54 protein-coding genes (1 of these 54 cut by a window edge) are annotated in these 56,269 nt (G+C 66.5%); 32 read left to right on the forward strand and 22 right to left on the reverse strand.

Annotation, left to right across the window (positions count from 1 at the left end; genetic code table 11):
• The 7 genes from bamA to F3J45_RS02585 all read left to right on the forward strand — a co-directional run.
• The coding region (gene bamA, locus F3J45_RS02555; RefSeq protein WP_167056869.1) for an outer membrane protein assembly factor BamA at positions 1-1,408 on the forward strand (1,408 nt) is incomplete at its 5' end.
• Positions 1,409-1,682: 274 nt separating this feature from the next.
• The gene (locus F3J45_RS02560; protein ID WP_167056873.1) at positions 1,683-2,027 is read left to right on the forward strand and encodes a hypothetical protein; all 345 of its coding nucleotides are present in this window, start codon (positions 1,683-1,685) and stop codon (positions 2,025-2,027) included.
• 168 nt (positions 2,028-2,195) lie between these two features.
• Positions 2,196-2,576 carry a hypothetical protein gene (locus F3J45_RS02565; protein ID WP_167056876.1) on the forward strand — a complete coding sequence of 127 codons (381 nt, stop codon included), beginning with the start codon at positions 2,196-2,198 and terminating at the stop codon, positions 2,574-2,576.
• Positions 2,577-2,680: 104 nt separating this feature from the next.
• Positions 2,681-3,736, forward strand: a complete 1,056-nt coding sequence (locus F3J45_RS02570; RefSeq protein ID WP_167056878.1) for an aromatic ring-hydroxylating dioxygenase subunit alpha — start codon at positions 2,681-2,683, stop codon at positions 3,734-3,736.
• 27 nt (positions 3,737-3,763) lie between these two features.
• Positions 3,764-5,125, forward strand: a complete 1,362-nt coding sequence (locus F3J45_RS02575; protein WP_167056881.1) for an FAD-dependent oxidoreductase — start codon at positions 3,764-3,766, stop codon at positions 5,123-5,125.
• 64 nt (positions 5,126-5,189) lie between these two features.
• Positions 5,190-6,098, forward strand: a complete 909-nt coding sequence (locus F3J45_RS02580) for a LysR family transcriptional regulator (RefSeq protein ID WP_167056887.1) — start codon at positions 5,190-5,192, stop codon at positions 6,096-6,098.
• 119 nt (positions 6,099-6,217) lie between these two features.
• A complete protein-coding gene (locus tag F3J45_RS02585) occupies positions 6,218-6,847 on the forward strand; it encodes a TetR family transcriptional regulator C-terminal domain-containing protein (protein WP_167057797.1) in 630 nt (209 codons plus the stop codon).
• Between the two features lie 151 nt (positions 6,848-6,998).
• Here F3J45_RS02585 and F3J45_RS02590 read toward each other — a convergent pair whose 3' ends face one another.
• The 10 genes from F3J45_RS02590 to F3J45_RS02635 all read right to left on the reverse strand — a co-directional run bounded on the left by F3J45_RS02590 (position 6,999) and on the right by F3J45_RS02635 (position 19,890).
• Entirely contained in the window at positions 6,999-8,813 is a 1,815-nt protein-coding gene (locus tag F3J45_RS02590) for a heavy metal translocating P-type ATPase (RefSeq protein WP_167057800.1), read from the reverse strand.
• Between the two features lie 101 nt (positions 8,814-8,914).
• A complete protein-coding gene (gene hflK / locus F3J45_RS02595) occupies positions 8,915-9,943 on the reverse strand; it encodes a protease modulator HflK (RefSeq protein WP_167056888.1) in 1,029 nt (342 codons plus the stop codon).
• Complete coding sequence (hflC, locus tag F3J45_RS02600; protein ID WP_167056892.1) at positions 9,930-10,955, reverse strand: protease modulator HflC; 1,026 nt, start codon at positions 10,953-10,955, stop codon at positions 9,930-9,932. The genes hflK (F3J45_RS02595) and hflC overlap by 14 nt, the downstream gene beginning before the upstream one ends.
• Positions 10,952-12,931, reverse strand: a complete 1,980-nt coding sequence (hflK, locus tag F3J45_RS02605) for a protease modulator HflK (RefSeq protein ID WP_167056904.1) — start codon at positions 12,929-12,931, stop codon at positions 10,952-10,954. The genes hflC and hflK (F3J45_RS02605) overlap by 4 nt, the downstream gene beginning before the upstream one ends.
• A gap of 119 nt (positions 12,932-13,050) precedes the next feature.
• Positions 13,051-15,822 carry an amino acid adenylation domain-containing protein gene (locus tag F3J45_RS02610; RefSeq protein WP_167056907.1) on the reverse strand — a complete coding sequence of 924 codons (2,772 nt, stop codon included), beginning with the start codon at positions 15,820-15,822 and terminating at the stop codon, positions 13,051-13,053.
• A gap of 207 nt (positions 15,823-16,029) precedes the next feature.
• A complete protein-coding gene (locus F3J45_RS02615) occupies positions 16,030-16,785 on the reverse strand; it encodes a DUF2063 domain-containing protein (protein WP_167056910.1) in 756 nt (251 codons plus the stop codon).
• A complete protein-coding gene (locus tag F3J45_RS02620; RefSeq protein ID WP_167056913.1) occupies positions 16,778-17,623 on the reverse strand; it encodes a DUF692 domain-containing protein in 846 nt (281 codons plus the stop codon). The genes F3J45_RS02615 and F3J45_RS02620 overlap by 8 nt, the downstream gene beginning before the upstream one ends.
• A gap of 74 nt (positions 17,624-17,697) precedes the next feature.
• Positions 17,698-18,213, reverse strand: coding sequence for a hypothetical protein (locus F3J45_RS02625; RefSeq protein WP_167056916.1), 516 nt, complete (start codon positions 18,211-18,213; stop codon positions 17,698-17,700).
• Between the two features lie 250 nt (positions 18,214-18,463).
• Positions 18,464-19,228 (reverse strand): hypothetical protein, encoded by a 765-nt coding sequence (locus F3J45_RS02630; RefSeq protein WP_167056919.1) that lies wholly within the window; start codon positions 19,226-19,228, stop codon positions 18,464-18,466.
• Positions 19,229-19,410: 182 nt separating this feature from the next.
• Positions 19,411-19,890, reverse strand: a complete 480-nt coding sequence (locus F3J45_RS02635) for an isochorismatase family protein (protein ID WP_167056922.1) — start codon at positions 19,888-19,890, stop codon at positions 19,411-19,413.
• A gap of 131 nt (positions 19,891-20,021) precedes the next feature.
• Between F3J45_RS02635 and F3J45_RS02640 the strand changes: the two genes are divergently transcribed.
• Complete coding sequence (locus F3J45_RS02640; RefSeq protein ID WP_167056925.1) at positions 20,022-20,873, forward strand: GGDEF domain-containing protein; 852 nt, start codon at positions 20,022-20,024, stop codon at positions 20,871-20,873.
• Positions 20,874-20,880: 7 nt separating this feature from the next.
• Here the strand turns inward: F3J45_RS02640 and F3J45_RS02645 are convergent, their stop codons facing one another.
• The 7 genes from F3J45_RS02645 to F3J45_RS02675 form a co-directional block, all read right to left on the reverse strand.
• On the reverse strand, positions 20,881-21,021 hold the full coding sequence (locus F3J45_RS02645) for a hypothetical protein (RefSeq protein WP_167056927.1): 141 nt from the start codon (positions 21,019-21,021) through the stop codon (positions 20,881-20,883).
• A 204-nt stretch (positions 21,022-21,225) separates the two neighbouring features.
• A complete protein-coding gene (locus F3J45_RS02650) occupies positions 21,226-22,191 on the reverse strand; it encodes a FecR domain-containing protein (RefSeq protein ID WP_167056930.1) in 966 nt (321 codons plus the stop codon).
• Complete coding sequence (locus tag F3J45_RS02655; protein WP_167056933.1) at positions 22,188-22,697, reverse strand: sigma-70 family RNA polymerase sigma factor; 510 nt, start codon at positions 22,695-22,697, stop codon at positions 22,188-22,190. Before F3J45_RS02655 ends, F3J45_RS02650 begins: the two co-directional genes overlap by 4 nt.
• 335 nt (positions 22,698-23,032) lie before the next feature.
• Entirely contained in the window at positions 23,033-24,568 is a 1,536-nt protein-coding gene (locus tag F3J45_RS02660) for an MFS transporter (RefSeq protein WP_167056936.1), read from the reverse strand.
• 16 nt (positions 24,569-24,584) lie between these two features.
• Positions 24,585-25,820, reverse strand: coding sequence for a cytochrome P450 (locus tag F3J45_RS02665; RefSeq protein ID WP_167056939.1), 1,236 nt, complete (start codon positions 25,818-25,820; stop codon positions 24,585-24,587).
• On the reverse strand, positions 25,820-26,497 hold the full coding sequence (locus F3J45_RS02670) for an HAD-IA family hydrolase (RefSeq protein ID WP_167056942.1): 678 nt from the start codon (positions 26,495-26,497) through the stop codon (positions 25,820-25,822). Before F3J45_RS02670 ends, F3J45_RS02665 begins: the two co-directional genes overlap by 1 nt.
• On the reverse strand, positions 26,497-27,543 hold the full coding sequence (locus tag F3J45_RS02675) for a ScbA/BarX family gamma-butyrolactone biosynthesis protein (RefSeq protein WP_167056945.1): 1,047 nt from the start codon (positions 27,541-27,543) through the stop codon (positions 26,497-26,499). Before F3J45_RS02675 ends, F3J45_RS02670 begins: the two co-directional genes overlap by 1 nt.
• Before the next feature lie 546 nt (positions 27,544-28,089).
• Between F3J45_RS02675 and F3J45_RS02680 the strand changes: the two genes are divergently transcribed.
• Genes F3J45_RS02680 through F3J45_RS02720 form a run of 9 tightly spaced genes read left to right on the forward strand, consistent with a single transcriptional unit; the run spans position 28,090 to position 39,500 of the window.
• Positions 28,090-30,777, forward strand: coding sequence for a TonB-dependent receptor (locus tag F3J45_RS02680; protein ID WP_167056948.1), 2,688 nt, complete (start codon positions 28,090-28,092; stop codon positions 30,775-30,777).
• Positions 30,778-30,803: 26 nt separating this feature from the next.
• Positions 30,804-31,478, forward strand: coding sequence for a class II aldolase/adducin family protein (locus tag F3J45_RS02685; protein WP_167056951.1), 675 nt, complete (start codon positions 30,804-30,806; stop codon positions 31,476-31,478).
• On the forward strand, positions 31,475-32,311 hold the full coding sequence (locus F3J45_RS02690; protein ID WP_167056955.1) for a transporter substrate-binding domain-containing protein: 837 nt from the start codon (positions 31,475-31,477) through the stop codon (positions 32,309-32,311). Before F3J45_RS02685 ends, F3J45_RS02690 begins: the two co-directional genes overlap by 4 nt.
• Entirely contained in the window at positions 32,304-33,056 is a 753-nt protein-coding gene (locus F3J45_RS02695; RefSeq protein WP_167056957.1) for an amino acid ABC transporter permease, read from the forward strand. The genes F3J45_RS02690 and F3J45_RS02695 overlap by 8 nt, the downstream gene beginning before the upstream one ends.
• Complete coding sequence (locus tag F3J45_RS02700) at positions 33,046-33,729, forward strand: ABC transporter permease subunit (protein WP_167056960.1); 684 nt, start codon at positions 33,046-33,048, stop codon at positions 33,727-33,729. The genes F3J45_RS02695 and F3J45_RS02700 overlap by 11 nt, the downstream gene beginning before the upstream one ends.
• Entirely contained in the window at positions 33,717-34,907 is a 1,191-nt protein-coding gene (gene metC / locus F3J45_RS02705) for a cystathionine beta-lyase (RefSeq protein WP_167056963.1), read from the forward strand. Before F3J45_RS02700 ends, metC begins: the two co-directional genes overlap by 13 nt.
• A 15-nt stretch (positions 34,908-34,922) precedes the next feature.
• Positions 34,923-35,957: an ABC transporter substrate-binding protein gene (locus tag F3J45_RS02710; RefSeq protein ID WP_167056966.1), complete on the forward strand. Its 1,035-nt coding sequence runs from the start codon at positions 34,923-34,925 to the stop codon at positions 35,955-35,957.
• A 24-nt stretch (positions 35,958-35,981) separates the two neighbouring features.
• Positions 35,982-38,273: a TonB-dependent receptor gene (locus F3J45_RS02715; RefSeq protein ID WP_167056969.1), complete on the forward strand. Its 2,292-nt coding sequence runs from the start codon at positions 35,982-35,984 to the stop codon at positions 38,271-38,273.
• Between the two features lie 27 nt (positions 38,274-38,300).
• Positions 38,301-39,500, forward strand: coding sequence for a dipeptidase (locus tag F3J45_RS02720; protein ID WP_167056972.1), 1,200 nt, complete (start codon positions 38,301-38,303; stop codon positions 39,498-39,500).
• 292 nt (positions 39,501-39,792) lie between these two features.
• Here F3J45_RS02720 and F3J45_RS02725 read toward each other — a convergent pair whose 3' ends face one another.
• On the reverse strand, positions 39,793-40,698 hold the full coding sequence (locus F3J45_RS02725; RefSeq protein ID WP_167056975.1) for a LysR family transcriptional regulator: 906 nt from the start codon (positions 40,696-40,698) through the stop codon (positions 39,793-39,795).
• A gap of 113 nt (positions 40,699-40,811) precedes the next feature.
• Between F3J45_RS02725 and F3J45_RS02730 the strand changes: the two genes are divergently transcribed.
• The 8 genes from F3J45_RS02730 (at position 40,812) to tatC (ending at position 47,383) form a co-directional block, all read left to right on the forward strand.
• Positions 40,812-41,486 carry an RraA family protein gene (locus F3J45_RS02730; protein WP_167056978.1) on the forward strand — a complete coding sequence of 225 codons (675 nt, stop codon included), beginning with the start codon at positions 40,812-40,814 and terminating at the stop codon, positions 41,484-41,486.
• The gene (locus tag F3J45_RS02735) at positions 41,483-42,691 is read left to right on the forward strand and encodes a pyridoxal phosphate-dependent aminotransferase (RefSeq protein WP_167056981.1); all 1,209 of its coding nucleotides are present in this window, start codon (positions 41,483-41,485) and stop codon (positions 42,689-42,691) included. The genes F3J45_RS02730 and F3J45_RS02735 overlap by 4 nt, the downstream gene beginning before the upstream one ends.
• Positions 42,692-42,763: 72 nt before the next feature.
• The gene (locus tag F3J45_RS02740) at positions 42,764-44,023 is read left to right on the forward strand and encodes a cation:dicarboxylate symporter family transporter (RefSeq protein WP_167056984.1); all 1,260 of its coding nucleotides are present in this window, start codon (positions 42,764-42,766) and stop codon (positions 44,021-44,023) included.
• Positions 44,024-44,081: 58 nt separating this feature from the next.
• Positions 44,082-44,228 (forward strand): DUF2986 domain-containing protein, encoded by a 147-nt coding sequence (locus F3J45_RS02745; protein WP_167056987.1) that lies wholly within the window; start codon positions 44,082-44,084, stop codon positions 44,226-44,228.
• A 371-nt stretch (positions 44,229-44,599) separates the two neighbouring features.
• Positions 44,600-46,015, forward strand: a complete 1,416-nt coding sequence (locus F3J45_RS02750; protein WP_370526202.1) for an FAD-dependent oxidoreductase — start codon at positions 44,600-44,602, stop codon at positions 46,013-46,015.
• Positions 46,016-46,085: 70 nt separating this feature from the next.
• Positions 46,086-46,316, forward strand: a complete 231-nt coding sequence (locus F3J45_RS02755; protein ID WP_167056990.1) for a twin-arginine translocase TatA/TatE family subunit — start codon at positions 46,086-46,088, stop codon at positions 46,314-46,316.
• Positions 46,317-46,319: 3 nt separating this feature from the next.
• Positions 46,320-46,601 (forward strand): Sec-independent protein translocase protein TatB, encoded by a 282-nt coding sequence (gene tatB / locus F3J45_RS02760; RefSeq protein ID WP_167056993.1) that lies wholly within the window; start codon positions 46,320-46,322, stop codon positions 46,599-46,601.
• Complete coding sequence (gene tatC / locus F3J45_RS02765; protein WP_167056996.1) at positions 46,598-47,383, forward strand: twin-arginine translocase subunit TatC; 786 nt, start codon at positions 46,598-46,600, stop codon at positions 47,381-47,383. Before tatB ends, tatC begins: the two co-directional genes overlap by 4 nt.
• 69 nt (positions 47,384-47,452) lie before the next feature.
• Here the strand turns inward: tatC and F3J45_RS02770 are convergent, their stop codons facing one another.
• A complete protein-coding gene (locus F3J45_RS02770) occupies positions 47,453-48,160 on the reverse strand; it encodes a GntR family transcriptional regulator (RefSeq protein WP_167056999.1) in 708 nt (235 codons plus the stop codon).
• A gap of 156 nt (positions 48,161-48,316) precedes the next feature.
• Here F3J45_RS02770 and F3J45_RS02775 point away from each other — a divergent pair, with 156 nt between their 5' ends.
• From F3J45_RS02775 to F3J45_RS02805, 7 genes are all read left to right on the forward strand, one after another.
• Positions 48,317-49,300 (forward strand): 3-hydroxyacyl-CoA dehydrogenase family protein, encoded by a 984-nt coding sequence (locus tag F3J45_RS02775; RefSeq protein ID WP_167057002.1) that lies wholly within the window; start codon positions 48,317-48,319, stop codon positions 49,298-49,300.
• A gap of 46 nt (positions 49,301-49,346) precedes the next feature.
• A complete protein-coding gene (locus F3J45_RS02780; RefSeq protein ID WP_167057005.1) occupies positions 49,347-50,249 on the forward strand; it encodes a 3-keto-5-aminohexanoate cleavage protein in 903 nt (300 codons plus the stop codon).
• A 2-nt stretch (positions 50,250-50,251) separates the two neighbouring features.
• Positions 50,252-50,671 carry a thioesterase family protein gene (locus F3J45_RS02785; protein ID WP_167057008.1) on the forward strand — a complete coding sequence of 140 codons (420 nt, stop codon included), beginning with the start codon at positions 50,252-50,254 and terminating at the stop codon, positions 50,669-50,671.
• Between the two features lie 98 nt (positions 50,672-50,769).
• On the forward strand, positions 50,770-51,798 hold the full coding sequence (locus F3J45_RS02790) for an ABC transporter substrate-binding protein (protein WP_167057009.1): 1,029 nt from the start codon (positions 50,770-50,772) through the stop codon (positions 51,796-51,798).
• Positions 51,795-52,697, forward strand: a complete 903-nt coding sequence (locus tag F3J45_RS02795; protein WP_167057014.1) for an ABC transporter permease — start codon at positions 51,795-51,797, stop codon at positions 52,695-52,697. The genes F3J45_RS02790 and F3J45_RS02795 overlap by 4 nt, the downstream gene beginning before the upstream one ends.
• Before the next feature lie 3 nt (positions 52,698-52,700).
• Positions 52,701-53,495, forward strand: coding sequence for an ABC transporter permease (locus F3J45_RS02800; protein ID WP_167057016.1), 795 nt, complete (start codon positions 52,701-52,703; stop codon positions 53,493-53,495).
• A 20-nt stretch (positions 53,496-53,515) separates the two neighbouring features.
• Positions 53,516-54,649 (forward strand): ABC transporter ATP-binding protein, encoded by a 1,134-nt coding sequence (locus tag F3J45_RS02805; RefSeq protein WP_167057019.1) that lies wholly within the window; start codon positions 53,516-53,518, stop codon positions 54,647-54,649.
• Between the two features lie 118 nt (positions 54,650-54,767).
• Here F3J45_RS02805 and F3J45_RS02810 read toward each other — a convergent pair whose 3' ends face one another.
• The 3 genes in view from F3J45_RS02810 to F3J45_RS02820 are tightly spaced (each overlapping or abutting the next) and all read right to left on the reverse strand, a layout consistent with a single transcriptional unit that may run on beyond the window.
• Complete coding sequence (locus F3J45_RS02810; RefSeq protein ID WP_167057022.1) at positions 54,768-55,475, reverse strand: ABC transporter ATP-binding protein; 708 nt, start codon at positions 55,473-55,475, stop codon at positions 54,768-54,770.
• Positions 55,475-56,233: an ABC transporter ATP-binding protein gene (locus tag F3J45_RS02815; RefSeq protein ID WP_167057025.1), complete on the reverse strand. Its 759-nt coding sequence runs from the start codon at positions 56,231-56,233 to the stop codon at positions 55,475-55,477. The genes F3J45_RS02810 and F3J45_RS02815 overlap by 1 nt, the downstream gene beginning before the upstream one ends.
• A protein-coding gene (locus F3J45_RS02820) for a hypothetical protein (protein WP_167057028.1) crosses the window boundary here: on the reverse strand, positions 56,217-56,269 show its 3' end. The gene runs 1,864 nt beyond the window's last position; the window shows 53 of its 1,917 coding nt (coding positions 1,865-1,917); the start codon falls outside the window, past its right edge; the stop codon is at positions 56,217-56,219. Before F3J45_RS02820 ends, F3J45_RS02815 begins: the two co-directional genes overlap by 17 nt.

Below are 56,269 nucleotides of genomic sequence, written 5' to 3' on the forward strand. Positions count from 1 at the left end.
CAACGTCAACGGCGTGCCACAGCCGAACGACCAGGACCACACCGTCGACATCATGTTCGTGGTCGACCCGGGCAAGCGTGCCTACGTCAACCGCATCAACTACCGCGGCAACACCAAGACCGAAGACCAGGTGCTGCGCCGCGAAATGCGCCAGATGGAAGGTGGCTGGGCTTCGACCTACCTGATCGACCAGTCCAAGACCCGCCTGCAGCGCCTGGGCTTCTTCAAGGACGTGAACGTTGAAACGCCAGCGGTAGCCGGTGTCGATGACCAGGTCGACGTGAACTACAGCGTCGAGGAGCAAGCCTCCGGTTCGATCACCGCCAGTGTCGGCTTCGCCCAGAGCGCCGGCCTGATCCTGGGCGGTTCGATCAGCCAGAACAACTTCCTCGGCACCGGCAACCGGGTGTCGATTGGCCTGACCCGCTCGGAATACCAGACCAAGTACAACTTCGGCTTTACCAACCCCTACTTCACCGAAGATGGCGTGAGCCTGGGCTACAACCTGTTCTACAGCAGCACCGACTACAGCGACTACTATGACGACGGCGTTTCCTACTACGCCATCAACAGCTACGGCGCCGGGGTGAACTTCGGCTACCCGATCAACGAAACGTCGCGCCTGACCTTCGGCCTGACCCTGCAGCACGACGACATCAACCCCGGCACTTACAGCGCCGACGAGATCTACGACTTCATCCAGCGCGAAGGCGAAAGCTTCAACAACCTCAAGGCCTCGATCGGCTGGTCGGCATCGACCCTGAACAAGGGCGTGCTGGCCACCCGCGGCCACTCCCAAAGCCTGACCCTGATGGCGACCACGCCAGGCAGCGACCTGTCGTTCTACAAGCTCGACTACACCGGCCAGACCTTCCTGCCGTTGAGCACCACCACCACCCTGCGCCTGCACACCAGCCTGGGCTACGGCAATGGCTACGGCTCCACCGACGGCCTGCCCTTCTACGAAAGCTACACCGCCGGTGGCCAAGGCTCGGTGCGCGGTTTCAAGGACGGCACCCTCGGCCCACGCAGCACGCCGGCCACCGGCGCCTATGCCAGCGAAGGCCAGGCGTATTACTCCGACCGCGACACTGACGTGCTGGGCGGCAACATCCTGGTGACGGGCGGTGCCGAGTACATTTTCCCCGTGCCCTTCGTCAAGGACCAGAGCCAGCTGCGCAGCTCGGTGTTCGTCGACGCCGGCAACGTGTACGCCGACAAATGCTACCTGTCCACCACCCAAGGCTGTGGCAACGTGGACCTTAACCAGCTGGCCGTGTCGGTGGGCATCGGCGTGACCTGGTACAGCCCAATGGGGCCGTTGAGCTTCAGCCTGGCGGCGCCGTTGAAGAAGCCAGACAACGCCGAGACGCAGATCTTCCAGTTCTCCCTGGGCCAGACGTTCTGATTCACCGTCGCGAGCTCCATTCCCGTACACCTGTAGGAGCGAGCGCAGCTCGCGATGGGCTGCAAGGCAGCCCCGGCGCTCTGTGCTGCGAAGCTGCGAACCTGGGGCCGCTACGCGCCCCATCGCGAGCTGCGCTCGCTCCTACCAGGGCAGGGCGCAGTTTTTTTGATGACACGCGCCACACAAATTACCCGCTTTTACCCTCGCTTAACCCAAGTTGACAGTCAGCTTGCCTAAGCTGAGATCCACATGAACAGGCCTGACAGGTAACCCCATGCCCCCCTTCGCACCCGCCGCGCTGGCCACGGCACTGCACGATGACGTTCCGCCCTCGCTGCTCGCCCTGGTGCAACAGCGCCTGGCCGCCCTGCTCGGCCCGCGCTACACGGTCATCCTCGCCGCCAGCGGCGAACAACCCAGCCACTACCACCTGGCCATCCAGCACAGCCAGAGCGGCGTGTCGATGGAAGACAGCGGCCCCATCGGCCCAGACGTTGCCGAGCACCTGCTGGCCCTTGGCGGCCAGGTCAAGGCCATGCTCGACTCGCCCACCTTCGCCCGCATGGGCAGCGACGACCCCACGCGCCCCCTGGTGTGGCTGCGCGACCAGGCTTTTTGACCGTGCGCTGACCGCCTGTCGCCTGGGCAAAAGTCACTAAACTGCTGACCGGCCAGAACTTTTCCCCATTTACTTGTCTATTGGGACATGCACACGCGTGCACCGAACGCGACCCGAAGGTGCCGCGCCGGTGCATGTCCCTATGTCAACCTGGGGTTGTCCTAGCACATGAACATCAAACTTCCGAGACTGCTGCTCACTGGCCTGTTCGCACTCGCCGCCATCGGTTCGGCCCACGCGAACCCGATGCACACCTCGAACCCTGCCCTGGCCAACCCAACGGCCGTGCAGGCACCGGCAAGGGCTGCCGAAAACCCCTGGCCGAGCCTGGCCAGCGTGGCCGATGCCCAACCCACCACACTGTTGGCCCATGACGACCGCTACTGGCGCGACGGCCGTTGGCACTATCGCAGCGAAGACCGCCGCCGCGAAGAATGGCGCCGCGCCCAATGGCGCCGCGAGCAGGCCCGCCGCGAGGCCGAACGCCGCCGCGACTGGGAGCGCCACCACCGCAATGCCCATTACGATGACCACCGCTACCACCGTTGAGACCATAACGTATCTGACATAGCCAACATGCCTGGCGCGCCATGGGCGCGCCGGCATCGCTTCTCCAGAATGGTGCTTGCCATTCGAAAACAAGGAGAAGCGAAATGTCCAATTCCGCCACCGCCTGCCAGAGCGTCACCTGGAACCCGATCACCCAGGCCAGTTCGTTCCCCCCCCACGACCGTGACATCCTCACCCGCCACTGGCACCCCGTCGCCTTCGGCCACGAAGTAGGCGACAAACCCTATGCCGTCACCCTGCTCGACGAACCCATCGTGCTGTACCGCGCCGGGGGCAAGCTCAATGCCGCCCGCGATATCTGCAGCCACCGTGGCGCGCCGCTGAGCCGTGGCTGGGTGCAGGGCGAAAACATCATTTGCCCCTACCACGGGCTGCACTTCGGCACCGACGGGCGTTGCACCCGCATTCCTTCCGAACCCAACGCCAACCTTACCGAACGCCACCGCATCCAGATGTACACGGCCCGCGAGGCGTTCGGCCTGGTCTGGGTGCTGATTAACGGCCACGACGCACCGTTCCCGGAAATGCCCTCCTGGGACGACGCCAGCTACCAGCGCATCCTGCCCCCTTCAATCGACATCGCCGCCTCGGCCGGGCGCCAGGTAGAGGGATTCATCGATGTTGCCCACTTTGCCTGGATTCACCACGATGCCTTCGCCGACCGCGACAACCCGGTGGTGCCAACCTACAAGGCCGAACTCACCGCCCACGGCCTGCACGCCGAGTACGTCAGCAGCGTGAGCAATTTCCCCAAGCACCTGCAGCACCGTGCACCCAGCGGTTTCCAGTGGGTGCGCACCTTCGATGTATTCGCCCCGTTCACCGCGCGCCTGGCGGTCAACTTCCCCGATCCCCAGCAGCGGTTGGTGATTCTCAACGCCGCCAGCCCGATTTCCGCGCGTAAAACCCGCATGTTCTGCGCCATCACCCGCAACTTCGACCAAGACCTGCCGCTGGACGATGTGTACGCCTTCAACCAGCAGGTTTTCGAGGAGGACCGCGACATCGTCGAGCTGTGCCGCCCCGAAGACCTGCCACTGGACCTGTCGCTGGAAATCCACATTCCCGCCGACCGTTCGTCCACCGCGTACCGCCGCGCCTTGAGCAAGCTGGGCCTGGGCCGCGCCTTTACCAGCTAAGCGCCAACTGCCTTGGGAGTATCGAGCATGTACAAATGGGAATGCCTGGTGTGTGGCTTCATCTATGACGAAGCCCTGGGAATACCGGAAGACGGCATCAAGGCCGGCACCCGCTGGGAGGATGTGCCCCCGGACTGGTTCTGCCCGGAATGCGGCGTGGGCAAGGGCGACTTCGACATGATCCGCCTGCCCCAGGACAGCGCCGCGGCCCAGCCGCCAGCCCCGGCAGTGGCGCAACCGGTGGTGATCCTCGGCAGCGGCCTGGCCGGCTACACCGTGGCCCGTGAACTGCGCAAGCTGGACCCCGACGTCGCCATGGTGATCGTCACCCGCGATGGCGGCGAGTTCTATTCCAAGCCTGCGCTGTCCAATGCCTTGCAAAGTGGCCGGCTGCCCGAGCAGTTGGTCACCCACAGCGCCGCGCAGATGGCCGAGCAGTTGCGTGCCCAGGTCATCACCACCCGCCGCGTGGAGCGGATCGACATCGCCAACCAGTGCGTGCACATCGAAGGCCAGGTGCAAGGCTACAGCGCGCTGGTGCTGGCCTTGGGCGCCGACCCACGGCGCCCAACGCTGGAAGGCGACGCCACGGGCGCGATCATCACCGTCAACGACCTTGACGATTACCGCCACTTTCGCCAGCAAATCGGCCAGGCCAGCCGCATCGCCATCCTCGGTGGCGGGCTGATCGGTTGCGAATTCGCCAACGACCTGCGCCACGCCGGGCATGCGGTGAGCATCGTCGACCGCGCCAATTGGCCCTTGAGCCGCCTGTTGCCGGCACCGGCTGGCGAAGCGATGGCCAAGGCCCTGCAGTCGATCGGGGTGGGGTTGGCCCTGGGGGCGACGCCCGTGGCCGTGCGCCAGCATGGCCAGGCGCTGCAGGTGTGCATGGACGATGGCCAGGTGCTGGAGGTGGACTACGTGCTCAGCGCCATCGGCCTGGCGCCACGGGTGGAGCTGGCCCGTGCCGCGGGCCTTGCGGTGGCCGGCGGCATCGTCACCGATGCCTGGCTGCAAACCAGTGCCAAGGGTGTCTATGCCCTGGGTGACTGCGCCCAGGTGCATGACCGGGTGCTGCCCTATGTGCTGCCGATCATGCACCAGGCCCGCGCCCTGGCCCGGACCCTGGCCGGCCAGCCGACTGCAGTCGCCTACCCGGCCATGCCGGTAACCATCAAGACCAGCGTGTTGCCCACGATTGTCGCCTCACCGGTGGAAGAGCACGGGGCCTGGTCGACCGAGCTGCTGGGCCATTGCGAACAGGGTATCGCCAAGGTTCGCGCCCTCTACCACGGCCCCCGGCAGCAGTTGCAGGGCTTCGTGCTGATGGGCGCTGCCACTGCGGAAAAAGCGGAGCTGGTCAAAGGCCTGGCGAACGGGGGGTAACGGCCCAGCTAATCGGTATATAGTTATCTATATACCGAACCCTTCCTGCCTGGTAGCCAGCCCCATGCCCAACTGCGACACCCAGCTGCTGCGCACGCTGCATATCCTGCTCACCGAATGCAGCGTGTCGCGCAGTGCCGAACGCCTCGGGCAAAGCCAGCCCGCCGTCAGCGTGGCCCTGCGCCGCTTGCGCCAGCTCACCGGCGACCCCCTGCTGGTGCGCAGTGGCAGCCGCATGGTACTGACCAGCCATGGGCAGAGCCTGATCGAGCCCGTCGCCCAGGCCCTGGCCGGGATCGAGCAGGTGCTGCACCCGATCGACCGCTTCGACCCCGCCACCACCCGCCAGCACTTTCGCATCAGCACCCCGGACTACCTCAGCGTGTTCTTCGTGCCCGCCATCATCGAACGCTTCCAGGCCCAGGCGCCGTTCGCCACCCTGGAGCTTACCCACCTGCAGGCCGAAGGCGGCTATGCCCGCGGGCTGGAGGAAGGCGCGCTGGACCTGGTCATCGGCAATTGGCGCAGCCCGGCGCAACACCTGCACCTGCAGGCATTGTGCGATGACGATTTGGTGTGCCTGGTGCGCGACGGCCACCCGGTGCCGCCCGGCGCCCTCGACCGCGAGGCCTACCTGCAGGCAGACCACCTGGACGTGCTGACCCACAATGCCTCCGGCCAGGGCACGATTGGCGCGGAACTGGAGCGCAGCGGCCTGGCCCGGCGGGTGACCACGACCCTGCCGTACTTTTGCCTGGCGCCCTACGCCCTGGTCAAAAGCAACCTGGTGTTCACCACCACGCGGGCATTTGCCAGGCATTACGCCGAACTGCTGCCGGTGCGAATCGAGCCGTTCCCGGTACCGGCCCAGCCCCTGCGCTATTACCAGCTATGGCACGCACGCAAGCACCGGGCCCAGGCCTCGAAGTGGCTGCGCGGCCTGGTGCTGGCGGCAGCCAAGGTCATTGCCTGAGCAACTGGCCGATAATTCTCACGCACATTCGCTGTATATTTTTGTATATTGCGCATTCCCCATCTTCAGCGCGCTGATCGAGGCATCAGGCGCCGCCAGGAATCGTTGCCGTGTACATCATGCCGTTCGAACTGCCGCGAGAAACCCCCAAGGCGCCGGATGATCCCGCGCCCGACCCGGTTCGCAGGGTTATCCTCGATGCCGCCAGCGAAGCGTTCGCCCTGCAGGGGTACGCCGCGACCAAGCTGTCGGTGATTGCCGCACTGGCCAGCCTGCCGCGCTCCAACGTGCTCTACTACTTCAAGACCAAGGCCAACCTCTATATGCAGGTGCTGGCCGACATTGCCCCGCGCTACCTGCAGGCATGCGCGCCGTTTCAACATGGCGATGCACCCCTGGAGGCCTTGAGCCGCACGGTGACCTCGATGCTGCAACTGTTCGAAGGCCAACCGTTTGCCTCGAAGGTGTTCTTGCAGGAACTCAAGGAAGGTGGCCGGCGCATTCCGGGGGATTTCCTGGATTGTTGGGCGAGCCAGGCACGGCAGAACACCGCGCAGATTCGGCAGTGGGTGGACAATGGCAAGCTGGCGGCGGTGAACCCCGAGCATGTGTTGCCGTCGGTGTGGGCCATGGCCCAGTCGTGCCTTGGCAGGGGTTGGGATGCGCCGCGCGGTGGGGCCCAGCCTTTGGACTATCGCGTTGCCAGTGCGTCGGTGCACCGGCTGCTGAGCGGCTTGGCGCCGGGTTAGCGATAGCGCGTGTGAGATCGAGCGCCGCCTACGCGGCGCATCGCGAGCTGCGCTCGCTCCTACCGGTTTAGATAGCCTCCGTAGGAGCGAGCGCAGCTCGCGAAGCGCCGCGCGGGCGTCGCTCGATCTCACAGGCACCTACCCACCCCAGTCAGCCCCGCTCGTCATAGCGCAACAACCGCCCGGCATTGGACAACACCAGCAACGTACTGAAGTTGTGCAGCAACGCCGCGATCATCGCCCCCGCGGCCCCCAGCAAACCAAACGCCGCCGCCAGCATGATCGCCAAGGTCCAGCCCAGGCCGATCAACACATTCACCTGCAAGGTACGCCGGCACAGGCGGCTCAGGCGCACGCAGGTGCCCAGGCGGCGCAGGTCGCCATTGATCAGCACGATGTCAGCCGCCGCCAGCGCGATATCCGCACCGCCCGCCCCCATCGCCACGCCCACCGCGCCGGCCTTCAGTGCCAGCGAGTCGTTGATCCCATCGCCCACCACCAATGGCCGAAAACCGGCCTGCAACTCCTGGTTCACCTGGGCCAGCTTGTCCTGTGGCAAAGCTTCGGCCACCACCCGGCTGACACCAACCTGCGCGGCGATCGCATCGGCGACGCGGCGGCGGTCGCCGGTCAGCAGCAACTGGCGCTGCAAGCCCAACTCGCGCAATTGCTGCAGGGCATCGGCCGCCTCGGCACGTACGTTGTCAGCCAGCAGCAACCAGGCCAGGAAGCGGCCATTCAAGGCCAGGCCGGCAATCGGGCCGTCATGGGCCGGCACCGGCCCGTGTTCGATGCCCAGCCGGCCGAACAGCTCTGGCCGCCCCAGCGCCGCCTCACCCTGCCCCGTCTGGGCAACGATGCCAAAGCCCTGGCGCTCCTGCACATCGAGCAGCGGCAATTGCTCGGCATGCACCACCAACGCAGCCAAGGCGCGGCTGACCGGGTGGCTGCTGGCACTGGCAAGGCTGGCGGCCAGGCGCACGGCGGCGGCCTGGTCGACGCTGGCGTCGGCCAGTTCGACACTGCGCAGGCGCAGGTCGCCGTAGGTCAGGGTGCCGGTCTTGTCGATCACCAGCGACGTCAGGTCGGCCAGTTCCTCCAGGAACGCCGAGCCGCGAATCAGGATGCCATGCCGGGCAGCCACGGCGATGCCGGCCACCGCCGTGGCCGGCGCCGACAGCACCAACGCGCAGGGGCACGCCGCCACCAGCACCGCCAGCATGGCCTGGGCATCGCTGGTGATGAACCAGGTGACAGCGGCAATCAGCAGCACCAGCACCAGGTAGCGCCCGGCATGGCGTTCGAGCAGGCGGGTAATCGGCGGTTTGGCGCGCTCGGCGCGCTGCATCAGGGCGATGACCTTGCCCAGCGTGGAATCGTCACCCACCCGGGTGATTTCCACCCGCAGCAGGCCGTCGAGGTTGATCGAGCCGCCGTGGATGTCCATGCCGGGCGCAACTTCCAGGGGCACCGCCTCGCCCGTGATGGGCGCGCAGTCAAGGCTGGCGTGCCCCTCCACCACCCGGCCATCGGCCGGCACCCGGTCACCGGCGCGCACCTCGACCTGGTCGCCCGGCTGCAGGCTGGCATTGTCGACCTCGCGTACCTCGCCGCTGCTGCCAATCAGCCGCGCCTGGCTGCGGGTCAGGCGCCCCAGCGCGGCAATCGCTTCCTGGGAGCCCAGCACGCTGCGCTCTTCAAGCATGTGGCCGAAGATCATGATGATCGGCAGCAACGCGGCGGTCGCCAAGTCGCCGGTGGCCCAGGCGCCGAGCATGGCCAGGCCGATCAACTGGTCGGTGATGCCGTGCAGGCTGGGCCGCAACAAGCTGTGCCAGGCCGAGCGCAGCACCGGAATGGCCACCAGCAGCGACGCCGCGCCCAGCAGCAACTGGCTGACTTCGTACTGCTGCGGCAACAACCAGCGCCACAGCAGGCCTAGCCCGAGCAGCCCCAGGGCGAGCATGGCCAGGGTCAGCTGGCGCGCGGCGCTGCGCTGCTCGGCAGCGCTCAGCAGGCCTGTACCCAGGTGGAAGTGGGCATGGTGCCCGTCACAGTGATGGCTACTCAAGGCTTGGGCCCCTGCAGGATCATGTGCCCTGCGTCCTGGTTATCGACGGTGGTGACAGCGCCGGCCCGGGCAAGAATCGCCGGGATGCGCTCGCGGTAAAGGCGCTGCAGCAATTGCGGGTCGTGCTCCTGGCTGAGCGCAACGATGGTGGCGGTGTCGGCGTGGGCGCGGGCCAGCCGCTCGCGGGCTTCGGCCTGGGCCACCTGCACGGTGCGGTCTGCCGCCTGGGTGGCTTGCTGCAAGCGCTGAGCGGCGTCGTTGCGCGCCCTGGCCACCGCCTGCTCGGCCTGCTGGCTGGCAGTGAGCACGCCATTGAAGGCACTGACGGCCGACCACGGCAGGGAGGACTGGATATCCACCCGGGTCACCTCGATGCCCAGGCCCGCCCCGGCCGCCTGCAGGCGCCCCAGGCTGGTGTTGATGCCCTGCTGCAAATCGCCGCGCAGGCGCTCGCGGCGCTCGGCTGCCTGGGCGTCGGCGCCCACCAGTTCGGGACGCGCAACCAGGATGGCGTCCATGTCGCGGGAGGCGCAAACCTGCACGGCATTGCGTTCTACCAGGCGGTCCAGCGCAGGTTCCACGTGGTTGCCCTGGCGGGCGAATGCGTAGGGGTCGGTCACCTGGTAGAACACCCGCACATCCAGCTGCACGGCCCCGGCATCCCCGGTGAGCAGGTAGCCGGAACCAGCCGTGGCGTCACTGGCCAGGGTGCCGTCCTTGTCGGATTTCTGCGCCAGCGCCGAGCGCAGCAGCAGCTCGACCCGGCGCTCGCTGACGCGCCCGGCCGAAGGCAGCATCACCACCTGTTCGAACGGCTGCGGCCAGGCAAGCAGCAGGCCGGCATTCTGGATACGCTCCTCGGCGCCCAGGCGCAGCACCACGGCCCGGCTTTCCGGGCCGACCTGGCGCACATTGCCGAACAGCCAGCCCAGCGCCGCCAGCAGGGTGGCGGCGTACAAGGCGAGAAAGCCGATGCGCCCGGCCTGCAGCCAAGGCCCTTCGGCGCCTGTTTCACGGTTTGTCATGGGCGCCTCCCGCGGGGGCCATCAGCAGTGGCCCGTCCACCAGCGCCCGGAACGGTGCGGCGTCGGTGCGCAGCACCAGGCGGGTGCCGGGGTTGATGACCGCACCCAGGGTGTCCAGCGAGCGCAGCAAGGTATACAGCTGCGGCGCGCCGGCGTAGGCCTTGCCGTAGACCTGCGCGGCTTCCACTTGTGCCTGGGCCTGGATTTGCGCCGCCTTGGCGTTGGCATCGGCCTCCAGGATGCGTGCATCGCGCTCGGCACCCGACTGTATTTCGGCAGCCTTGCGCTTGCCTTCGGCGGTGCGCTCGGTGGCGATGGTTTCGCGTTCGGCGCGCATGCGGTCGACGGTGGCATCGAGGGTGACCTTGGGCAGGGTCAGGCGCTCGATGCCTACCTGCACCACGCGCACCCCGTAGGTGTCGGCCAGCTGCTGGGCGATCTGCTGGTTCAGGCGTTGCTCGAAGGCGTCGATGCGCACCCGGCTGGCATCGACATTGACCAGGTCGGCCAGCTCGAAGCCGCTGGCCGTGGTTTCCAGCGCCGAGCCCACCAAGGTACGGATTTGCCGGGCCGCTTCGTCGGGCTGGTTCTGTACCGCACGCATGAACAGCTGGATATGCTGCGGGTCAGGGGCAACCTGCCAGGCGATATAGGCCTGGACAATGATGCGCAAGCCATCGCGCGTGCCCACATCCTGCAAGCCGCTGGAGGTGGTGCGCAGGCGTAGGTCGACCGGCACCGCGGTTTCGAACGGCACCGGCCAGCGCCAAGCCAGGCCCGGTTCGGTGAGGATGCGCGCCGGGTTGCCGAAGCGCGTGATGACCGTGGCTTCCCCCACGCGGACCTGGATGAAACAGGCGGTAACGGCCATGACCAGCACCAGCAGCAGTGCCACGCCGAGGCGCAGCCAGGCCGGGCGACCAGTACCCTGTCCATGGTCGTGGTCGTGGTCGTGGTCGTGGTCGTGAGCAGAATGATCATGCCCGTGGGCGTGTGTGCTATGGGGACTCACTGGGTGCGCTCCTGGGAACGGCCGGAAACGGATGGGGACTGTGCAGGGTCGACCGGGGCTGCGTAACTGCGCAGGTCCAGGGTCGGTGCCTGGGTTTGCGCCAGGCGGTGGTCGATGATCAGGCTGTTGGCCCCGGCCATGCCGTGGGCCAGGCGGTCCAGGTACTGCTCCAGCAGAAATGCCTGCCCGGCCTGCTGCCAGGCGCTGCGTTCGGCACTGAAGCGCAAGGCGGCGGTGTCGGCCTCGGCCTGCGTGGCATGGGCGTCGGCAGTGGCCTTGTCGACCAGCGCGGTGGCGGTTTGCCGGGCCTGGTTGGCTTGCTGCGCGGCTTGCCCGCGGTCGCGGGCGATCAGTGCCTGGGCGGTGATCTGCGCAGCCTGCACGGCATGGTAGGCGTTGGCCGCACCAGCCGGCGGGTGAATCGCTTCCACTGCGGTGGCCAGCAGTTCCACGCCGCTGCCCATGCGGTCGAGGTCGGCCTGCACGGCGCGGCCGATGTCACGCCCAAGCGCCTCGCGCTCGGCGCCCAGCAGGCCATCCAGGGAACGGCCGGCAAAGTCGTGCACCAGCACCCGGTTGGCCGTGCTGCGCAACAGCTGGGCGACATCGGCGCTGTGGTAGGTGGCTGCCAGCGCTGCTTCATCGCTCAGGCCGATGCGGTAGATGAAGCGCACGTCCATATTGACCACTTGAAAGCCTTGGCGCCCGCCGTCGGTGCCGGCAATCACCTGGGAGTTCTCGCTCAGGTGGGTGGCATCCCACAGGCGGTTCGCCGCCAGCGGTGCGGGGCCTTCGGCAGCAGCCAGCGGTTCGGCGGCGCGGTCGGCGCCGGAGGTGGCCAGTTCATGGATGACGCTGTTGTCGACCATCAGCACCCGGCCAAACGGCCATGGCAGGCCCAGGTGCAAGCCTGGCGGGTACACCGCCACCGGCTTGCCGAAACGCTCGTAGATGCCACGGTTGCTCATGGGCACCTGAACCAGGCTGGTCAGCAACCAGCCTGCCAGGGCCACGCACAGCAGCACCGGCAGCAAGGCCCGGCGCATGAAGGCAAAGGCCCAGACTTGCCGCAGGTCGATGCCCAGGCGCTGGTGCAGCTCGCCTTGCAACACCGCCAAGGGCCGGGGTGGCCATTGCAGCAGGCTGGCCACCAGGCAGCGGGCCACCAACGGGGGCTCTTCGCGCGGGCGCCGTGGGCGAAACAGCGACACCGCTGCCCGCACCAGCAGCTCCAGCGCCGCCAGCGCCGGCAACACCCCCAGCAGCACCGCCAGCCAGGCTGGCCACAGGCGCTGCCCGTCGACGCCCAACAGGCAGACCACGCTCACTGCCTGCACGGCGATGACCAGGCGCATCAGCCCAGCCAACGGCGCGGCCTCGGGCCAGCTTGAGGGCGATTCGGCGGCCAGGTGGCGCTCGGTCACCACCAGCCCGAAAGCCGCCACTGTGAACAGGCCGATGGCCAGCCAGCTAGCCTGCCCTGCCGGTTGTGGCACCGGCAAGTCGAACCGCCACACGCCGCTGACCAACAGCAGCGCCAGCAAGGCCAGCCCGCCCAGCCAGAATACTTGCGTTCCCATGGCCTCAAGCCTGCGCCGCCAGGCTTGGGCGAGGTTGTGGCTCCACAACGCGAAGCCGGTCAGCACCTCAGGCTCGGCCGCAGCACCCTGGCCGCGCCAGAACAGCAGCGAAGTGGCCGGCGCGCCAATGGCCTGGGCGCGCCAGAAGGCCACCCGCCAGGCAGACTGCGCGCCAGCGGCCAGCAGCAACAGCCCAGCCGCGTTGACCCCTAGCAGCACCACCCAATGGGAGTCGGCGTTGAAGATTTTTATCAGGCCCTGCAGCATCCACAACAGCAAGGCGGCGGCCAGTGCCAGGTACGTCAGCACCACCAGCCGTCGAGCCTGGCCTTGGGCGCGTTGAAAACGGGGAAAGCCATCGAGGTCTTGTGCCTCGCTGTCCAGATCGACTCTCATGAAGACTCCAGGAAATACCAGGCGTCGCCGATGAAGCGCCGAAAAACGGACTGTCAAGGCGACGAGCGCCGAAACGTTATAACAAAATATGTCAAAAATGTGTTGGCGCGCCACTCGGCTCAGGCTATCCGCCCTAGTGCGTCTGCAGCGGGTTTCTTGCGGCCGATCCCGCAGCGCAGCAGCACAGCGCGGCTGAAGGTGTTCCAGCATAGGCCCACCACGATACCCCCCACCAGGGCCAGGGCCACGGCCAGCAGCGGCTGGTCGCTGATGCGCCGGGCCACTGACTGGAACTGGAAGTGGGTAAGGTAAATGTACAGCGTCGAGGAAGCAATCAGCGCGCCACCCTTGACCAGGAGCCCCGGCAGTGGCACCGCGCGCACCCAGATCAACGCCAGCACCGCGGGCAAGGCGATGTCGATGTGCACCGCCAGGGACCATTGGGCCCAGCCGAAGCTGGTGATGGCCATGACCTCTCGCTCGCCAATCATCAGCAGCGCCACTGCGCTGGCCAGCCACTTGCGTCGCGGGCTGTCGGCAAAATGCACGGCCATGCCCAGCACCATGACACCCAGGTAGTGCTGTGGCACCCGGTTGAGCAAGGGGGCTGCGTCGAACACGTACAGGCTCAGCAGTACATCGGCCAGCATCAGTGCACAGGCCGCCAGCAACAGGCAGCGGAATGGGTCGGCCATCAGCCGGCGGCACACCGGTTTGACCGACAGCACCAGGCCGATGATCAGCACCATTTGCACCAGCACCTCGACGTACCAGTAGCTGAAGTAGCCCACTTCCTGCACGGGGAACCAGTTGGACACCAGCAGCAGTGACTGCCAGCGCACCTTGTCGAACAGAAACTGCACCAACGCGGTGTACAGCAGCGTCGGCACGGCGATGCTGGCCATGGACTTGAGCAGCGAGCGGGCGTCGCCACGGGCGTGGATGGCGCCGAGCTGAAAGCGCGCCAGGCCGATGCCCGACACCAGGTACAACGAGGTGGTTTCGCCCACCAGCAGGCCTTTGTCGAACAGGCCAAGGTGCCCGGCAACGATGGTGATGATCGCGACCATGCGCAGGAACACGGTGATTTCCATGTCCCGCCATTGCAACTTCGCCTTTGGCCGCACGCCAAGCTCGGCAAGCTCGCGCACAGGCAGCATCTCCCAGCGGGCCGGCAACTGCCCGGTCAACTCCTCCAGCACCTGCGAGGCTTGCACGAAGGTCAGCGAGTCGCCCCCCAGTTCCACAAAGCTCAGGTTTGCATCGATGGCTGGCACCTGGAGGATCTGCGCCCAGGCCTCTGCCAGTTGCTGGGCAAGGGGCGTCAATGCCTGGTTGGCTGGCACGCCGTCGGCAGCCGGTGCCGGCAACGCGCGCTTGTCGATTTTGCCGTTGGGGGTGAGCGGGATGGTGTCGAGAAACACGAATTGCGCCGGCACCATGTAGTCCGGCAACTGCTGCGCCAAGGCCTCACGCAACTGCGTGCCAGTCACCGGCTGTGCTGCCACGCAGTAGGCCACCAGCCTGGGCGCGGGGTTGGCGTGATCGAGCAGCACCACGCACTGCCTGACTTGCCCGTGGCGGGCCAGGGCGCATTCGATTTCGCCCAGTTCGATACGGTGGCCGCGGATTTTCACCTGGCTGTCACCGCGCCCAAGGAAATCGACGCTGCCGTCCGCCAGGTAGCGGCCCAGGTCGCCAGTGCGGTAGCAGCGGTCATCGGCCCGCCCGGTGAAAGGGTTGGCCACGAACTTTTGCGCGGTCAGGCCCGGGTCCTGCCAATAGCCCAGCGACAGGTAGGGGCTGCGAATCAGGATCTCGCCCTCCTCGCCTGGCGCGGCCAGCTGGTTGCTGGGGGTAACCACCAGCAACTGCGCGCCGTCGATGCCCTTGCCCAGCGGCAGGCGCATGCCCGGCGCCAGGCCTTCGAGTGGCTGAAAGGCCATGGCCTGTGGGGTTTCGGTCGTGCCGTAGAAGTTGACGTTGCGGGCGTTGGGGGCAAGCTTGCGTACCTGTTCATACTGGGCGTGGCCCAGCGCATCGCCCCCCCAGAACAGGTAGCGCAGGCGCGGGAACACGCGCCGTTCAAGGGCCGCACCGGCTTCGATCAGTTTGCCCAGCGGTGGCGTCAGGTGCACGGTGGTGATGCCTTGCTGGTCGAGCCAGGCAGCCAACTGCGCGGGGTTGACCAGGGTCGACTGGGCCGGGCAGCAGACCGTGGCACCGATCGACAGTGGCGTGAACACATCGCGGTATACCGGGTCGTGGCCCAGGCCCGAGAGCATGGAGAAGCGGTCTTGTGCGGTGAAGCCGTGGTGCTGCACATGCCAATCGATGAAGTGCACCAGCGGGGCGTGGTGGGTAAGCACGCCCTTGGGTACGCCGGTGCTGCCGGAGGTAAAGGTGACGTAGGCCGGTTGCTCGGGGTTCACCTGGGGCAAGGGCGCAGCGGTGGCCGGGAAGTGGCTGAGGGCCTGGGCTGGCGCGTCTGGCACCTGCAGCCCGCCGGCCTGCTCGGCGTCGCCGCACAGCAACAGGCACCTGGGCTGCAAGGCTTGGATGATCTGTTCGATGCGCGCGGGCGGGTATGACCTGTCGGCAACGGTGAACGCCAGCCCCGCACGCAAGGCGCCAAGCATGGCGTAGACCAGCCCGGCGCTGCGGCTGGCAACGATCACCACCCGGTCATCGGCTTGCGCGCCGCGGGCCAGCAGGGCCGCGGCAATGCCGTGGCTGATGCGCTCCAGTTGCCCATAACTGCAGCTGACGCCCGGGGCGAGTAAGGCTGGCGTGTCGGGAGATTGCTGGGCGTGGTGCAGGAAGTCGCTGAAAATCGTGCGTCCGGCGTTGTACTCCAGGGCAACCGTGGGGTTCGGGCGCAGGTCCGGCATGATGTCGGTCGACTCGCAGCGTGGAGGTAGGAAATTACCTGAACGCTAGTGCACGGCGGGTGCCTGCGCCAATGCTGCTGGTCGGGGCAATTGGCCAGTACCCCCTTGGATTTTTTAGAGGCCTTTGTAGGCGCGGGCTTGGCCCGCGAAGCGGGCGGCGCGGTGCATGGCACCGGCTGCGCCGGTGTTCGCGGGGCAAGCCCGCTCCTACAAGGGGTTGTGGTACGTGCGTGGGGCTGTGCCTAGGAGCACGCCTTGGGCTTTGAGGTCGTTGAGCAGCGCCAGGCCCTGCAGCTGGAGGCTTTCAGGCTCGGCACCGACGAGCGCGGCCAGTGCTGCCAAGTGCTCACGGCCGGTGAGCGGCTGTTCCTGCAGCGATACCAGCAAGGCATGGGCCAGCGGCGCCAGGCGCGAGAACTGCACCTGGTGATCCCGGCCGCGGCAGGCCAGCAGCAAGGATGGCTCGGCCGGTGGCTGTTGCGGCAGGTGGCCGGGGCCGATCTGGCTCACCGGCCAGGCATAGGCCAGCGGGCAGGCCAGGCGCGATAGCACCGGCACGCCGTCGAGCAAGTCACCGTCCGGGTCATGGGCAGGTTCGGCGTCATCGGCCAGCAGCAATACCGTTTCGATCCACTCGTAATGGGCAAGCTCCGCCACCCAGCCAGGTAGGTCAGCCCGGTGCTGCAAATAGTCGACCAGCTCGCCGGCCATTTCGGTGAACAAAGGCGTCTGGCAGCGGTGATTGGCGTAGAAGTCTGCCGTCAGCGTTTGCCATTGCCCGGGGGCAAGGCTGGCCTGCAGCACCGGAAAACTACCCGCCAGCATCGATTGCACATTGCCCAGGAACAACTGGCGATACACCGCCAGGCGCCGCGCCTCGATACCGGGCGGTGGCGGATTGGCTTGTGGATCACGGATGTGATTGGCCATGCGCAGTTGCTGCGCGCGCAACTGTTCAGCCATAACGCACCTCCAGCGCTTGCGCATCTGCCTGCAGGTTGCGGATACAGGCCACTTCACCGAGCAATTCGGCCATCGGCGGCAGGTTGAAGTCGCGTTCGAGCAAGGTCGGTACGCAGCCCAGATGCTGGTAGGCGCTGGCCAGCAGTTGCCACACATCGGGCCGCACGCTGGCGCCGTGGGTGTCGATCTTCAGGTCTGGCGCTTCGTCGTAATGCCCGGCCACGTGCAGGCACACCACCCGCTCGGCGGGCACCTGGGCGAGAAACTGCGCGGCGTCGTAACGGTGGTTGCAGGCATTGACCACCAGGTTGTTGATGTCCAGCAGCAGGTCGCAGTCGGCCTCGGCGAGCACGGCCTGCAGGAATTGGATTTCGCTCATGGCCTGGTAAGGCGCGGCGTAGTAGGAAATATTCTCCACGGCGATGCGTCGGCCGAGGGCGTCCTGCACCTCGCGGATGCGCGCGGCGGTGTGGCGCACGGCTTCGTCGGTGAACGGCAGGGGAATCAGGTCGTACAGGTGGCCATCGTCGGCGCAGTAGCTCAGGTGCTCGCTAAACAGTGGCACCTGGTATTGGTCAAGAAAGCTGCGAATCTGGCGCAGGAATTGGTGGTCGAGCGGCGCTGGGCCGCCCAGCGACAGCGACAGGCCATGGCAGGCCAGGGGAAAGCGCTCGGCCAACTGCGCAAGGCCCGCGCCGTACTGGCCGCCGACACCGATCCAGTTGTCTGGCGCGCATTCGAGAAAGTCCACGGCACCGGGCTGCAGGGCCAGCAGCTCGGGCATCAGGCCACGCCGCAGGCCAAGGCCGGCGCCGTGCAGGGCAAGGGATGAGGTCATGGGTGGAGTCCTTGGCAAGGCGTGCGGGCAGGCACCCTCCCCGGCCCTGGGCGCGGGGAAGGTGGCAGGGCGGGTCAGTTGCTGGCCTGGCTCAGCTTGCTGTACAGGTCGTTGGGGAACGGCTTGCCATTGGCGTCGAACTGGTGCTTGCGGTACTGGTACACCTCGGCTTCGGAGAGGTAGCCGTCGTGGTTGGCGTCTATCTTGTCGAACTCGGCGTTGGCCCCTGGCGCCACGGCCAGCAGCTCGGCGCGGGACACACGGCCATCGTGGTCGGTGTCGGTACGCGCGAAGGAGGCATCGCCGCACTTGCCTTCACCGCATTTGCCTTCAGCCTGGGTAACCTTGGCGCCCGTGGCACCGCACTTGCCCTCACCGCACTTGCCTTCGGCCTTGGTGGCCTTGGCCTCGGCGGCGCCGCACTTACCTTCGCCACACTTGCCCTCCCCGGCCTTCTGCGCAGCGGCCAGCTGGTAACCCTGCGGCAAGGCTTCGACGGCGAAGGCTGCCGAGGCCATGTTGAGGCCACCGGCCAGGGCGATGCTCAGCAGGCCGAGGCGGGTTTTGTTGGGGAACTGGATACGGGACATGGTGTTTCTCCTGAATGGTCGTAAGGTCATGCCGTCATGGGCGTATGAGCCAGGGAACGCAGGCCGTTGGGCGTGTTCGTTCGGGCTGGGCCATTTGGCCTGAGGCGTGTATCCGGGGCGTATCGACCAGGAGAGGCTTTTGTATGCGAACGCAAGGGAGGGGTAGTTTGATACACAGCGATACAAGGCCGCTGCCAACCATCGTGTGCTAAGGGGTTGCGCCGGCCCTGCTAGGCGCCGGCGCGAGGGTTCAGCGCCGATCCAGCAGCTTGGCCAAGACAAAGGTTGCGACCACGGCCAACACCACCGCCACGGCAATCGACGCCAATGTGCCCCACTGCACGATCAAACCGTTTACCGCCAGGTAGAACCCCAGCACCCCGACGCCACCGATGGCATTGCCGCGCACGATCGCCCCCAGCTCATGGTGCCCGCCCTGCACGTGGGCGAACACCGCCAGTGGCCAGGCGATCACCGGGATCGGCGCCAGCAGCCCGCTGGCCACCGGCCCGAGCCATTGCGCACTGGCGGTGATGGCCAGCAGCAACAGGGTGGCGGTGAGCATGCGCATGGGAATGACCCAGCGCGGCAACTGCACCACCTTGGCATTGGCCGGCACGACCTGGCGGGCGGTCACGACGATAATCAGGCTCAGCATCACCAGCGTCACCACCACCGACAGTGCCACCGCATGCAGGTGGCTCATCAGCGCGGCGCTGGCGGCGTACACCAGCAGCGCGGCGATGCAGCCAGGGAACGCCGATACCCGGCGGGTTGCCAGGAAGTAGAACAGGTAGGTGGCCTGCACCGCCGCCAGGCCCGCCAGCGCACCCGGCACGGCTTGCAGGGCGAAGCCAGGGCCTTGTTCAAGGCTGAGGAACAGCATCACCAGCGCCGAGGTGACGGGCAGGCCGGAGAGCAGCCCACCGATTTTCGTGCCCCAGCGTTTGGACGCCAGGGAAATGGCGAGCATCAGGGTGGGGGTGATGAGGAATTTGAGGTAGAGGGCAGTCATGGCAGGCAAGGCAGTGGAGAGGGAGGGGTCGGGGTTCATGCTAAAGGAAACGGATGGGCCTCTGGGGGGATTTTTCGCCTACCAGATCGCATCGCGAGCTTCGCTCGCTCCTACCAAGGCATGCGCAGATCCGGTAGGAGCGAGCGCAGCTCGCGATGCGGTGCCACAGACGGGTCGAGCGTTCAGGCAGCAAGCGCGGCAAGGATTTCGGCGCGGGTAGTGACGTGGTGGAAGTGGTGCTTCCACAGGTCGATGCCCAATTGCCCAGAGCGGTCGAGCGAAGAGCCCACGGTCAGGTCGGTGACCAGCGTGGGTGTAAGCCCTGCGTCGAACAAGGCAAAACCGGCCGCCAGAACACAGGTTTCAGTCTGCATGCCGCACACCAGCACCCGCTCCACGCCCAGGCGCTTGATGGCCTCCAGGGTTTCAGCGGTTTGCCCGTAACCGTGCTTGATGAACACCTGGTCGACCTCGATCAGGCATTCGTCTTCGGCAGCCGGGTGCCAACCCAATTGGCGCTGGAACGGCGTGACCTGCTCGTCGTGCAGTTCCACCGAGGCGAACGACCGAATGTTGGCCGACAGCAGGCGGATGCCATCGACCAGCCACTCCGGCGGGCTGAAGGTGGACTGCACATCAACGATCAGCAGAACCTGCTGCATGGGCGACTCCTGGGCGCAAATAACGGCCGCGGAGTATATCTGCAAGTGGCCTGACAGTGCGCACTGGTGGAACCGCCCCGGCCCTGTGTATGCTGCCTTCGCCCCGAGCCCACCGTAGCGGACGCCGCCCCATGCCCGTTGACCTGCAAGCGCTCTACCCCAAGCTGATACACCTGATGCTGGACACAGTGTTCGTGGTCGACCGGGACAACACCATCGTTTTCGTCAGCAACGCCTGCGAGGCTTTGCTCGGCTACCGCGCCGATGAACTGATTGGCACACCGATCACCCGCTACATGCACCCCGAAGACCTTGAAGCAACGTATGCCTCGATCAACCGGGTGATGAACGGCCAGTCGCACCAGGATTTTCGCAACCGCTACCTGCGCAAGGACGGCGCGGTCGTACACATTCTGTGGGCCGCTTCCTGGTCCGAGGAAGTGGGCGCACGCATTGGTGTGGCGCGCAACGTCACGGCGCTGACCCGCGCCGAGGAAGAACTGCGCTTTCTCGCCCACCACGACCCCCTGACCCGCCTGTGCAACCGCGCGCTGTTCAACCAGCGCCTGGCCACGGCGCTGCAGCGCAAACAGCCGCTGGCCCTGCTGTTTCTCGACATCAACGACTTCAAGGGCATCAACGACGCCTACGGCCATGCCATGGGCGACCGTGTGCTGTGCGCGGTAGCGCGGCGCCTGGAAAGCTGCGTGGGCGCCCAGGGCACCGTGGCGCGCATGGGCGGTGACGAATTCACCGTGCTGCTGACCGAATTGGCCTCGGCGGGTGACCTGGCGCGGATGATGGCCGAAGTGCTGGCCGCCATGGCGCAGCCCTTGGGCGGCGCGTGCGCCGGGTTACGCATGCCCACCTGCAGCATCGGCGTGGCGTGCTACCCGGAGGATGGCGAGGATATCGATACCCTGCTCAATTGCGCCGATGACGACATGTACCGGCAGAAACGGCGCCGCTCGGTGGTGGGATAAGCCCGCGCTACTGCAACAGGATGGCCTGCTGCGCGGCAATCGTGGGTATCGCCACTACGCTGCGCTGCAGTTGCAGCCAATGGCGCATCTTCTCGGCATCGAAAATCTGCCCTTCGTCCATCATGGTCAGGATCAACGCCTGAGACATTCGGTAACACCCGCACTGGGCGCACCTGCGTTCTTCCCAACCGGCCAGGCAATCGACAGATTCGGCATGACCCGCGCAGATTAGACAACTCATGGAACCTCCCCTCGCATGGCCAACGCGCAAACATGTGTGCCATTCGCTACAAATAACGGCGTTTCCCAGGGAGCATGAGAATTTCATGCCAACTCTTGCCTAGCGGCCCGGTCAGGCCGTGCGCTGCTGGCCGATGAGCAATAGATAATCGGTAACCTGAACGATCCGCACGGGCAGGCTTTGCTGGAGGATTTCCAAGGTCTGGCGGCTGTCGTCCAACGGGAAACGCCCGCTCACCCGCAGCTGCGCCACCGCCGGGTCCAGCCGCACCCAGCCCTTGCGGTAGCTGCGCAAGGCTTCCACCAGGTTGGCCAGCGGTTCGTCGTGCACCACCAGCCAGCCTTGCAGCCAGGCCGTTTCCATGGCGGCCATCGGCGCCTGCTGCAGCACCCCGCGCGGGTCGAACCAGGTCACCTGGCCGGCCCGCAGCAATACCGCCGGTGCAGCGCCTGGCGCCAGGCTGGCGGCCTGCTGCAGGGTCACCACCCGGGCGCGCCCCGGCGCCTCGCGCAGCGCCAGCCGCCCGCCTTCGCTGAACAGCGTGCCGGAGGCCGTCTGGATCGCCAGCGGGCGCTGCCCCAGCGGGGCGACGTCGATGAGCATTTCGCCTTCGTGCAGGCGCAAGCGCCGCTGCTGGCCGTCGAACCAGAGTGAAACGCGGCTGCGCGCATTGAGCTGCAACTGGCTGCCATCGCTCAACCGCCAACTGCCGCGCTCGGCAGTGCGGGTGCTGTATTCAAGGCCATCGCGCCAGCTGTCGCGTGGGCTGCTGGCCAGCCAGCCGACACCGCCCAGCAGCAGGCAGACACCCAGGGCGTTGCGCAGCAAAGCCCGGCGCCCGTCGGGTTGGTCGAGGCTGTTCAACAACGGCTGGCTGGCCCGCCCACGCCAGGGCGACTGCTGGAAGCGGGCCAGGCCCGAGAGCAAGCGCTGGTACACCTGGCGATGGTGGCTGGAGCGGTTGCGCCAGCGTTCCAGTTCGCTTTGCTGTTGCTCATCGAACGCGCCGGACTGCAGGCGTACCATCCACTCGATGGCCTCCTCGGCCACCGGGTCGTCGAGGCGTTGCGGCTTCATGTTTCCAGGCCCTGGTAGCAGCAGCGCAAGGCTTGCGCCATGAGTTGGTGGATGCGCCCCAGCGACAGCCCCAGGCGCTCCTGGATCTGCACGTAGGTCAGGCCTTCGAGCTGGCTCAGCACGAACACCGTGCGCGCCTGGCTGGACAACCCGTCGAGCAGGCGGTCGATGGCCACCAGGCTTTCGACCAGCATCAACTGCTCGTGGGGCGAGGGTTGCAGATCTTCGGGCACAAGGGCCAAGGCCTGTAGGTAGGCTTTTTCAAGGTCGCGCCGGCGCCAGGTTTCGTACATCAAGCGTTGCGCGATGGTGGTCAGCAGTGCCCGGGGTTCGCGGATCGCGGTCGGGTCCGGGAGCATCCACACACGCAGGAAGGTTTCGGCGGCCAAGTCTTCGGCGCTGTGGTTGCAGCCGGTGCGAAACGCCAGGCGTGCACGCAGCCAGGCGTAGTGTTGCTGGAAGATGCGGGTGACGGTCTGCTGCTTGGGCAGGTTCTGTACGTCCATGGTCTGACAATCTTCTGCGGGACTGCACACGCCATCGGACAAGAAGGTGGTGGCCGGTCAGGTGATCGGTTGACTGCTTCCCTGGCAGTTGCGTCGAGTGTGCACCAGGGGGGATTGGCTGAAAAAGAATATAAAAAGTTAAAAATATGCCCATATTGCATAAGCGATGTAGATGTTCACCCGTTGACGGTGGCCCCGGTAGGAGCGAGCGCAGCTCGCGATGGGCTGCAAAGCAGCCCCGGCGTGATGAGAACCTTGGGGCCGCTGCGCGCCCCATCGCGAGCTGCGCTCGCTCCTACAGGTGGTGGTGCGTTATCGCATGGGGGGGCGGTGGGTTATTGCACGGCCAATGCGCCGCGCTCCTGTTCGCGCAATGGGCGAACCAGCCAGCCAATCAGCACGGTGAGCAACACGATCACCGCCGCCAGGAACCACAACACACCGTGGAACGCGCTGTCATACCCTGCGCGCAACACCGCCTGCAGGGCTTCGGCCTGGGCGGCGCCCTGTACCACGCCGTCCAGGTTGCCGGCCGCTACGCTGTCGATCCAGCCACGCACGGTCGCAGGCTCTGCGCTGAACGCGCCCAGCCCTTCACGCAGGCGGCCATCGAGCAGGGTCGCCAGCAGCGAGCCATACACCGCCACGGCAATCGCCTCGCTGCCCAGGCGGAAGGTATTGAGCAGCCCCGCCGCCATGCCGGCCTTCTGCGCAGGCACGGTCTTCAGCGCCAGGCCATCGACCAACCCCGCCGACAGGCCCATGCCGGCGCCCACCAGCAGCAGTGGCACTGCCAGTTGCCACAGGCTCGCCTGCACCTGGGCCACCAGCGCCAGGCTCACCACCCCAGCCAACAGGGCCAGCAGGCTGGCCTTGAGGATGCCCACCGCCGACACGCCCCGGGCGGCCCACTTGCCGGCCAGAATCGGGCAGAACAGCATCGGCACGGTCAGCAGCAGCATGGCCAGCCCGGCCTGGGTCGGGGCCAGGCGCAGCACGCCGAACAAATAGCTGGGCAGGTAGGTGAGCAAGGTGACGAAGCCGAACGAGGCCGCGACCGTCACCAGGGCCAGGCCCACGAATGGCCCGCTACCGAGCAGCGACAGGTCGAGCATCGGTTGCAGGTGGCGCCGCTCTTGCCAGGCGAACAGCGCCAGCAGCAGCCCCGAGAGCACCAGCAAACCGAGCACGCCCGGGCTCTGCCAGCCCCACTGCGAGCCCTGCACGATGGCCACCATCAAGGCCAGCAACGCCAGCACGAACAGCGCCGTGCCGCCAACATCGAAGCCGGCCTTGTGCTCAGCCAGGCGGCCATCGCGGGCAATCAATGGTGTGCCGAGCAGCACCAGGGCCAAGGTCAGGGTGTGCGCCCAGAAAATCGCCCGCCAGCCCACGCCCTCGATCAGCAGCCCCGACAGCGTCGGCCCAAGGCTTACGCCAAGGCCGGCGACGGTGCCGAACAGGGCGAATGCGCGCAGCCGCGCCGGGCCGTCGAAGTGGGTGGAAAGGATGGCGATGCCGCACGAGAAGATCGCCGCTGCCCCTACCCCGGCCAAGGCACGGCCGAGGTCCAGCACCCAGGCGTCACTGGCCAGCGCCGACACCACCGAGGCCAGCACGTACAGCCCGGCACCGGCGACGAAACAGCGTTTGCGACCCAGGCGGTCGGCCAGCGCGCCCCAGGCCAGGGTGAAACAGGCAAACGCCAGGTTGAAGGCATTCACCACCCATTGCAGGTGGGTCAGCGAGGCCTGGATGTCGCTGCCGATGGCCGGCAACGCCAGCGCCGTACCGGAGATGGAACTGGGCACGACGAAGATCGCCAGCAGGATGGTGCCCAGCAGGGCATTGTCGGAAAGTGTGCTTTTCATGGGTCCGTCCATTCGCTCAAGGGGTGTTGAAGCCGCGCACCGGCAGGCGCGTGGGGCGACGCAGGATGATGCCCTCGACCCACGGCACGTCGTGCGCCGGGATGTCCAGGCGCAAATCAGGCAAGCGCTCTACCAGAATCTGCAGCACCGTGGTGATTTCCAGCCGCGCCAGCGCCGCGCCCATGCAGTTGTGCATGCCATAGCCGAACTGCAGGTGGCGCCCGTCCTGGCGGCCCAGGCGAATGGCCAGCGGGTCGGGGAACACCTCGGGGTCACGGTTGGCGGCGAAGGCATCGGCGTAGATCACGCTGCCCGCCGGAATCAGCCCCCACGGCCCATCCAGGTCGCTGCTGGCCAGGCGCGGGAAGGTCGAGATGGTGCCCAGCGGCAGCAGGCGCAGCAGTTCCTCGACGGCCTGCGGGATACGCTGCGGGTCGTCCACCAGGCTGCGGTATAACGCCGGTTGTGCCAGCAGCACGTACACGGCCTTGGTCAGCACGCTGAGGATGTTCTGGTCGCCGCCAATCAGTACACCCAGCAGAATGCCCACCAGTTCCTTGTCTGACAGTGGCGGCTCGCTGTCATCGCGGCTGGCGACGAAGCGCTGGATAAGGCCATCGGCATGGCTGGGCCGGGCGCCGGTCACCAGGTCGGTAAGGTAGCCGTACACGCCCCAGAACTGGCGCAACAGCTCGGGCACGTCGGCGTCGGACGCCACCTGAACGGTATGGCTCAGGGGCCGGTAGTAGTCGCGGTCGGCCAGGGGAATGCCCAGCAACTGGCAGTCGACGGTCGAGGGCACCTGCTCCAGCACCAGGCTGAACAGGTCGGCGCCGCGCGGTTGCTGGCGCAGAAGATCGATGCGGGCGTGGGTCACCTGCTCCACTGTTTCGCGCAGCAGGGCCACGCCACTGGGGCTGAAATCCCGCGCCACGACCTTGCGCAGGCGGCCGTGGTCGGGGATGTCGTTGTTCAGCAGCAGCTCGGGTGGGGTGATGGTCGGCAGGAAACTCGGCCCGCCCTCTTCGTTGCAGGGTGCGCGGATGGCGCGGTTGTCGAGCAGCAGTGCTTGCACCTCGGCATGCCGGGTGAGGTGGATGGCGCTGTGGCCGCTGGGCAGCAAGATGCGTTTGAAGCCAGCTTCGGCGGGCAGTTCGCGGTAGGCAGGTGCGGCATCCAACTGGGGAATGTGCTCGATGGTGATGTCTGCCAACAGCGGTTGGCGCGCCAGTGTGTCCAGGGCAATGTTCATCAGGCAGGTTCTCCTTGGGCCAGCAGCGCGCCAACCCCCGTGGCCCGGGCAATATCGGCCAGGGCCTGGGGGTTGTCGCGAAAGTGCACGGTTTGCCAGCCGCGGGCGGCGGCGGCGGCCACATTGCCGGCCAGGTCGTCGATCAGCAGGTTGGCGTGGGCCGGCAGGCCGGCGCGGGCCAGGGCGATGTCGAAGAACTGGGCGTCGGGTTTGCGGCAACCTTCCTTGCAGGAGTCGACCACCAGGTCGACCACGCCTTCCAGGCCGACGATGGGCCGCCAGTGCGGCTCCCACTCGACCACATTGTTGGTCAGGATGCCGATGGCATAGCCCGCCTGCTTCAGCGTGCGCGCCGCCTCAACCATGTGCACGTTGGCCTGCACCCCGGCGAACCATTGCTCGCCGAAGCGGCGCAGGCGCGCCCGCGACAGGTCGGCCGGCGGCGCCTGGGCCAGCAACGCCAACTCCACGCGCCGGCCCCATTCGTCCTCGCTGAGCAGGGCATTCTCGATGGGCGCCAAGGGTGGCACGCCCAGCTCGGCAGCCACCTCGGCGATGGCCTGCTGCAAGGCCAGCGGGGCGATGCCGGTCTTGACCTGATACTGGTCGAACAGTGCATCGATTGGCGGCGACAGCACGCCGCCGAAATCGAACCAGACTCGCTCGATGGCACTCATCAGGCACCTCCCACGGCGGCCAGCAAGGCCGGTTCCACCAGCCGCTGCAGTTCCACCTCGGCACTGGCCAATTGTGCCCCACCCTGCTCGACCGTCAGGCTCAGCAGCACCCGGCCATCGTCGGCCACGCGCAGGCTGCCCAGGTCCGCACGGACCTCGGTGGCCAGGCCGAACTCGCCGAAGCGGGCGAACACCACCTTGGCCCGCGCCAGCAACAGCTCGTCGGGCGCGAGCCCCGCCTGGCGCTTGGCCGCGAGCAGGGCGATCTGGCGGAAACCTTCGAGCAGCAGCATGCCGGGGATGTGGTCCAGGGGGTGGTCGAAGATCGCCGGGTTGCCTTGGTCGACGATCAGGGTGCCCACCAGTTGGCCGTCATCGACCTGGATGTCGCGCCCCAGTACCACGTTGTTCAGCCAGTGGCGGCCGACCTGGAACGGCGCCAGCGGCGCGGGCAGCTGGGAGCGCGGGTCGGCATGCGGGGCGGTGGCGGCGATGGCGCGGTTGCGCATCTTGTTCCAGGCCGCGTCAGTCATCCAGCGGATGGCCATGCGCTCGTGGCGGGCGGCCACGCGGCCGTTGAGGGCCAGGGTCATGTCCAGCGTCACGCCGCTGCGCACGCCGTGGCGCACGTATTCGTCCACCACACGCACTTCGATCAGTGCCGAGGCCGGGCGGTCGCCGACCACCAGCGCTGCGCGCTCGACCACCCGGGTGTCGCTGTCGAGGTAGATGAACTTGTCCTTGGCGCTGACATCGAGGAAGGCGTGGGAGATGTAGATGGACGCCTGGCGGAACACTTCGAGCAACAGCAGCATGTCGTAGTGGGCGTCGCGGTGGGTGTGTTCGCTGAAGTAGCTGTGGGTGCGCGGTAATTGCGCCAGGCAGCGGAAGTGGCCTTCGCCGATGCGCTGGGCGCCGGTGAGGAACACTTCGCTGACCGCGGCGCGGTGGACCATGCCACGGGGGACGGTGTTTTCGTCGACACTGGCGGCCAGTAGCACGGCGGGGTCGAAGGTGTTGGGTTCGGGGTGCTGCAAGGTGGTCATGGGGGTGGCCTCGTCAGGTTGTTAATGGGTGATCTGCCCAAGCTGTGCAACTGGACGAGGAAGTTTTCAGTGGGGGTTGAGATTGTTTGGTTACTTGCTTAGATCGAGTTGGGGTGTAGGGGGTGCAGGGGGTGTTGGGCGGTAGGGATGTGTTGCCTGGGAGATCGAGCGCCGCCCGCGCGGCGCTTCGCGAGCTGCGCTCGCTCCTACGTCTGTTTCGGGCCAGTGAGTCCTGGGGGATTTGCGCGCGAACGCCTTGGAGCATGCCTCGATATCGCGTCGTACCCACAAGGCGGTCGCGCGCGATGGCGCAGGCGTAATTGGCCCGAAACAAACGTAGGAGCGAGCGCAGCTCGCGAAGCGCCGCGCGGGCGGCGCTCGATCTCCCAGGCAACACACCCCAAAAACGGTTCACACCCCAACCCCAGTTATAACCCCCCAACCACAAGTTCTAACGCCCCCACTGAAATTCCCGCGCCCTCATCGCTCAAGGTCGGAAACAACAGCCAACACACGACTGCGCTGCACCGACCCGGAGTTCCACCTATGCCCCGACGTTTCGCCCTCGCCCCCCTGGCCTGCGCCCTGGCCATCCATGCCCTGCCCGCCCAGGTGCACGCCGACACCGCCGTACCGCCGGCCAGCACGCTGCAACAGGCCGACTACGACATCCCCGCCGGCAGCCTCGAAGAGGCGCTGCTGGCCATCTCCCAGCGCAGCGGCAAAGCCATCGCCTTCGACCAGGCCCAGGTCGCCGGCCTGAACGCCCCGGCCATCCACGGCAGGCTCACGCCCCAACAAGCCCTGGACACCGCCCTGCACGGCAGCGGCCTTGGCCATAGCAGCACACCCAGCGGGGCCCTGCGTATCCATGCCACCTCCGCCACCGCCCCGGCTGCTGCCCCCGTTACCCCTGCCGCCGCACCGCGCCTGGGCGCCGTGCAGGTGATCGGCACCCGGCGCAGCGATGTCAGCGCCCTGCAAGGCAGCGCCCCGGTCGACATCATCGACGGCGAGGCGCTGCGCCGCACCGGCCACGACAGCCTGGCCCGGGCCTTGGAAACCCTGGTGCCGTCGGTGACCTACCCGCAGATCAACGGCACTGACGGGGTTTCGGCGCAACGCCCAGTGCTGCTGCGCGGGCTTGCCGCCGACCAGGTGCTGGTGCTGGTCAATGGCAAGCGCCGGCATGCCTCGGCCTTCGTCAACACCAAGGCCACCCTTGGCCGTGGCTCGCAGGCCGTGGACCTGGCGACGATCCCGGTGTCGGCCATCGACCATATCGAGCTGCTGCGCGATGGCGCCTCGGCCCAGTACGGCTCGGACGCCATCGCCGGGGTAATCAACATCGTGCTCAAGGACCAGGACCACGGCGGCGAAGCCCAGGCCAGTGTCGGCCAGTACACCAAGGGCGACGGTTTCAGCCGCTCGCTGTCGGGCTGGAAAGGCTTCAGCCTGCCCGGCGACGGCTACCTGACCCTGAGCGCCGAAGGCGTGGAAAGCGAACGCACCTCCACCGCGGGCACCGACCTGCGCCAGTTCTACCCCGCAGGCGACAGCCGCGAAGCCGATGCCGACCGCCACTGGCGCTATGGCTCGCCGGGGCTGGACGACTGGAAGATCGGCGTCAACGCCGGGGCGTTCGTCAACGAGCAAACCGAACTCTACGGCTTTGCCACCTACCAGGACCGCACCGCCGAATCCCAGGCCGTGTTTCGCCGGCCCATCGACGCCAACAACATCACCAGCGTCTACCCCAACGGCTTCCTGCCCCTGCTCGACGTGCGCTCGCGTGACGCCGCCGCCACCACCGGCGTGAAATATGACGACCCGCTGCTTGGCCGCTTCGACCTCAGCGCCACCTATGGCCGCAACCGCATCGACTATCACGTGGGCGACTCGCTCAACGCCAGCCTCGGTGCCGCCAGCCCGCGCAGCTTCGATGCCGGCGCACTGGTGAACGACCAGGCCCAGCTGAGCCTGGACCACGTCAAGGAATTCAGCGTCGGCTACGGCGCCGGCCCGCTGGTGTTTTCCAGCGGCCTGGCCTGGCGCCGGGAAGGCTACGAGGTGATTGCCGGCGACACCGCCTCATGGGCCCAGGGCAGCGTGCTCGCCGGCCGCGCCGGTGGTGCCCAGGGTTTTCCCGGCACCCAACCCAGCGACGAGGGTAGCTATTCGCGCAAGGTGTTCGGCGGCTACCTCGGCCTTGAGCAACAGCTGACCCAGGCCCTGCAACTGGGCCTGGCAGCGCGCAGCGAGCACTACGACGACTTCGGCACCACCACGACCGGCAAATTCTCGCTGCGTTACGACTTCACCGAGCAGTTCGGCCTGCGCTCGACCCTGAGCAGCGGCTACCGCGCCCCAACCCTAGGCCAGATCGGCACCTCGGCGACGCAAACCGAATTTCTTGCCGGCGACCCTACCGCCTACCAGGTGGGCACGGTCAGCGTCGATACCGCCGTGGCCCGTGCGCTGGGCGCCAGTGACCTGAAGCCGGAAAAGTCGACCAACGTTTCGCTGGGCCTGGTATGGCAACCCAGCGAGGCCGCAAGCCTGACCCTGGACGCCTACCAGATTCGCATCAAGGACCGCATTGCGCTTTCCGAAACCCTGCGCGGCACCACCGTTAGCCAGATCCTCGCCAGCCAAGGCTACGGCAACTACTCCGGCGTGAGCTTCTTCACCAACGCCCTGGACACCCGCACCCACGGCCTGGACCTGATCGGCAGCTACCGCCTGAACCTGGCGCAGGTGGGCGAGCTGACCCTGACCGGCGGTTTCAACTGGAGCAAAACCCAGGTCACCGACGTCAAGGACAACCCAGGCCCGCTGGCCGGCACCGGCGTCATCCTGATAAACCGCGAAGCCCTGAGCTATGTGCAGAGCGCCAGCCCGCAAAGCAAGCTGGTACTGGGCGCCGACTGGCGCCGCGGCCCGTGGCAGGCCAACTTCACCACCCTGCGCTATGGCCGCTACACCCTCGACTCCAACGCTGGCACGCAATTCGACCAGACCTTCGCCAGCCAGTGGGTGAGCAACGCCAGCCTGTCCTATGACGTGGACAGCGCCCTCACCCTCACCGTGGGAGCCAACAACCTGTTCGACAGCTACCCCGACAAGATCGACGTGGCCAACCGCTTCGTCGGTGGCCGCGTGCAGTACCAGAGCATCTCGCCGGCCGGTGCCGAGGGTGCCTTCTACTACCTCAAGGCCAACTACCGCTTCTGACCCGCCACCTGCACAGGAACACCCCCATGAGCCAATCTGCCTCCACCGCGGACCTGCTGCTGTTCGCCCAGCAGTTCGAGAAAGACTTCGCCAGCGCCCGCCAATTGCTGCTGCAGCACCAGGCGCTGTCGGCCAACCAGGCCGGAAACATCAGCCTGCGCCTGCCGAGCGAGCAGCGCCTGTTGATCGCCACGCTCAACGGTGCCGACGCAGGGCGCGCCGCGCTGTTCGATTTCGACCTCGACCACAGCCAGGGCCATGCCAGCGACAACCTGCGCGAAGTGGCCGCACTGCACGTGGCCATCTACCGCCAGCGGCCCCAGGTGCGTTCGGTGATCCACACCCACTCGCCCTACCTGAGCGCCTTCGCCATCGCCGGGCGACCGCTGCGCGCCCATGCCAGCCAGTTGCTTGGCGTGCTCGACGAGGACCAGGAAATCCCCCTGACCGCCTGGGGCCCGCGCTACTCGGCGCAGCCGGTGATCGATGCGCTGCAGGCCCACCCCCGGGCACCTGCGGCGCTGCTGGCCAACCACGGCCCGTTCGCCTGGAGCGAGCGCGACCTGCTGGCCACCACGCGCCTGCTGATCAACCTGGAGGAGTCTGCCCACCTGACCTGGCTGGCCGCCCAACTGGGCACACCGCAGCCCTTCCCGGCCGGCGCCGCTGTGCAGTCGCGCCAGGGCTGGGTGGCACCATGAGCAGCGCCCGCTACGCCCTGTGCCTGGGCGCGCTATTGCTCAGCGCAGGTGCCAGTGCCGAGCCGCTGCTGGAGCGGGCGGTGGCGCGCGGGGTGCTTAACGTCTGCAGTGGCGATGAGTTTCCACCGTTCAAGTTCATTGGCGCCGACAACCGCCCGGCCGGGCTGATTCCCGACCTGATCGGCGACCTGCACCAGCAGTTGTCGGCCACCCTTGGCCAGGGCCTGAAGCTGCAACTGGTGCAGGTGAACCCGGTCAATCGCATCCTGTTTCTGCAGCAGGGGCGCTGCGACCTGCTGGTGACCTCGATGCTCGATACCCCGGCGCGGCGCCGCCAGGTGGACTTCGCCAGCCCCGGATTCTACAGCTCGGCAGCCACGGTGTTCGCACCCAAGGCCACGCCGCTGGCCGACTGGCAGGCGCTGCGCGGCAAAACCCTGTGTGCACCGGCCACCAGCGTGTGGGTGCGCCCGCTGGAGGCGCGCTATGGCGTGCACTTCATTGCCTTCAACGGCAGCGCCGAGGTACGCAAGGCGGTGGCCGACCAGCGCTGCCTCGGCGCCCTGGGCGACGATGTGCTGTACCAGGCACTGGCCGCCAGCCCCGGCTGGCAAGACTACGAAGTGAAACTGCCCGGGCAGGACCCGGCGCCCTGGGGCATCGCCGTGCGCCAGGGGCAACCGGCGCTGCTCAAGGCGGTGTCCGCCATCGTCGAGGGTTGGCACGCCGAAGGCCTGATCGTCAGCCTGGAGCAGCGCTACGGCCTGGCCCCCAACCCCTGGGTGGCGGCCCAGCACCAGCGCGCCCGGCAGCAGGTGGCAGCGCATGACTGACAGCAGCCTGCAAACCTGGCTCGACCAGCACGGCCTGGTGCTCAGCGTACTGTGGGACCCACTGGACCGCAGCCGCCTGCTCGAAGGGCTGGGCCTGACGCTGGGCATGGCGCTGACCTGTGGCGTGGCGTCGCTGTTGATCGGCGCCCTTGGCGTGGCCGCCCAGCACTCGCCACGGCCCTGGCTGCGCGGCCTGGTCAACGGCTATGTGGCGCTGTGGCGCAGCACGCCGCTGCTGGTGCAGTTGTTCTTCCTGTATTTCGGTGTCGGCGCCCTGCTGCCGCTGACCGTGGGTGAGGATGGCAGCCCGGTGCGGCTGCTGGGCGGCACCGGCTGGGCAATGATCGCCATCGCCCTGTACAGCGGCGCCTTTCAGGTCGAAGCGCTGCGCGCCGGTATCGACGCCGTGCCCCAGGGCATCCGCGAGGCGGCGGCGGCACTGGGCCTGCAGGGCCCGGCCCTGTGGCGTCACATCCTGCTGCCGCTGGCCCTGCGCAACAGCCTGCCAGCCCTGGGTAACAACCTGGTGCAGACCTTGAAGGCCACCTCGGTGGCGTACGCGGTGGCCGCGCCCGAGCTGCTGTACGCGGCCAACCGTATCTGGGCCGACCGCTTCAACGTCGGCGAAATGATGCAGGTGCTGCTGGTGACCTGGTTGTTGCTGATCGGCACCTGCAGCTGGCTGCTGGGGCGCCTGGAAGCGCGCCTGCAGTTGCCTGGGCGGGAGGCTGCCAATGGCCGCTGAATCGCTGCCCTCACTGTTCTGGCAGTGGCTGCCGGCGCTGGGCCAAGGCTTTGCGCTGAACATCGCCATGGGCCTGTTGGCCATGGCCCTGGCCACCGCTGCCGGCACGCTGTTGGGGCTGGCCCAGGTCATCGCCGCACCGGGCCTGGCACGCCTGGCCGGGCGCGTGGGCCGTGGCCTGCGCAACCTGCCCTGGCTGGTGGTGATGTTCTACGTGGCCTACTTGCTGCCCTACGAGGTCAAGCTGGCCGGGCACTGGCTGCAACTGGCCGACTGGCTGAAGGTTGCCCTGGGCCTGGCATTGCCGGCCAGCGGCTACGTGGCGGAAATGCTGCGCGGCGCCCTGCAGGCGGTGCCGGCCGGCCAGTGGCAGGCCGCCCAGGCCCTGGGCCTGTCGCGCTGGCAGGCGCTGCGCTGGGTGATCGCGCCACAGTCGCTGCGCAGCCTGCTGCCGCCCTGGATGAACCTGTTCTGCACCCTGTGCATGTCCACTTCGCTGGGCAGCCTGCTGGGCGTGGAAGAGCTGATGAGCGTGCTGCAAAGCCACCTGGCCGGTCAGTTGCGCCCCGATGTGCTGCTGCCCGCCTACGCCCTGGCGTTTGCCGCGTTCTTTTTCTTCATCTACCCGCTGGCCCGCTGGGCCCGCCACCTGGAGCTGCGATGGAGCCACTGAAGCCGTGGCGCGATGACACGCGCCTGACCCACAGCGGCCGTGACCCGGCCAACCACGCCGGCACGGTCAATACCCCGGTGTACCGCAGCTCGACGTTCATCTGGCCCAACAGCCAGACCCTGCCCCGCTACCTGGAGCAGGCCGCTGACCCGCAGCTGCGTGAACACATCTACGGGCGCAACGGCAACCCCACCACCGCCGCCTTCGAAGACGCCGTGGCAGCACTGGAGGGCGGCTTTCGCAGCCTGGTGATGCCTTCGGGGCTGGCCGCCATCGCCGGGGCGATCCTGGCCCTGGTGCAACGCGGCGACCATGTGCTGGTCACCGATAACTGCTACGGCCACGCCCGCCAGCTGTTCGACCAGGTGCTGCCGGGCATGGGCGTGCACGTCAGCTACTTCGCCCCGCTGCTGGGCGCCGACCTGGCCGCGCTGATGCGCCCCAACACCCGCCTGGTGTACGCCGAGGCGCCGGGCTCCAATACCTTCGAGGTGCAGGACATTCCGGCCCTGGCGCGGGTCGCCCATGCCCATGGCGCGTTGCTGGTGATGGACAACACCTGGGCCACGCCGCTGTTCTTCAAGCCGTTCGTGCATGGCGTTGATGTGTCGCTGCAGGCTGCCACCAAGTACCTGGTGGGCCACAGCGACGCCATGCTCGGCGTGATCACCACCACCGAAGCGCTGTACAGCCAGGTGCGCGAGCGGGTACGCCTGCTCGGCTACATCGCCGGCGCCGACGATGCCTACCTGGGGCTGCGCGGCCTGCGCACCCTGGGTGTGCGCCTGCGCCAGCACCAGCAATCGGGGCTGGCGGTGGCGCGCTGGCTCAGCGCTCGCCCGCAAGTGCTCAAGGTGCTGCACCCGGCGCTGCCCGGCAGCCCCGGCCATGCCCTGTTCGAACGCGATTTTCTCGGCGCCAGCGGGCTGTTCGGCGTGGTGCTGCAACCGGTGCCGGACGCCGCCTTGCACGCCTTTCTCGACAGCCTGCAGCTGTTTGCCCAGGGCGCCAGCTGGGGCGGCTTCGAGAGCCTGATCCGCATTGCCCATGCACAACGCACCTTCCCGCCCGCGCTGCCGCGTGGGCACCTGCTGCGCCTGCACGTAGGCCTGGAAGCGGTCGACGACCTGATCGCCGACCTCGACCAGGGCTTCACGCACCTGCACTCCCAACCTTGAACGATGGAGCCTGAGATGACTGAACCTGTAAGCGCTTTCTATAGCATCTGCCCACTGCTGGTGGCCTCCAACCTGGCCGTGGAGCTGGGCTGGCTCGACGAGGAATTCGAACGCGCCGGGGCCACGGCCCGCTACCTGCGCTCGCTGCCGGGCAACGGTGGCTGGTTGAGCCACTTCGACCATAGCCAGGCAGGGCTGATTCGCGATGGCGGCGCCACCCCGGCGCTGTGGGCCCGGGCCGAGCACAGCGACACGGTGCTGTTGGCCACCACCGCCACCCAGCGCGCCGGGCAGATCCTGGTGCGCGCCGATGGGCGCATTCGCCAGGTGGCCGACCTGTTCGGCAAGCGCATCGGTGTGCCGGTAAGCCGCAACGCCCAGCGTATCGACGTGCTCAAGGTGGTGGCCGAGCAAGGTATCACCAGCGCCCTGGCCCTGGCCGACCTGCAGCCAGGCCAGGTGCGCCTGGTGCCGATCGAGGACGAAGGCGACCCGCACGACCTGCTGCCGGCGCGCCGCCCGGCGGCGCTGTGGGCGCAGTTGCGCGGCCTGCACAGCGGCCCCGGCGCCGAGCTGCAGGCGCTGGCCGAGGGCCGGGTGGACGCCTTGCACGTGAGCTACGGCCATGTGCCGAAGCTGCTGGCCAGCGGGCAGTTCACCGTGATCGAAGACCTCGAACGCTACCCCGACTGGACCTTGAAGAACCAGAACGGCCCCTATGTCACCACGGTCGACCGGGCCTTTGCCGAGGCTCACCCCGAGGTGGTGGTGGCCTTCCTGCGCGCCGCCATCCGCGCCGGGCGCTGGATCGCCGAGTTCCCCGAGGCCGCCGCGTCACTGTTGACCCGGGTCACCTTCCTGCCCGGCGCTGCGTTCATCGCCGAAAGCCTGCGCGGTCGCGACCTGGTGCCGAACCTGGCGCCGCGCAACCTCGCCGCACTGCAACTGAAACAGGACTTCCTGCTGCGCCACGGTTACCTGCAACAGGCCTTCGATGTCCAGGCCTGGGCCCAGCCCGACTACCTCGCCCAGGCCCACGCCGGGCTTTGACGCCACTTTTGCCAAGGATCGCCCATGACTCACAGTGCTCCCCCGTTTGCCCGTAACCCGCTGCCCGGCCTGCTGCTCGGCGGCCTGCTGGCCAGCCCGGCGTTTGCCGACGACACCCAGTTGGGCCAGGTTCAGGTGGTTGGCGCGCGCGTCACCGAAGCCAGCGCCGCCATCGGTGAAGACCGCATCAGCAACACCTTGTCGATCTCGCACCAGGCCCTGCTGTCGGCCCCCGCCGGCACCTCGGGGCTGAAGATGCTCGAAGCCCTGCCCGGCTTCAACGTGCAGGTCAACGATGCCCTGGGCCTTTACGAATTCGGCAACTCGGTGTTCGTGCGCGCCTTCAACCTGCAGCAGATCGGCTTTTCCATCGACGGCGTGCCGCTGGGGCGCAGCGACCAATTCGGTGGCAGCCCGATCTACCGCTACGTCGACAACGAGAACACCCAGCAGGTCACCGCCTCCACCGGTGCCGGCGACGTGACCCAGGCCGGCTATGCCTCGCTCGGCCCCTACGTTGACTACCAGACCAGCGACCCGGCGCCGGAGCCTGGCGCCAGTGTGTCCTACACCCTGGGCAGCGACAGCCTGCGGCGCAGCTTCGTGCGCCTGCAAAGCGGCGAGCACAATGGCCTGTCGGCCTACGTGAGCCGGTCGAAGATCGACGGCGACCTGTGGCGCGGGCCCGGCACCATCGACCGCGAGCACCTGGAGGCGAAAGTGCGCTACCGCTTTGGCGAGGGCAACAGCCTGTGGCTGCGGGTGGTGCACAATGCGTTCCACGACTATGACTCGCCCTACGTCAGCCTGGCCCAGTACCACGGCACGGCCAACGACCCGTTCGGCCGCTCGGGGCGCGACTTCCCTTACCTGGACTATCTCCCGGACCTGCCCGCAACCACGCCGGGGGTGCAATACAGCAACACTGGCTACAACCAGTACTACAAGCAGGCGGTCAACCAGCGCCGCGACACGCTCTACAGCCTTGGCGGGCAGTTCCGCCTCAACGACGACCTGACCCAGTACGCCACGCTCTACTACGAGGGCAAGCGTGGCTACGGCGTATCGCCCGAGGCCTACGCCACCTCGCTGGCCTTGCACAACGCCGAGGCCAACGTGCCTGGGCTGGTCGCGCCCAAGGGCGTGCAGTACGGCCTTTCGGCCCTTAGCGGCCATCGCTACGGCGCCCGCACGGGCCTGCAATGGGAAGTGGGCAACCACCGCCTGGAGGCCGGTGTCTGGGCCGAGAAGGACGTGTTCAACCGCCTGCAGGCGCGCTACAACCTTACCGACGGCAGCCCCGCTGGCGAGCCGCTGTTCGACGAGCCAGTACACCTGCAGGGTGACTTCAGCTCGACCCGTGATTCGCTGCAACTGCACCTGAAGGACACCTGGGCGCTGCTCGATGACCGCCTGCTGCTGCAGTACGGCTTCAAGCGCCTGAACCTGGACTACCGCATCGAGGGGCCACGCAACGCCGGTGACTACATCAACGGCCGCAGCCCGCGCTTGTCGACCACCTGGCAAGACGGCTTCCTGCCGCAGTTGGGGGCGGTGTACAACCTCACCGACAGTACCCAGCTGTTCGCCTCCTACTCCGAGAACATGGCCCTGCCCCGTGGCGCCGATGACATCTACCGCGCTGCCAGCCCGCAAGCCCCGGCGCCGGAAGCCGAACGGGCGAAGAACTACGAGCTGGGTTGGCGCATCAACCGCCCGACTTTCAATGCCGCCTGGGCGATTTACCGCAGTGACTTCGACAACCGCCTGCAGGCTTTTGCCTCACCGGTTGCCGGCAGCAGCCAGGTGGAAACCTTCTACCAGAACGTGGGCAAGGCCCAGGCCTACGGCAGCGAGCTGAGCGGCCAGTGGAAGCCGCGCCCACTGGGCGGCCAGGTGATTTTCAACGGTGCCCTGACCTACAACCGCGCGCAGTTCAAGAACGATGCCGCAGGCCTGGCCCTGAGCGGTAACGACTTGCCCGACAGCCCGCGCTGGCTGGCCCAGGCCGGCGTCACCTGGGAGATCGCACCCTGGGCGATCTTCAACGTTTCGGCGCGCTACATCGGCGAGCGCTACAGCAACTTCACCAACAGCGAGCAGGTGCCCGGCTACACCCTGTACAACGCCTACCTGGACCTGGGCGGCAAGGCCTGGGCCGGCGCCGGGTTGTCCAGCGTCAAGCTGCGCTTCAACGTCGACAACCTGTTCGACAAGCATTACCTGGGCTACATCCTCACCAGCACCGACGGCCCCGCGGTGTTCCGCCCAGGCTCGCCACGTACCTTCCAGACCACCCTGAGCGTGGACTTCTGACCTCGCCCACCCTTTGGAACCTGCCCCATGAAGCCACTGCTACTGGCCCTCGCCCTGGCCAGCCCGGCCGCGCACGCCGATACTGCGGTCAGCGCGCAAACCCTGGCCCTGCACCAGCGCCTGCTGGTGCTCGACAGCCACCTGGACACCCCCCTGCAATTGACCCGCCCCGGCTGGGACATCAGCCAGCGCCACGACGTCAAGGCCGATGGCAGCCAGGTCGACCTGCCGCGTATGCGCGAGGGCGGGCTGGATGGCGGTTTCTTCGCCATCTACACCCCCCAAGGCCCGCGCGACGCAGCTGGGCTGGCCTATGCCAGTGCCTATGGCCTGGCCACCTTGCAGCGCATCCGCGACATGATCGACCGCCAGCCCGGGCAATTCGCCCTGGCGCGCACAGCCGAGGATGCCCGGCGCATCGCCGCCACCGGCAAGCGCGTGGTGTTCATCAGCATGGAAAACGCAGAACCGCTGGCCGCCGACCTTGGCTTGCTGCGCACCTACCAGCGCCAGGGGCTGAGCATGCTGGGCCTGGTGCACTTCACCAGCAACCACTTCGCCGACTCGGCCACCGCCCTGCCCGAATGGCACGGTTTGAGCGACCAGGGCCGGGCGTTGGTGCACGAGGCCAATCGGCTGGGCATTTTGCTGGACGTGTCGCACGCCTCTGATGCGGTGTTCGACCAGGTGCTGGCGCTGTCGCGTGCGCCGATCATCGCCTCCCATTCCAGCAGCCGCGCGGTCAATGCCCACCCGCGCAACCTCGACGACCAGCGCCTGCGCCAGTTGGCCGCCAAGGGCGGCGTGGTGCAGGTGACGGCCTACAGTGACTACCTGATACCGCTCAAGGCCAACCCTGAGCGGAACAAGGCCATGGCGGCGCTGGGCGCACGGTTTCGCCAAATCGCTGCACTGAGCCCTGAACAGGCCCGCGCGCTGTTTGCCGAGCGGGCCGAGATCGACCGCCGCTACCCGCAGCCACGGGCCGACCTGGAGGTGTTCATGCGCCACCTGTTGCATGTGCTGGAGGTGGTCGGCCCCAGGCATGTGGGTATCGGCGCTGACTGGGATGGGGGTGGCGGTGTCGAGGGCCTGGAGGACGTCAGCCAGCTGCCACGGATCAGCCAGCGCTTGCTGGATGCAGGGTATGGCGAGCAGGACCTGGCGGATATCTGGGGAGGCAACCTGTTGCGGGTGTTGCAGCAAGCGCAGCGTAGTGGGGGGTGAGGTGCCTGCCTTGGTGCTTTCTGCGCCTGGGAGACCGAGCGCCGCCCGCGCGGCGCATCGCAGGCAAGCCTGCTCCTACATCTGTTTCGGGCCAATGTTCATGTGGCCTACGCGCGCGGCCCCTTGGCGTACGACGCGACATCGAAGGGGACTAACAAGGCGGTCGCGCGCGATGGCACAGGCTTAACTGGCCCGAAACAGATGTAGGAGCAGGCTTGCCTGCGATGCGCCGCGCGGGCGGCGCTCGGTCTCGCGAACGCTACCACCCTATCGCCGTACACCCACCGCCCCCTCAGAAAACCCCCAGCAACAACCTGGAAAAATCACACGTCTGCCCGGCCAATTCAGCCACCGCCGGGTTGATTCCCTGGCTGCGGTCGGTACGGTACAGCGCCCCATAGCGTACCTGGGGCAGCCGTGGCCGGGTGCGGATCACCTGCAGCGCCCCGCGCTCCACCAACTGCGACAGGCACTGGCGCGGCAGGTAGCTGATGCCAATTCCGGAAATGGTCAGGCCCACCTGCACCAGCAAGTTCTGGCTGGTGATCATGCGCGGCAGGTGCACGCCCTGCTCCGCCAGCCAGCGCTCGTACACCAGCCCCGTGCCAGAGCTCGAACCCTGGGTCATGACCGTGTATTGCGCCAGGTCCGCCAAGGCCACCTCCCCGTCGAAGTGCGAAAGCTCCGGCCCGCACATCCAGGCATTCTCCACGCTTTGCAGCGGCGTGCAGACGAAGCGCGCATCCTGGAACACATCGGGCACCACGATCAGGTCCAGCTCATCGCCTTCGAGCTTGCGGTACAACTCGCTGGACAACTCCACCGACGGCTCGATCTGCAACCGCGGGTAGGCCTGGCGAATGGCCTCGACGAACGCCGGTAACCAGGTCAGCGCGGTCAGCTCGGTCACCCCCAGGCGCAGCCTGCGCAGTTGCACATCCCGTGCGCCCACCCGCTCAAGCAACTGGTCGCGCCGGGCCAGCAGCTCGCGCACATGCTCCAGCAGTTCCACGCCCTTTTCGGTGAGCCGGGCGCTGCGGCGGCTGCGGTCGAACAGTGGCGTCTCGAAGGTGTCCTCCAGCTCCTGGATACGCTTGGAGATCGCCGACTGGGACATGTTCAGGCGCAGCGCAGCGGCTTCGAAACTGCCACATTCGGCAATCCAGTACAGCGCTTCCATTTGCTTGAAGGTGATCATCGCGGCGGCCTTTCATGAGTTTTAGCGATCTATTTCCAGCGAAAAATATCGCTAAAAGTATTTTTGCGCCACTCTTACCATCCACTCCAGCCCCACCGAACTGGAGAACAACAATGTCCCTGCCCGGCTCTCGCATCCTCCCCACCCCGGCGCCTGCGCCCGAACACCTGGTCGCTGCACTGCGCGAGGTGGTTACCCCGCACATCAGCGACAACCTTGGCCGCCACATCGGTGCCCGCGGCCTGACCCGCTACAACCGCAGCGGCAAGCTGGTGGGCACCGCCCTCACCGTCAAGAGCCGCCCCGGCGACAACCTTTACATCTACAAGGCCCTGACCCTGCTGCAGCCGGGCCATGTGCTGGTGGTGGACGCCCAGGGCGACACCAGCAACGCCGCCATTGGCGAACTGATCAAGCTGTACGCGCAGCAGCGCGGCTGCACAGGCTTCGTGATCGATGGCGCGATCCGTGATGTTGCCGCCTTCGCCGACACCCCCTGCTATGCCAGTGGCGTGGTGCACCGCGGGCCGTACAAGACCGGCCCCGGTGAGATCAATGTGCCGGTGTCGATCGGCGGCATGATCGTCAACCCCGGTGACCTGCTGGTGGGTGACGAAGACGGGCTGGTCGCCTTTGCCCAGGAAGATGCCCAGGCGGTGATCGCGGCAGCGGCGCGGCATGCCGAATTCGAAGCGGCGGTGATGGCCGAAATTGCCACGGGCAACCCGCGCCAGTCGTGGATCGATGCCCCGTTGAAGAAGTTCGGCCTGCTGGAGGACTGCCTGTGAGCGACGCCTTCCTGTCTGACCGGGTGCTGGGCATCCAGCCGTCTCCCAGCATCGCGGCCAACGCCCTGGTGGCCAGGCTGCGCGCCGAGGGGCGCGACATCGTCAACTTCACCGTGGGCGAGCCTGACCTGGACACCCCTGCCCACATCAACCAGGCCGCCATCGCCGCGCTGCAGGCTGGCGACACCCACTACACCGGCACCAGCGGCACACCGGCCCTGCGCCAGGCGATCGTCGACAAACTGGCCCGCGACAACGGCCTGCAGTACGGCCTGGATGAAGTGATCGCCGGCAGCGGCGGCAAGCACATCATCTACCACGCCCTGGCCGCGACGCTCAATGCCGGTGACGAAGTGGTGGTGCACACGCCCTATTGGGTGTCGTACCCGGACATCGCCCTGCTTAACCAGGCAACCCCGGTGATCATTCCCGGGGACGAAAGCCTGGGTTTCAAACTGACGCCCGAGGCGCTGGAGCAGGCCATCACGGCGCGCACCAAGTGGGTGATTCTCAACAGCCCGAACAACCCCAGCGGTGCGGTATACAGCGAGGCGCAACTGCTGGCCCTGGCCCAGGTGCTGCGCCGCCACCCACAGGTGCTGGTGATGTCGGACGAAATCTACGAGCACTTCGTGTTCGACGGCGCCCGCCACCTGTCGCTGATCAATGTCGCGCCCGACCTGAAAGCACGTACGCTGATCGTCAATGGCGCCTCGAAGGGTTATGCCATGACCGGCTGGCGCCTGGGTTTCGGCGCGGGGCCAGCGTTTCTGATCAACGCCATTGCCAAGCTGATTTCGCAAACCACCACCTGCCCCACCTCGATCAGCCAGGCGGCTGCGGTGGCAGCGTTCAGTGGCGACCAGGCGCCCATCGCCGCCATGCGCGCGCTGTACAGCGAGCGCCGGGGGCGGATGCTGGCGCACCTGGGGGGCATCGAGGGCATTCGCTGCACGCCGCCCGAGGGTGCGTTCTATGTGTTCGCCAATGTCGCCGGCCTGCTGGGCAAGCGCACGCCGGCCGGGGCGACGCTTGGCAGTGACAGCGACGTGGTCGCCTACCTGCTCAATGAAACCGGGGTGGCGGTGGTTGCAGGCGCGGCCTATGGCATGTCGCCGTATATCCGCCTGTCGTTCGCCAGCGGCCTGGAGGTGATCGACGAGGGCTGCCAGCGCCTGAAAAGAGCGGTCGACCGCCTGCGCTGACACGCTTTGAAAGGGCAACGGATGGCCCTGCACTGAACTGCCTACAACAATAATCCCGACACCGAGGCAACCATGCATACCCCCCGTATCCCACTGGTCTGGCAGATCCTTATCGGCCTGCTGCTGGGCATCGCCCTGGGCGCGCTGCTCAACCACTTCCCCACCCTGCGGCCGTGGATGGTCGACAACCTGCTGCAACCGGCCGGCGATATCTTCATCAAACTGATGAAAATGATCGTCGTGCCCATCGTCTTCGCCTGCATGGTGGTGGGCATTGCCGGGCATGGCGACGGCAAGGCGCTGGGCCGCATCGGCGTGCGCAGCCTGCTGTACTTCTTCGCCGTCACCACCACCGCGATCATCGTGGGCCTGGTGATCGGCAACCTGCTGCAGCCCGGCGCAGGCACCGACCTTGCCAGCCTCAAGGCCGGCAATGTCACCCTGCCCGGCAGCGGCGCCGGCAGCCACACGCTGGGGCAGATCATCGTTGGCATCATTCCCGACAACATCATCGCCGCCATGGCCCAGGGCAGCTTGTTGTCGGTGCTGTTCTTCGCAGTGATGTTCGGCCTGGGCGTGGGGCAGTTGCCCGAGGCACGCAAGGCGCCGCTGCTGGCGGTGCTGCGGGCAGTGTCGGAGGCGATGTTCCGGGTGACGTCGATGATTATGGCGTACTCGCCGATCGGCGTGTTCGGCATGATCGCGGTGACGGTGGCCAACTTCGGTTTCAGCTCGCTGCTGCCGCTGGGCAAGCTGATTCTGGTGAGCTACGTGGCGATCGCCCTGTTTACCCTGTTCGTGCTGGGCAGCATTGCCCGCCTGGCCGGTATCAGCCTGTTCGGCCTGATGCGGCACATTCGTGACGAGTTGCTGCTGGCGTTTTCCAGCGCAAGCTCGGCTGCGGTAATGCCGCAGTTGATGAAGAAGCTGGAAAGCTATGGCGCACCGCCGTCGCTGGTGAGTTTCGTGGTGCCGGTGGGCTATTCGTTCAACCTCGACGGTGCGTCACTGTTCCTGGGCATTGGCACGCTGTTCGTGGCGCAGTTGTATGGCATCGACTTGTCGCTGGCCGACCAGGCGCTGCTGGTGGTGACCATGGTGTTGACCTCCAAGGGGGCGGCGGGTGTACCGGGCTTCATGTTCGTGATTCTTTCCGCAACCCTGGCCAGCGCCGGTTTGCCGCTGGAGGGGATTGCCTTCATCGCCGGGGTGTACCGCTTGATGGAGATGCCGACCACGGCGCTGAACGTGCTGGGCAACGCGCTGGCACCGCTGGTGATTGCGCGCTGGGAGGCCCGGCGGGATGAGCGGCTGGGCCAGGTGGTGAACTGATCGCGGTGGCGCAGCATGGGGTAGAATGGCCACCCCATGCTGCGCACCGAGACGCCCGATGAACCGCCAGAAGAAGATCAAGCAACTGCTCAAGGCCCACCAGAAAAAGGCCAATGCCAAGTTGGCGCCCAAGAGCAACAAGCCCAAGTACATCAGCAAGGCTGACCGGTTGAAGCTTGAGGCTGAGGCCAGCCCTGAAACGTGATTTACCTATGCGGGCGCATCGCGAGCTGCGCTCGCTCCTACCCCGGCTAACCCAAATCCCTTCGTAGGAGCGAGCGCAGCTCGCGATGCGCCGCGCAAGCGGCGCCTGCTTTCCCCTCCCTGAATCCCCTTCAAAAATCTGAACATTGCGCCCCGCTATCACACGCACAGGGGTGGCGTATTGACGCACCTCAATGGTAATTATACTATCTGTATACACATTGTATTTCACCGGTCAGGCTGATGTACGTAGGTTGGCCCGGCGCATTTCCAGCGGCTTGGCCGACCCCGCAAACGCACGTAGTCACCCCTGACCATTTCGCCTCACACCTTTGAATGGGATAAATGGAAGTGGCTGTTACTCGAAGAAATGTGCTTATTGGTGCCGGTGTGGGCGCAGGTGTCATCGCCGCTGGCGCCTCGGCGTCGCTGCTCAGCGACGGTCTGCCGAAAGACCCGGACTCGCTGGTGCGCGTCGATGCGTTGCCACGTGACGACTCCTCCCCGGGCTGGTTCCACACCAGCCGCGTGCGCCAGCCCAAAGCGCCGCTGATCGGCGATGACCAGGCACCCTGGGTCGTCATCGGTGGTGGCTTCACCGGCCTTGCCGCTGCACGCCAGCTGGCCCTGAACTTCCCCCAGGACCGCGTGATCCTGGTTGAAGCCCAGCAGGTCGGCTTCGGCACCTCCGGCCGCAACGCCGGCTTCCTGATCGACGTGCCCCACGACATCGGCGCACCGGACTACATCGGCGACAAGACCAACGCCAAGAACATCCTGCACCTGAACCAGCGTGGCCAGGGCATCCTTCGCGACCTGGTGGCCGAGCACAAGATCGAAGACGCTCACCTGCGCCACTCCGGCAAATACCAGGCAGCCATCGAGGACAAGGGCATTGCCGTGCTCAACGCCTACCGTGGCGGCCTGGAAGCCCTGGGCGAGAAAGTCGAGCTGATCGAAGGCAACGAGCTGAAGGACCACATCGGCACCTCGTTCTACCGCAAGGCGCTGTACACCCCAGGCACCATGCTGGTTCAGCCTTCGGCGCTGGTCAAAGGCCTGGCCGACAGCCTGCCGGAGAACGTCACCCTGTACGAAGACACCGTGATCACCGCGGTCGACTACGGCCAGAAGATCGTGCTGCAGCACCCAACCGGCCGCATCACCGCGGGCAAGCTGATCCTGGGCAACAACCACTTCGGCCAACACTTCGGCTTCCTGGAAAACCGCATGCTGCCGATCTTCACCTACGGCAGCCTGACCCGTCCGCTGACCCCGGCCGAGCAAGCCAGCATCGGTGGCCAGGAGTTCTGGGGCGTGATCCCGGCCGACCCGTTCGGCTCGACCCTGCGTCGTACCCACGACAACCGCATCCTGGTGCGCAACAGCTTCAGCTTCAACCCTGATGGCCGCTCCAAGGATGGCTACACCGACAAGGTTCGTGCATCCCACCGCCTGTCGTTCGAACGTCGCTTCCCCACCCTCACCGACGTGCCGTTCGAGCACACCTGGGGCGGTGGCCTGGGCATGACCCGCAACGGCGCCGGCTTCTTCGGCGAGCTGCGCGAGAACGTGTACGGCGCACTGGCCTGTAACGGCCTGGGCACCGTGCGCGGCACCGCCACCGGCACCCTGCTGGCCAACATGCTGGCCGGCAAGATGGAGCCGCTGACCGAGTTCCTGCTGTCGGCACCGAAGCCAAACTGGAACCCACCACAACCGGTGCTGTCGATGGGCGTGAACTTCACCCTGCGCACTGGCCAGGCCAAAGCTGGCCTGGAAGCCTGACCCGGCAGGCTGGCGCCGCGTGCGCCAGCCTTTCCCCCCCTGCCTGAACGGCAAAAGCAAAGAGAGCACCATGGGCATTTTTGACTGGAAACACTGGCTCGTCCTGCTGGGCGTGGTGGTACTGGTATTCGGCACCAAGAAGCTGAAGAACCTGGGCGGCGACCTGGGCGAATCGATCAAGGGCTTTCGCAAGGCCATGAGCGATGACGACAGCACACCGGCCCCGGTGACGGCCCAACCTGCACCCGCCGCGCAGGCGCCCCAGGCGCAGGCCAGTGCGCAAGCACAGCAGCACGGCTGAAGCATGTTCGGTATCAATTTCAGTGAGCTGCTGCTGGTGGCCCTGGTGGCCCTGCTGGTGCTCGGCCCCGAGCGCCTGCCCGGCGCCGCGCGTACCGCCGGCTTGTGGATCGGCCGGATCAAGCGCAGTTTCAACGCGATCAAGGCCGAGGTGGAGCGCGAGGTGGGCGCCGACGACATCCGCCGCACCCTGCACGACACGCCCCAGCTGCAACCACCCGTTACGCCAACGCCGGCCACTGCGGCTGAAACAACCGCACAGCCTCAACCGCCGCGAGCCCCATGAGCGAACATCCGCAACCCGACCAGCCGATGCCGCTGGTTTCACACCTGACCGAACTGCGTACCCGCCTGCTGCGCTGCGTGGCCGTCATTTTCCTGATCTTCGCCGGGCTGTTCTCCTTCGCCCAGCAGATCTACACCCTGGTTTCGGCGCCCCTGCGCGACCACCTGCCAGCCAACGCGACAATGATCGCCACCGACGTGGCCTCACCGTTTCTTACGCCGTTCAAGCTGACGATGATCGTCTCGCTGTTCCTGGCCATCCCGTTCATCCTGCAACAGGCCTGGGGCTTCATCGCACCGGGGCTGTACCGCCACGAAAAGCGCATCGCCCTGGCCTTGCTGGTGTCGAGCATCCTGCTGTTCTACGCCGGCATGGCCTTCGCCTATTGCCTGGTGTTCCCACTGATGTTCAAGTTCTTCGCTGCTGCCACCCCGGCAGGCGTGGCGATGATGACCGACATCAGCAACTACCTCGACTTCGTGATGACCCTGTTCTTCGCCTTCGGCGTGGCCTTCGAGATCCCGGTGGCGGTGGTGCTGCTGGTGTGGATCGGCGTGGTCGACGTGAAGTACCTGAAGAAGGTGCGCCCCTACGTGATCATCGGCTGCTTCGTGGTGGGCATGGTGCTGACGCCGCCGGACATCTTCTCGCAAACCCTGCTGGCGGTGCCCATGTGGCTGCTGTTCGAGATCGGCGTACTGTGCGGTGGGTTGATTCGCACCCGCAACCGAGTTGAAGACCCAGCCCAAGTGGCCGTGCCTGCGGTTCGCAGCGCAGACTAGCAACGCGCCCCGGCCTCCAGTGCCGTCACCCGACGGCCCTGGCTCGCCTGCCCAGCACCAGGTTTTGCGCTAGAGCGAAGCATCGCGCAACAGCGGCCCTTGCGCTTCGATGGCCTGGCGAATGGAAGCCGCCGCGTCTTCGATATCGGCGCGGATCGCATCGGCCGCCTTCTGCGGGTCGTTTTCGCGAATGCCACTGATAACCGCCGCATGCAAGCTGTGCCCGGTGCTGGACAACACCTGGCTGCGGACGATGTTCATGAGCGGCCCATAACGCATCCACAGCAGTTCAATCATGTCGATCAACTCGTGGTTGCCACAGCGCCGATACACGCTGAAGTGGAACTGCTGGTTCAGCCGCAGGTAACCCTTGCGGTCTTCCGAGGCCACCTTGGCATCCATCTCCAGGTTGATCGCCTCCAGGTCTTGCGCCAGCGAGCCGCAATCGCCGGCAACCGCCTGCCGGGTAGCCTCGCCCTCAAGCAACAAGCGCAGCGGCAACAGCGCATCGAGTTTAGCCGTGGTGGCCTCTGGCACGCGCATCGACCGACGCGGCAGCGCTTCCAGTGCCCTGGCGACGACCAAGCGGTTCATCGCCTCGCGAATCGGCATCTGGCTGGTGCCGAACGCCTCGGCCAGCAGCGGCAGGGTCAAGCGCTGGCCCGGCTCGAACTCGCCAATCATGAACGACTGCTTGAGTGCGCTGTACACGTACTCAAGATCGGAAACCGGCCGCCGCGCCTCGAAGGCCGGCAGCTCGACTGTGCGCTGCGTCATGTGTTGCATCCCCCATCGAAATGCGCCCCGCGTCACGAGGCAATGCCTGAAGCATAACAGGTGATCGTTGATCAAAAAAATTCTTGATCAGATATCACCTCGGGTGTACGTTGAAAACACGATATCTGATCAGATATCTGAAAAGGAGCGTACTACATGCCTGACCACGTTCAAGCTTTTCAAGACACCACCCAGACCGTCGCCGTCATCGGCGCCGGCTTGATCGGCCTTAGCTGGGCCGCCCTGTTCACCGCGGCGGGCAAGCAGGTGAACCTGTACGACAGCCGCCCCGAGGCGGGCCAGCACATGGCCGATTTCTGGGTTTCGGTAAAACCCACGCTGATTCGCCTGGGCCTGGCCAGCGCGGCCACCGAACCGAAGGTCGAGGTATTCGCCGCATTGGCCGATGCCGTGGGCGATGCGGACTTTATCCAGGAATGCATCCCCGAGCGACTGGAAGCCAAACAAACCCTGTACGCCGAGATGGAACCGCACCTGAAGGCCCACGCCATCGTTGCCACCAGCTCATCCGGCCTGAAGCTGTCCGACCTGCAGGCAGGCTGGCAGGTGCCGGGGCGGGTGATCATCGCCCACCCGTTCAACCCACCGCACCTGATCCCCCTGGTCGAGCTGTATGGCAACGAACGTACCGACGCCGACGTGCTGCCCCGTGCCAGCGCCTTCTACGAGCGCTGCGGCAAGGTAGTGGTCACCCTGCAGCGCGAAGTGCTCGCGCATGTGGCCAACCGCCTGCAGGCCGCCCTGTGGCGCGAGGCAATCCACCTGGTGCTCGAAGGGGTGGCCAGCCTCAAGGACATCGACACCGCCGTGCATGCAGGCCCGGGGTTGCGCTGGGCGGTGATGGGGCCACACCTGCTGCTCAACCTCGGCGGTGGCGAAGGTGGCCTGCGCGCCTACTGCGAACAGTTCAGGGACAGCTACCACCAGTGGTGGGACGACCTGGGCACCCCTCAGCTGACCGATGCCAACATCGACACCCTGGTCAATGCCCTGCAAGCCGAGATCGACGGGCGCGAATACACCGAGCTGCGCGCCGAACGCGACGAGAAACTGGTGGCGATCCTCGGCGCCATGAAGGAAGTGGACGCCCGCCAGCGCCAAGCCCGCCGCCCTGCCTGAAGCACACCCACAATCAGAACAACACGTGAACACAGTGAGGAAGCCCATGAAACGTAAAGTCGTACTGACCTGCGCCGTGACCGGTGATGGCCCGCTGAACCCCAAGTACCCCGACTACCCCGTCAGCCCCGAGCAGATCGCCCGCGCCTGCCTGGAGGCCGCCAAGGCCGGTGCAGCGGTGGTGCACATCCATGGCCGCAACCCCGAAACCGGTGAAGGCGACCGCTCACCGGCGGTGTTCAAGGAAATCGTCGAGCGGGTGCGTGCCGAAAACAACGACGTGGTGATCAACCTCACCACCGGCATGGGCGGCACCTTCGTGCCAGACCCGCGCAACGAGGCGCTGGCCCACCCCACCACCGACGTTGGCAATGCCCAGGAGCGCGTGCAGCACGTATTCGACAACCGCCCGGAGATCTGCACGCTCGACGCCACCACCATGAACCTTGAAGGCGGTATCGCTGGAGCCCCGGACTGCGTGTTCATGAACACCCCCGGCAAGCTGCGCGACATGGCGCACCTGATTCGCGAGGCGGGCACACGCATCGAGATCGAAGCCTTCAACCCTGGCGATATCCTGTTGGCGCGCAAGATGATCGAAGACGGCCATATCGATGCCCCGCCCCTGTTCCAACTGTGCCTGGGCGTGAAGTGGTCGGCACCGGCCGATGTGAAGTCGCTGGTGTACATGCGTGACCTGCTCCCCGAAGACGCCACCTGGAGCGCCTTCGGCGTGTCGCGCTTCCAGATGCAGATGGTTGCGCTGTCGACGATCATGGGCGGCCATTGCCGGGTGGGCCTGGAAGACAACATCTACCTGGAGCGCGGCGTGTTCGCCACCAATGCCCAGCTGGTCGAGCGCGCCAGCCGCATCATCCGTGACCTGGGCTGCGAGGTGGCCACGCCAGACGAAGCGCGGGACATCTTCCGCCTGCGCGGGAGGGGCTGAGCATGGCCTCGCTTGCCTTGCCGGTCAGCGCGGCGGTGGTGCACCCGTGGCACTGCGACCACTTCGGGCACATGAACACGCGGCATTACGCTGCCCTGTTCGACGACGCCATTTTCCTGTTCTGGAACCAGATGGGCGCCGATGCCCCGGCCCAGGTAGTGCCGGTCACGGCGCAAATGACCACCGCCTTTCTGCTCGAAGCCATTGCCGGCACCTGCGTGGCAATCGAGGCCCAGGTCAGCCGCATCGGCTCCAAGTCGGCGGGCCTGCGCTTTGCACTGAAAGCCTCGCGTACCGATACCGTGCTGGCGACCTGTGACGTGGTGGAAGTGTTCTTCGACACCGCCACACGCAGCAGCCAGCCGATCCCGGCCAACATCCGTCACACACTGGAGGCACTTAGCACCGAAGCCGCCGTCTAGAGCGCGCGATTGCCTGAAACATTCCATTTGTCCGCTGGACCACTGCTCCCCGAATACTGGGCACCTGCCCATCAACAAGACATAACGAGGGCGTAATCATGGTTTTCAAGCAACACACCCTGGCGGCCCTGGCCGTCGGCATCCTGGCCCTGGGCAGCGCCAGCGCCACCTTGGCGCAAACCGTCAGCTTCGTCGGCTGGGGCGGTGGCACCCAGGACGCGCAGAACGACACCTGGGCCAAGCCGTTCAGTGACCAGACTGGCGTCAAGGCCGTGATGGACGGCCCCACCGACTACGGCAAGCTCAAGGCCATGGTCGACAGCGGCAACGTCGCCTGGGACGTGGTTGATGTGGAAGGCGACTTTGCCCTGCGCGCTGCCGCCGAAGGGCTGCTCGAACCCATCGACTATGCGGTGGTCAACCGCGACAAGATCGCCCCGCACTTCATCGCCGAGCATGGCGTGGGCGCGTTCTATTATTCCTTCGTGCTCGGCTACAACCAAAGCCGCCTGCCGGCCAGCAAGGCGCCACAGGACTGGGCCGCGTTGTTCGACACCGCCCAGTACCCCGGCAAGCGCGCCTTCTATCGCTGGCCAAGCCCCGGCGCCCTGGAACTGGCGCTGCTGGCCGACGGCGTAACGCCCGACAAACTCTACCCGCTGGACCTGGACCGCGCCTTCAAGAAGCTCGACACCATCAAGAGCAGCATCGTCTGGTGGAGTGGTGGCGCCCAGTCGCAGCAACTGCTGGCCTCCGGCGAAGCCAGCCTGGGCATGTTCTGGAACGGCCGGGTCAGTGCCCTGCAAAAAGACGGTGCACCGGTGGCCGCAAGCTGGAAGCAAAACCTGGTGATGTACGACATGCTGGTGATCCCCCGCGGGGCCAAGAACAAGGATGCGGCCATGAAGTTCCTGGCCAACGCCACCAGCGCCAAGCCCCAGGCCGACTTCGCCGGGCGCACCGACTATGGCCCGGTCAACCTCGACAGCCCCGCCCTGCTGGACAAGGAGCAGGCCGCCAACAGCCCAAGTTCCCACACCGCCGAGCAGGTCAAGCTCGACATGGCCTACTGGGCCAAGAACGGCCCGGCAATTGCGACACGGTGGAACGAATGGCTAGTCAAATGAAACTGAGCATGCCGGCACAAGCCGGCACCTCCCCGGCCGGTTCCAGCGCCGCCGGGGGGCCGCGCAACGTTCGCTGGGCAGGCTTTGGCAACCTTGGCCCGGCGGCGCTGTTCCTTGGCGTGTTCTTCTTCGCCCCCCTGATCGGCCTGCTGCTGCGCGGCGTGCTGGAGCCGGTGCCGGGGCTTGGCAACTACAGCCAGCTGTTCGACAACGCGGCCTATACCCGGGTGCTGTTCAACACCTTCTCGGTGGCCGGGCTGGTCACCCTGTTCGCGGTGCTGCTGGGTTTCCCGCTGGCCTGGGTGATCACCCTGGTGCCGCGAGGCTGGGGGCGTTGGTTGATGAACATCGTGCTGCTGTCGATGTGGACCAGCCTGCTGGCACGCACCTACGCATGGCTGGTGCTGCTGCAAAGCGCCGGGGTGGTGAACAAGGTGCTGATGGCCTTGGGCGTGATCGATCAGCCGCTGGAGATGGTGCACAACCTGACCGGGGTGGTGATCGGCATGACCTACATCATGATCCCGTTCATCGTGCTGCCGCTGCAGGCCACCCTGCAGGCCATCGACCCGATGGTGCTGCAGGCAGGCTCCATCTGCGGTGCCAGCCCCTGGAGCAACTTCTGCCGGGTGCTGCTGCCCTTGTGCAGGCCAGGGCTGTGTTCCGGTGCGCTGATGGTGTTCGTCATGTCGCTGGGCTACTACGTCACCCCGGCACTGCTGGGCGGGGCGCAGAACATGATGTTGCCCGAGTTCATCGTCCAGCAGGTGCAAACCTTCCTCAACTGGGGCCTGGCCAGCGCCGCCGCCGCGCTGCTGATCCTGATCACCCTGGTGCTGTTCTACTGCTACCTGAAGCTGCAACCGGAATCTCCGGTCGGCTCGACCAACGAGAGGTGAGCCATGCTCCTGACCCCCAATGCCATGAGCCTGCGGCTGCGTGGCGGCCTGTACCTGGGCACGGGGCTGATCGCCGCCGTGCTGCTGGTGCCGATCGTGTTCATCGTGTTGCTGTCGTTCGGTTCGTCCCAGTGGCTGGTGTTCCCGCCGCCTGGCTGGAGCACCAAGTGGTACGTGCAGTTCTTCTCCAACGCGCAATGGATGGAAGCGGCCTGGTCGAGCCTCAAGGTGGCCCTGTTGACCACCGCCTGCGCGGTGGCACTGGGGCTGCCCACGGCGTTCGCCCTGGTACGTGGCCGGTTTCCCGGGCGTGAGCTGCTGTACGGTTTGTTCACCCTGCCGATGATCGTACCGCTGGTGATCATTGCCGTGGCGGTGTACGCACTGTTCCTGCTGGGCATGACCGGCACGCTGTTCTCGTTCGTGGTCAGCCACGTGATCGTCGCCCTGCCCTTCACCATCATCTCGATCATCAACTCGCTGAAGCTGTTCGACCGCTCCATCGAGGATGCTGCTGTCATTTGCGGCGCCTCACGCTGGCAGGCGATCGGCAAGGTCACGTTCCCGGCCATCCGCCCCGGCCTGGTGGCCGGCGCCCTGTTCGCCTTTCTGGTGTCGTGGGACGAGGTGGTGATGAGCGTGATGATGGCCAGCCCTACCCTGCAAACCCTGCCAGTGAAGATGTGGACCACCCTGCGGCAAGACCTGACACCGGTCATCGCCGTGGCCTCCACCCTGCTGATCGGCCTGTCGCTGGTGGTCATGCTGATCGCCAACCGCTTGCGCCAACGCACCTAATTAGATTTCAGGAGTCGAGCATGAGTGCAGTCCTGCAAGAGCCGAACCAGGCGCCGCTGGTGTGCCTGCGTCAGCTGAACAAACACTACGGCGACTTCACCGCCGTGGACAACCTGTCCCTGGACATTCCCCGCGGGGAGTTCCTGACTTTCCTAGGCTCCAGTGGCTCGGGCAAGAGCACCACGTTGTCCATGCTGGCCGGCTTCGAGGCGCCCAGCGCCGGCGAAATCCTGCTGTCTGGCCGTTCGCTGGTCAATGTGCCGCCGCACCAGCGCGACATTGGCATGGTGTTCCAGCGCTATTCGCTGTTCCCGCACCTGTCGGTGCGCGACAACATCGGGTTTCCCCTGGCCATCCGCAAGGTGGCCGACGCTGAGCGCAAGCGGCGGGTCGACGCCATGCTCAAGCTGGTGCAACTGGAGCCCTTCGCCGACCGCCGCCCCGCGCAACTGTCCGGCGGCCAGCAGCAGCGCGTGGCGATTGCCCGGGCGCTGGTCTATGAGCCGAGCATGCTGCTGATGGACGAGCCACTGGGGGCGCTGGACAAGAAGCTGCGTGAAGAACTGCAGGACGAACTGCGCCACCTGCACCGCCGGCTGGGCCTGAACATCATCTATGTCACCCACGACCAGGAAGAAGCCATGCGCCTGTCGCAGCGCATCGCGATCTTCAGCCATGGCCGCATCGTTGGCCTGGGCAGTGGTTATGAGCTGTACCAGAACCCGCCCAATGCCTTCGTCGCCTCGTTCCTCGGCAACTCCAATTTCCTCCCCGCCACGGCGTTGAGCGATGTCAGCGTGCGGTTCGACGGCCAGGTACTGGGCATTCGCCCCGGCAAAAGCCTTGGCGCAGGGCAGGCGCTGATGCTGATGGTCCGGCCAGAGAAGGCCCTGGCGCTGAGCGCGCAACAGGCGGCCGATACGCCTTTGCCAGCGGGCTGGAACGAAGCGCCTGCCAAGGTCACCGAACTGCTGTTCCTGGGTGAAAGCCAAACCTGCAGCGTGATGACCGCCAGCGGCACCGCGATGACCGTGAAGGCCCTGTCGGTGAACGGGCTGGACGTGGCACCTGGCGCCGACGTTCGCGTGCGCTGGGCGATTGCCGATGCCTGCGTGTTTACCGAATGGCAGGAGGAAGATTTGAAGAAAGCTTGAGCAATGGGGCTGCTTTGCAGCCGATCGCGAGCTGCGCTCGCTCCTACCACAAGCAACGCAATCCTCCCGTAGGAGCGAGCAAAGCTCGCGATGGGCCGCAAAGCGGCCCCGTTCAGTGTCACAACCCCAGGTAAGCCCGGCGTACCCCCTCATCCGCCTTCACCCGCTGCGCCGGCCCCGCCAACAGCGTGCGCCCCAACTCCAGCACATAGGCATCCTCGGCAATGTCCAGCGCCAGGTTGGCATTCTGCTCAACCAACAGCACCCCGCGCTTGTCTTCCCGGGCCAGGGTGGCAATGGTGTTCAGTACCTCCCGGGTGATCAACGGCGCCAGGCCGATCGAAGGCTCATCGAACAGATAGAACCGCGGCCGCGACATGATCCCCCTGCCAATCGCGATCATCTGCTGCTGGCCGCCACTGAAGTTGCGCGCCAGGCGCTGACGCTGGTCCTTGAGCAACGGGAAATAGTGAAACACCTTGTCCAGGTCATCGCGAATCGCCGCCGAGTCCTTGCGCAGGTGGGCACCCACCAGCAGGTTGTCGAGCACCGACATGAACGGGAACAGCCCACGCCCCTCCGGGACATGGCAGATACCACGCTGCACCACCGCCTGCGCCGGCAGGCCCAGCAGCGATTGGCCCTCGAAGCGAATACCTCCGCCCCGAGGCACCAGCAGCCCGGACACCGCCTTGAGCAAGGTCGACTTGCCGGCGCCGTTGGCCCCCACCAGCGCAGTCACCACCCCATCGCGCGCCGTCAGGCTGACCCTGTCAAGGGCCGTTACCCCAGCATGGTCGACGCTCAGATCCGTAATTTCCAGCATCAGGCTGCCTCCTCTCCCAGGTATGCCCGAATGGTTTCGGGGTGCTGGCTGACATGGGCCGGGTCGCCCTCGGTCAGCAGATGGCCGTAGCACAGCACCGTGATGCGGTCGCAGGCCTGCATGATCGCTTTCATGTCGTGCTCGATCAGCAACAGGGTGAAGCCATCGTCGCGCAGGCTGCGCAAAGTCAGCATCAGCTGCGCTTTCTCGCCGGGGTTAAGCCCGGCCAGCGGCTCGTCGAGCAGCAACAGGCGCGGCGCAGTACACATCGCCAGCGCCACCCCCAGTACCTTTTGGGTACCGCCTGGCAGTTCGCAGGCGGGCACATCGGCCACCTCGGCCAGGCCGAAGCGTTCGAGCAGCCCGCCCACCAGAATCAACTGTTCGCGCTCCTCGCGCACGGCTGAAGCCAGGTGCAGCAGGCGCGCCACAGCGCTGCTGCGCACCTGGTTGCGACAGGCGATAAGCAAGTTGTCGCGGGCGCTGAGGCTGGCGAAATTGCTGGTGTTCTGGAAGGTTCGCGCCATGCCCAGGCGGCTGATGCGGTGGGGCTTGCAGGCGCTGATGTCCTGGCCCTGCCAGATCACCCGACCACTGCTTGGGCGCAAGAACCCGGTTACCAGGTTGAAGAATGTGGTCTTGCCCGAGCCGTTGGGGCCGATCAGCCCGTGCAGGCTGCCTTGGGCGACCTCGAAGCTGACGCGGTCCAGCGCCGTGAGCTGGCCGAAGCGGCGGGTAAGTTCATGGACGCGAAGCATTCAAACCTCCTTTGCCCGGCGCAGCCACCACGCAGG

This window comes from Pantoea sp. Ap-967, from assembly GCF_011752565.1.
GTDB lineage: Bacteria > Pseudomonadota > Gammaproteobacteria > Pseudomonadales > Pseudomonadaceae > Aquipseudomonas.

What these genes read in the sequence shown, in the direction of transcription:
- F3J45_RS02770 (WP_167056999.1), bottom strand. Translation starts at nt 48,160, where the DNA reads ATGACGCAGCGCACAGTCGAGCTGCCGGCCTTCGAGGCGCGGCGGCCG.
- F3J45_RS02710 (WP_167056966.1), top strand. Translation starts at nt 34,923, where the DNA reads ATGACTGAACCTGTAAGCGCTTTCTATAGCATCTGCCCACTGCTGGTG.
- F3J45_RS02675 (WP_167056945.1), bottom strand. Translation starts at nt 27,543, where the DNA reads ATGACCACCTTGCAGCACCCCGAACCCAACACCTTCGACCCCGCCGTG.
- F3J45_RS02645 (WP_167056927.1), bottom strand. Translation starts at nt 21,021, where the DNA reads ATGTCTCAGGCGTTGATCCTGACCATGATGGACGAAGGGCAGATTTTC.
- F3J45_RS02785 (WP_167057008.1), top strand. Translation starts at nt 50,252, where the DNA reads ATGGCCTCGCTTGCCTTGCCGGTCAGCGCGGCGGTGGTGCACCCGTGG.
- F3J45_RS02640 (WP_167056925.1), top strand. Translation starts at nt 20,022, where the DNA reads ATGCCCGTTGACCTGCAAGCGCTCTACCCCAAGCTGATACACCTGATG.
- F3J45_RS02810 (WP_167057022.1), bottom strand. Translation starts at nt 55,475, where the DNA reads ATGCTGGAAATTACGGATCTGAGCGTCGACCATGCTGGGGTAACGGCC.
- F3J45_RS02565 (WP_167056876.1), top strand. Translation starts at nt 2,196, where the DNA reads ATGAACATCAAACTTCCGAGACTGCTGCTCACTGGCCTGTTCGCACTC.
- F3J45_RS02755 (WP_167056990.1), top strand. Translation starts at nt 46,086, where the DNA reads ATGGGCATTTTTGACTGGAAACACTGGCTCGTCCTGCTGGGCGTGGTG.
- F3J45_RS02590 (WP_167057800.1), bottom strand. Translation starts at nt 8,813, where the DNA reads ATGCTCGCCCTGGGGCTGCTCGGGCTAGGCCTGCTGTGGCGCTGGTTG.
- F3J45_RS02670 (WP_167056942.1), bottom strand. Translation starts at nt 26,497, where the DNA reads ATGAGTGCCATCGAGCGAGTCTGGTTCGATTTCGGCGGCGTGCTGTCG.
- F3J45_RS02775 (WP_167057002.1), top strand. Translation starts at nt 48,317, where the DNA reads ATGCCTGACCACGTTCAAGCTTTTCAAGACACCACCCAGACCGTCGCC.
- F3J45_RS02795 (WP_167057014.1), top strand. Translation starts at nt 51,795, where the DNA reads ATGAAACTGAGCATGCCGGCACAAGCCGGCACCTCCCCGGCCGGTTCC.
- F3J45_RS02610 (WP_167056907.1), bottom strand. Translation starts at nt 15,822, where the DNA reads ATGCCGGACCTGCGCCCGAACCCCACGGTTGCCCTGGAGTACAACGCC.
- F3J45_RS02695 (WP_167056957.1), top strand. Translation starts at nt 32,304, where the DNA reads ATGACTGACAGCAGCCTGCAAACCTGGCTCGACCAGCACGGCCTGGTG.
- F3J45_RS02620 (WP_167056913.1), bottom strand. Translation starts at nt 17,623, where the DNA reads ATGACCTCATCCCTTGCCCTGCACGGCGCCGGCCTTGGCCTGCGGCGT.
- F3J45_RS02700 (WP_167056960.1), top strand. Translation starts at nt 33,046, where the DNA reads ATGGCCGCTGAATCGCTGCCCTCACTGTTCTGGCAGTGGCTGCCGGCG.
- F3J45_RS02740 (WP_167056984.1), top strand. Translation starts at nt 42,764, where the DNA reads ATGCATACCCCCCGTATCCCACTGGTCTGGCAGATCCTTATCGGCCTG.
- F3J45_RS02570 (WP_167056878.1), top strand. Translation starts at nt 2,681, where the DNA reads ATGTCCAATTCCGCCACCGCCTGCCAGAGCGTCACCTGGAACCCGATC.
- F3J45_RS02715 (WP_167056969.1), top strand. Translation starts at nt 35,982, where the DNA reads ATGACTCACAGTGCTCCCCCGTTTGCCCGTAACCCGCTGCCCGGCCTG.
- F3J45_RS02790 (WP_167057009.1), top strand. Translation starts at nt 50,770, where the DNA reads ATGGTTTTCAAGCAACACACCCTGGCGGCCCTGGCCGTCGGCATCCTG.
- hflK (WP_167056904.1), bottom strand. Translation starts at nt 12,931, where the DNA reads ATGAGAGTCGATCTGGACAGCGAGGCACAAGACCTCGATGGCTTTCCC.
- F3J45_RS02615 (WP_167056910.1), bottom strand. Translation starts at nt 16,785, where the DNA reads ATGGCTGAACAGTTGCGCGCGCAGCAACTGCGCATGGCCAATCACATC.
- F3J45_RS02625 (WP_167056916.1), bottom strand. Translation starts at nt 18,213, where the DNA reads ATGTCCCGTATCCAGTTCCCCAACAAAACCCGCCTCGGCCTGCTGAGC.
- F3J45_RS02725 (WP_167056975.1), bottom strand. Translation starts at nt 40,698, where the DNA reads ATGATCACCTTCAAGCAAATGGAAGCGCTGTACTGGATTGCCGAATGT.
- F3J45_RS02560 (WP_167056873.1), top strand. Translation starts at nt 1,683, where the DNA reads ATGCCCCCCTTCGCACCCGCCGCGCTGGCCACGGCACTGCACGATGAC.
- F3J45_RS02665 (WP_167056939.1), bottom strand. Translation starts at nt 25,820, where the DNA reads ATGAACATTGCCCTGGACACACTGGCGCGCCAACCGCTGTTGGCAGAC.
- F3J45_RS02800 (WP_167057016.1), top strand. Translation starts at nt 52,701, where the DNA reads ATGCTCCTGACCCCCAATGCCATGAGCCTGCGGCTGCGTGGCGGCCTG.
- F3J45_RS02680 (WP_167056948.1), top strand. Translation starts at nt 28,090, where the DNA reads ATGCCCCGACGTTTCGCCCTCGCCCCCCTGGCCTGCGCCCTGGCCATC.
- F3J45_RS02575 (WP_167056881.1), top strand. Translation starts at nt 3,764, where the DNA reads ATGTACAAATGGGAATGCCTGGTGTGTGGCTTCATCTATGACGAAGCC.
- F3J45_RS02630 (WP_167056919.1), bottom strand. Translation starts at nt 19,228, where the DNA reads ATGACTGCCCTCTACCTCAAATTCCTCATCACCCCCACCCTGATGCTC.
- F3J45_RS02685 (WP_167056951.1), top strand. Translation starts at nt 30,804, where the DNA reads ATGAGCCAATCTGCCTCCACCGCGGACCTGCTGCTGTTCGCCCAGCAG.
- hflK (WP_167056888.1), bottom strand. Translation starts at nt 9,943, where the DNA reads ATGACAAACCGTGAAACAGGCGCCGAAGGGCCTTGGCTGCAGGCCGGG.
- F3J45_RS02635 (WP_167056922.1), bottom strand. Translation starts at nt 19,890, where the DNA reads ATGCAGCAGGTTCTGCTGATCGTTGATGTGCAGTCCACCTTCAGCCCG.
- F3J45_RS02720 (WP_167056972.1), top strand. Translation starts at nt 38,301, where the DNA reads ATGAAGCCACTGCTACTGGCCCTCGCCCTGGCCAGCCCGGCCGCGCAC.
- tatC (WP_167056996.1), top strand. Translation starts at nt 46,598, where the DNA reads ATGAGCGAACATCCGCAACCCGACCAGCCGATGCCGCTGGTTTCACAC.
- F3J45_RS02655 (WP_167056933.1), bottom strand. Translation starts at nt 22,697, where the DNA reads ATGGACGTACAGAACCTGCCCAAGCAGCAGACCGTCACCCGCATCTTC.
- F3J45_RS02690 (WP_167056955.1), top strand. Translation starts at nt 31,475, where the DNA reads ATGAGCAGCGCCCGCTACGCCCTGTGCCTGGGCGCGCTATTGCTCAGC.
- tatB (WP_167056993.1), top strand. Translation starts at nt 46,320, where the DNA reads ATGTTCGGTATCAATTTCAGTGAGCTGCTGCTGGTGGCCCTGGTGGCC.
- F3J45_RS02780 (WP_167057005.1), top strand. Translation starts at nt 49,347, where the DNA reads ATGAAACGTAAAGTCGTACTGACCTGCGCCGTGACCGGTGATGGCCCG.
- metC (WP_167056963.1), top strand. Translation starts at nt 33,717, where the DNA reads ATGGAGCCACTGAAGCCGTGGCGCGATGACACGCGCCTGACCCACAGC.
- F3J45_RS02730 (WP_167056978.1), top strand. Translation starts at nt 40,812, where the DNA reads ATGTCCCTGCCCGGCTCTCGCATCCTCCCCACCCCGGCGCCTGCGCCC.
- F3J45_RS02815 (WP_167057025.1), bottom strand. Translation starts at nt 56,233, where the DNA reads ATGCTTCGCGTCCATGAACTTACCCGCCGCTTCGGCCAGCTCACGGCG.
- F3J45_RS02660 (WP_167056936.1), bottom strand. Translation starts at nt 24,568, where the DNA reads ATGAAAAGCACACTTTCCGACAATGCCCTGCTGGGCACCATCCTGCTG.
- F3J45_RS02745 (WP_167056987.1), top strand. Translation starts at nt 44,082, where the DNA reads ATGAACCGCCAGAAGAAGATCAAGCAACTGCTCAAGGCCCACCAGAAA.
- F3J45_RS02585 (WP_167057797.1), top strand. Translation starts at nt 6,218, where the DNA reads ATGCCGTTCGAACTGCCGCGAGAAACCCCCAAGGCGCCGGATGATCCC.
- F3J45_RS02805 (WP_167057019.1), top strand. Translation starts at nt 53,516, where the DNA reads ATGAGTGCAGTCCTGCAAGAGCCGAACCAGGCGCCGCTGGTGTGCCTG.
- F3J45_RS02580 (WP_167056887.1), top strand. Translation starts at nt 5,190, where the DNA reads ATGCCCAACTGCGACACCCAGCTGCTGCGCACGCTGCATATCCTGCTC.
- F3J45_RS02650 (WP_167056930.1), bottom strand. Translation starts at nt 22,191, where the DNA reads ATGAAGCCGCAACGCCTCGACGACCCGGTGGCCGAGGAGGCCATCGAG.